48 protein-coding genes are annotated in these 57671 nt (G+C 43.1%); 21 read left to right on the top strand and 27 right to left on the bottom strand.

What is annotated here, in order from left to right; all coding sequences use genetic code 11:
* Nucleotides 1-53: 53 nt before the first annotated feature.
* The 3 genes from U5J89_RS05720 to U5J89_RS05710 are packed head-to-tail and all read left to right on the top strand — an operon-like array spanning nt 54 to nt 2582.
* The gene (locus U5J89_RS05720) at nt 54-416 is read left to right on the top strand and encodes an STAS domain-containing protein (RefSeq protein ID WP_322574649.1); all 363 of its coding nucleotides are present in this window, start codon (nt 54-56) and stop codon (nt 414-416) included.
* Nucleotides 417-421: 5 nt separating this feature from the next.
* Nucleotides 422-844: an ATP-binding protein gene (locus tag U5J89_RS05715; RefSeq protein WP_322574648.1), complete on the top strand. Its 423-nt coding sequence runs from the start codon at nt 422-424 to the stop codon at nt 842-844.
* Nucleotides 845-848: 4 nt separating this feature from the next.
* Nucleotides 849-2582 carry a SpoIIE family protein phosphatase gene (locus U5J89_RS05710; protein WP_322574647.1) on the top strand — a complete coding sequence of 578 codons (1734 nt, stop codon included), beginning with the start codon at nt 849-851 and terminating at the stop codon, nt 2580-2582.
* Here U5J89_RS05710 and U5J89_RS05705 read toward each other — a convergent pair.
* The gene (locus tag U5J89_RS05705; protein ID WP_322574646.1) at nt 2575-4104 is read right to left on the bottom strand and encodes a transglycosylase SLT domain-containing protein; all 1530 of its coding nucleotides are present in this window, start codon (nt 4102-4104) and stop codon (nt 2575-2577) included. The two genes, U5J89_RS05710 and U5J89_RS05705, sit on opposite strands and share 8 nt — an antisense overlap.
* A gap of 516 nt (nt 4105-4620) precedes the next feature.
* On the opposite strand from U5J89_RS05705, the gene U5J89_RS05700 reads away from it, so the two are divergent.
* Nucleotides 4621-6885 carry a TonB-dependent receptor gene (locus U5J89_RS05700; protein ID WP_322574645.1) on the top strand — a complete coding sequence of 755 codons (2265 nt, stop codon included), beginning with the start codon at nt 4621-4623 and terminating at the stop codon, nt 6883-6885.
* Nucleotides 6886-6891: 6 nt separating this feature from the next.
* Here the strand turns inward: U5J89_RS05700 and U5J89_RS05695 are convergent, their stop codons facing one another.
* The 6 genes from U5J89_RS05695 to U5J89_RS05670 all read right to left on the bottom strand — a co-directional run bounded on the left by U5J89_RS05695 (nt 6892) and on the right by U5J89_RS05670 (nt 15117).
* Nucleotides 6892-7788: a DMT family transporter gene (locus U5J89_RS05695; RefSeq protein ID WP_322574644.1), complete on the bottom strand. Its 897-nt coding sequence runs from the start codon at nt 7786-7788 to the stop codon at nt 6892-6894.
* Nucleotides 7789-7819: 31 nt separating this feature from the next.
* A complete protein-coding gene (locus tag U5J89_RS05690; protein WP_322574643.1) occupies nt 7820-8227 on the bottom strand; it encodes a DUF4293 family protein in 408 nt (135 codons plus the stop codon).
* A gap of 152 nt (nt 8228-8379) precedes the next feature.
* Nucleotides 8380-11724, bottom strand: a complete 3345-nt coding sequence (locus tag U5J89_RS05685) for an efflux RND transporter permease subunit (protein WP_322574642.1) — start codon at nt 11722-11724, stop codon at nt 8380-8382.
* A gap of 21 nt (nt 11725-11745) precedes the next feature.
* Nucleotides 11746-12786, bottom strand: coding sequence for an efflux RND transporter periplasmic adaptor subunit (locus tag U5J89_RS05680; RefSeq protein WP_322574641.1), 1041 nt, complete (start codon nt 12784-12786; stop codon nt 11746-11748).
* 15 nt (nt 12787-12801) lie between these two features.
* The gene (locus U5J89_RS05675) at nt 12802-14319 is read right to left on the bottom strand and encodes a TolC family protein (RefSeq protein WP_322574640.1); all 1518 of its coding nucleotides are present in this window, start codon (nt 14317-14319) and stop codon (nt 12802-12804) included.
* A gap of 111 nt (nt 14320-14430) precedes the next feature.
* Nucleotides 14431-15117: a TetR/AcrR family transcriptional regulator gene (locus U5J89_RS05670; RefSeq protein WP_322574639.1), complete on the bottom strand. Its 687-nt coding sequence runs from the start codon at nt 15115-15117 to the stop codon at nt 14431-14433.
* Nucleotides 15118-15300: 183 nt separating this feature from the next.
* Between U5J89_RS05670 and U5J89_RS05665 the strand changes: the two genes are divergently transcribed.
* Nucleotides 15301-16230 carry a DMT family transporter gene (locus tag U5J89_RS05665; RefSeq protein WP_322574638.1) on the top strand — a complete coding sequence of 310 codons (930 nt, stop codon included), beginning with the start codon at nt 15301-15303 and terminating at the stop codon, nt 16228-16230.
* Between the two features lie 4 nt (nt 16231-16234).
* Here the strand turns inward: U5J89_RS05665 and U5J89_RS05660 are convergent, their stop codons facing one another.
* Both U5J89_RS05660 and U5J89_RS05655 read right to left on the bottom strand, forming a co-directional pair.
* The gene (locus U5J89_RS05660; RefSeq protein ID WP_322574637.1) at nt 16235-17467 is read right to left on the bottom strand and encodes a YaiO family outer membrane beta-barrel protein; all 1233 of its coding nucleotides are present in this window, start codon (nt 17465-17467) and stop codon (nt 16235-16237) included.
* A gap of 41 nt (nt 17468-17508) precedes the next feature.
* Nucleotides 17509-19980, bottom strand: a complete 2472-nt coding sequence (locus U5J89_RS05655) for a sulfatase-like hydrolase/transferase (RefSeq protein ID WP_322574636.1) — start codon at nt 19978-19980, stop codon at nt 17509-17511.
* Nucleotides 19981-20168: 188 nt separating this feature from the next.
* Here U5J89_RS05655 and U5J89_RS05650 point away from each other — a divergent pair, with 188 nt between their 5' ends.
* The 3 genes from U5J89_RS05650 to U5J89_RS05640 are packed head-to-tail and all read left to right on the top strand — an operon-like array spanning nt 20169 to nt 23241.
* On the top strand, nt 20169-20633 hold the full coding sequence (locus U5J89_RS05650) for a response regulator (RefSeq protein WP_322574635.1): 465 nt from the start codon (nt 20169-20171) through the stop codon (nt 20631-20633).
* Nucleotides 20634-20648: 15 nt separating this feature from the next.
* Entirely contained in the window at nt 20649-21842 is a 1194-nt protein-coding gene (locus U5J89_RS05645) for a hypothetical protein (RefSeq protein WP_322574634.1), read from the top strand.
* The gene (locus U5J89_RS05640) at nt 21835-23241 is read left to right on the top strand and encodes a glycosyltransferase (RefSeq protein WP_322574633.1); all 1407 of its coding nucleotides are present in this window, start codon (nt 21835-21837) and stop codon (nt 23239-23241) included. The genes U5J89_RS05645 and U5J89_RS05640 overlap by 8 nt, the downstream gene beginning before the upstream one ends.
* Nucleotides 23242-23283: 42 nt before the next feature.
* On the opposite strand, the gene U5J89_RS05635 is transcribed toward U5J89_RS05640, so the two are convergent.
* From U5J89_RS05635 to U5J89_RS05625, 3 genes are all read right to left on the bottom strand, one after another.
* Nucleotides 23284-24246: an aspartate carbamoyltransferase catalytic subunit gene (locus tag U5J89_RS05635; protein WP_322574632.1), complete on the bottom strand. Its 963-nt coding sequence runs from the start codon at nt 24244-24246 to the stop codon at nt 23284-23286.
* Nucleotides 24246-24791 (bottom strand): bifunctional pyr operon transcriptional regulator/uracil phosphoribosyltransferase PyrR, encoded by a 546-nt coding sequence (pyrR, locus tag U5J89_RS05630; RefSeq protein WP_322574631.1) that lies wholly within the window; start codon nt 24789-24791, stop codon nt 24246-24248. Before pyrR ends, U5J89_RS05635 begins: the two co-directional genes overlap by 1 nt.
* Nucleotides 24792-25008: 217 nt before the next feature.
* Complete coding sequence (locus tag U5J89_RS05625) at nt 25009-25902, bottom strand: DUF4382 domain-containing protein (RefSeq protein WP_322574630.1); 894 nt, start codon at nt 25900-25902, stop codon at nt 25009-25011.
* 164 nt (nt 25903-26066) lie between these two features.
* Here U5J89_RS05625 and U5J89_RS05620 point away from each other — a divergent pair, with 164 nt between their 5' ends.
* From U5J89_RS05620 to U5J89_RS05610, 3 genes are all read left to right on the top strand, one after another.
* Nucleotides 26067-26618, top strand: coding sequence for an HAD family hydrolase (locus tag U5J89_RS05620; protein WP_322574629.1), 552 nt, complete (start codon nt 26067-26069; stop codon nt 26616-26618).
* Between the two features lie 86 nt (nt 26619-26704).
* Complete coding sequence (locus U5J89_RS05615) at nt 26705-27727, top strand: hypothetical protein (RefSeq protein ID WP_322574628.1); 1023 nt, start codon at nt 26705-26707, stop codon at nt 27725-27727.
* A 117-nt stretch (nt 27728-27844) separates the two neighbouring features.
* Complete coding sequence (locus U5J89_RS05610; protein WP_322574627.1) at nt 27845-28237, top strand: hypothetical protein; 393 nt, start codon at nt 27845-27847, stop codon at nt 28235-28237.
* Here U5J89_RS05610 and U5J89_RS05605 read toward each other — a convergent pair.
* The gene (locus U5J89_RS05605) at nt 28204-29100 is read right to left on the bottom strand and encodes an SMP-30/gluconolactonase/LRE family protein (protein ID WP_322574626.1); all 897 of its coding nucleotides are present in this window, start codon (nt 29098-29100) and stop codon (nt 28204-28206) included. The genes U5J89_RS05610 and U5J89_RS05605 overlap by 34 nt on opposite strands.
* 294 nt (nt 29101-29394) lie before the next feature.
* Between U5J89_RS05605 and sucC the strand changes: the two genes are divergently transcribed.
* Both sucC and U5J89_RS05595 read left to right on the top strand, forming a co-directional pair.
* Entirely contained in the window at nt 29395-30609 is a 1215-nt protein-coding gene (gene sucC, locus U5J89_RS05600) for an ADP-forming succinate--CoA ligase subunit beta (protein ID WP_322574625.1), read from the top strand.
* 135 nt (nt 30610-30744) lie between these two features.
* Nucleotides 30745-31542, top strand: coding sequence for a hypothetical protein (locus U5J89_RS05595; RefSeq protein ID WP_322574624.1), 798 nt, complete (start codon nt 30745-30747; stop codon nt 31540-31542).
* Nucleotides 31543-31566: 24 nt separating this feature from the next.
* Here U5J89_RS05595 and U5J89_RS05590 read toward each other — a convergent pair whose 3' ends face one another.
* Together U5J89_RS05590 and bshA are read right to left on the bottom strand one after the other, a co-directional pair.
* Nucleotides 31567-32457: a DMT family transporter gene (locus U5J89_RS05590; protein ID WP_322574623.1), complete on the bottom strand. Its 891-nt coding sequence runs from the start codon at nt 32455-32457 to the stop codon at nt 31567-31569.
* Between the two features lie 179 nt (nt 32458-32636).
* Nucleotides 32637-33788, bottom strand: a complete 1152-nt coding sequence (gene bshA / locus U5J89_RS05585) for an N-acetyl-alpha-D-glucosaminyl L-malate synthase BshA (RefSeq protein ID WP_322574622.1) — start codon at nt 33786-33788, stop codon at nt 32637-32639.
* Nucleotides 33789-34000: 212 nt separating this feature from the next.
* Between bshA and U5J89_RS05580 the strand changes: the two genes are divergently transcribed.
* The 5 genes from U5J89_RS05580 (at nt 34001) to U5J89_RS05560 (ending at nt 39547) form a co-directional block, all read left to right on the top strand.
* On the top strand, nt 34001-34774 hold the full coding sequence (locus U5J89_RS05580) for a YebC/PmpR family DNA-binding transcriptional regulator (RefSeq protein ID WP_322574621.1): 774 nt from the start codon (nt 34001-34003) through the stop codon (nt 34772-34774).
* 61 nt (nt 34775-34835) lie between these two features.
* A complete protein-coding gene (locus U5J89_RS05575; protein ID WP_322574620.1) occupies nt 34836-35531 on the top strand; it encodes a tetratricopeptide repeat protein in 696 nt (231 codons plus the stop codon).
* Nucleotides 35515-37302, top strand: a complete 1788-nt coding sequence (locus U5J89_RS05570) for a BatD family protein (protein WP_322574619.1) — start codon at nt 35515-35517, stop codon at nt 37300-37302. The genes U5J89_RS05575 and U5J89_RS05570 overlap by 17 nt, the downstream gene beginning before the upstream one ends.
* Nucleotides 37303-37304: 2 nt before the next feature.
* A complete protein-coding gene (locus U5J89_RS05565; protein ID WP_322574618.1) occupies nt 37305-38087 on the top strand; it encodes a GW dipeptide domain-containing protein in 783 nt (260 codons plus the stop codon).
* Nucleotides 38088-38176: 89 nt separating this feature from the next.
* Nucleotides 38177-39547, top strand: coding sequence for a dipeptidase (locus tag U5J89_RS05560; protein ID WP_322574617.1), 1371 nt, complete (start codon nt 38177-38179; stop codon nt 39545-39547).
* Between the two features lie 216 nt (nt 39548-39763).
* Here the strand turns inward: U5J89_RS05560 and U5J89_RS05555 are convergent, their stop codons facing one another.
* A complete protein-coding gene (locus tag U5J89_RS05555) occupies nt 39764-40996 on the bottom strand; it encodes a S9 family peptidase (RefSeq protein WP_322574616.1) in 1233 nt (410 codons plus the stop codon).
* Entirely contained in the window at nt 40947-41804 is an 858-nt protein-coding gene (locus U5J89_RS05550) for a DPP IV N-terminal domain-containing protein (RefSeq protein ID WP_322574615.1), read from the bottom strand. Before U5J89_RS05550 ends, U5J89_RS05555 begins: the two co-directional genes overlap by 50 nt.
* Before the next feature lie 386 nt (nt 41805-42190).
* Between U5J89_RS05550 and U5J89_RS05545 the strand changes: the two genes are divergently transcribed.
* The gene (locus U5J89_RS05545) at nt 42191-42727 is read left to right on the top strand and encodes a hypothetical protein (RefSeq protein WP_322574614.1); all 537 of its coding nucleotides are present in this window, start codon (nt 42191-42193) and stop codon (nt 42725-42727) included.
* Between the two features lie 21 nt (nt 42728-42748).
* On the opposite strand, the gene U5J89_RS05540 is transcribed toward U5J89_RS05545, so the two are convergent.
* The 10 genes from U5J89_RS05540 to U5J89_RS05495 form a co-directional block, all read right to left on the bottom strand.
* Nucleotides 42749-44995 (bottom strand): Na-K-Cl cotransporter, encoded by a 2247-nt coding sequence (locus tag U5J89_RS05540; protein ID WP_322574613.1) that lies wholly within the window; start codon nt 44993-44995, stop codon nt 42749-42751.
* A 107-nt stretch (nt 44996-45102) separates the two neighbouring features.
* Complete coding sequence (gene panD / locus U5J89_RS05535) at nt 45103-45525, bottom strand: aspartate 1-decarboxylase (RefSeq protein WP_416208499.1); 423 nt, start codon at nt 45523-45525, stop codon at nt 45103-45105.
* Between the two features lie 8 nt (nt 45526-45533).
* Nucleotides 45534-46382: a pantoate--beta-alanine ligase gene (gene panC, locus U5J89_RS05530; RefSeq protein WP_322574611.1), complete on the bottom strand. Its 849-nt coding sequence runs from the start codon at nt 46380-46382 to the stop codon at nt 45534-45536.
* Between the two features lie 220 nt (nt 46383-46602).
* On the bottom strand, nt 46603-48423 hold the full coding sequence (sucB, locus tag U5J89_RS05525) for a 2-oxoglutarate dehydrogenase, E2 component, dihydrolipoamide succinyltransferase (protein ID WP_322574610.1): 1821 nt from the start codon (nt 48421-48423) through the stop codon (nt 46603-46605).
* Between the two features lie 194 nt (nt 48424-48617).
* Nucleotides 48618-48950: a hypothetical protein gene (locus tag U5J89_RS05520; RefSeq protein ID WP_322574609.1), complete on the bottom strand. Its 333-nt coding sequence runs from the start codon at nt 48948-48950 to the stop codon at nt 48618-48620.
* Between the two features lie 62 nt (nt 48951-49012).
* Nucleotides 49013-50131, bottom strand: coding sequence for an aminotransferase class I/II-fold pyridoxal phosphate-dependent enzyme (locus tag U5J89_RS05515; protein ID WP_322574608.1), 1119 nt, complete (start codon nt 50129-50131; stop codon nt 49013-49015).
* A 181-nt stretch (nt 50132-50312) separates the two neighbouring features.
* Nucleotides 50313-50711 (bottom strand): ArsI/CadI family heavy metal resistance metalloenzyme, encoded by a 399-nt coding sequence (locus U5J89_RS05510; protein ID WP_322574607.1) that lies wholly within the window; start codon nt 50709-50711, stop codon nt 50313-50315.
* Nucleotides 50712-51313: 602 nt separating this feature from the next.
* The gene (locus tag U5J89_RS05505) at nt 51314-51925 is read right to left on the bottom strand and encodes a sigma-70 family RNA polymerase sigma factor (protein WP_322574606.1); all 612 of its coding nucleotides are present in this window, start codon (nt 51923-51925) and stop codon (nt 51314-51316) included.
* 425 nt (nt 51926-52350) lie between these two features.
* A complete protein-coding gene (locus tag U5J89_RS05500) occupies nt 52351-53583 on the bottom strand; it encodes a M48 family metallopeptidase (RefSeq protein ID WP_322574605.1) in 1233 nt (410 codons plus the stop codon).
* A gap of 54 nt (nt 53584-53637) precedes the next feature.
* Complete coding sequence (locus U5J89_RS05495) at nt 53638-53976, bottom strand: ribonuclease E inhibitor RraB (RefSeq protein ID WP_322574604.1); 339 nt, start codon at nt 53974-53976, stop codon at nt 53638-53640.
* A 551-nt stretch (nt 53977-54527) separates the two neighbouring features.
* On the opposite strand from U5J89_RS05495, the gene U5J89_RS05490 reads away from it, so the two are divergent.
* Nucleotides 54528-56561, top strand: a complete 2034-nt coding sequence (locus U5J89_RS05490; RefSeq protein ID WP_322574603.1) for an amino acid permease — start codon at nt 54528-54530, stop codon at nt 56559-56561.
* A gap of 345 nt (nt 56562-56906) precedes the next feature.
* Nucleotides 56907-57620, top strand: a complete 714-nt coding sequence (locus tag U5J89_RS05485; RefSeq protein ID WP_322574602.1) for an SDR family NAD(P)-dependent oxidoreductase — start codon at nt 56907-56909, stop codon at nt 57618-57620.
* Nucleotides 57621-57671: the final 51 nt, after the last annotated feature.

Raw genomic sequence — 57671 nt, 5'->3', positions numbered from 1 at the left:
TTTAGTCGTTCTTTCCACTTAGGAATAGTTTTCTAACAAACAAATCCGCAGTAATGAAAAATTTTAAAATTAATCACAGAGAAGTTCAGTCCTATGATGTTTTGGAGCTTTGCGGTGAGCTGGATGCTCATACGGCCTCTCAATTAGAGGATTCTCTTAAGAAGCTTATAGATCAGGAGAAGCATCAAATAATTGTTAATTGCAAGCAATTAGACTACATCGCAAGTGCCGGCCTGGGAGTTTTTATGGCATATATAGAGGATGTACGCTCATTGGGTGGCGATATTAAGCTCACGAACATGAATTCCAAGGTATATAACGTATTCGACCTCTTGGGCTTCCCCTCGCTTTACGACATCTTAGATGACGAAGCCGACGCTATCAAAAAGTTTGAAAAAGACGAAGCTGAATCATAATTACATTGGCAAAATCTACTACTACATATAATATTTCTGTTCAAGCTTCTACTAAGCATTTGGCTGAGGTACGGGATTTCGTTGCTAAACACGCCAAGGAGTTTGGGTTTAACAAACAAGACGTTGCCGATATACAACTTGCTGTCGACGAAGCTTATACCAATATCATCAAGCACGCCTATAAGCACGACGACAAAAAAACAGTCGACATCGAGCTTGGATACAACGGAAATATTTTTTGGGTTTCTTTACTGGATACCGGTGATGCCTTTGATCCCAGCAAATATTCAAAACCTGATGTGCGACGGAAAATAAAAGAGAAAAAACGAGGCGGTGTCGGAGTTTATCTTATTAGAAAGCTTATGGATGATGTAGAATATCACACTGAAGGTTCGGTAAACGAAATTAGGATGACAAAAACAAAATAAGACCTTGAGCAGCTCTTCCAACAAACATGATGCAGGGCATTCCAGATTTGAGCTAAAAACTCTACTTGAGACTTCGCGAATGCTTATTGAGTCTCAAGACATGGATTTTGTTCTCAATAATCTTCTGCTCATCACCATGGGTAAACTGATGGTGAGCAAAGGCATGATTCTGTTGTATCAGCCCGGATCCGACAATTATATCATTTCCAAATCAAAGGGACGCAACTGCCCCAAAGAAGGTCAAACTATTTCTTTTGATTGGGATAAGGACATAGAAGAACAATCAGTAATACAGTGTGGGGTCGATGATTTTGAAATGCCTGACCTTATTGAAGGGGACCAGCACTGTACGTTTTTTAACCTGCAGACCAGTAACGACCATATTGGATTTTTATGCCTTGGCTCTAAAGGCAATAAACAGCCGCTCAGCCAGCACGAAGTGGAATTTGTGGAAAGCCTCTCCATCATATCCTCGGTAGCCATTGCCAACTCGAGAATGTTTACAGAGTTGCGACGCATCAACCGAATGCTGGATCGAAAAGTATATGAATTAAATACGCTTTTTGATCTTAGTAAGGACTTTAACATCCTGGTCGACCGCGATGAGATTATCCGTATTTTCAAGTTTGCCATGCTGGGACAGATGCTCATCCGCAAATTCTTTTTTGTGCTTGAACATGAAGATGAGCGAAAGGTAATGGCAACCAGCGGTATTAACGGTGAGCTGTCTGATGATGAGACAGATAAGCTATTTTCGTTGGATGATGACCTTATTGAAGTGGATGAAACCTTAGAAAAAGAAATTCCATTTTTAGCAGAAAATGAAATTAAGGCTCTTATTGGGCTTCAATTTCAAAGTGAACGCGTTGCCCTTGTTGGTGTAGGAGCGCGAGCCAATGAGGAGGAATACAGCAGCTCCGATTATAATTTCCTGCAGTCACTCGGGAATCTTGCTGTTCTTTCCATCCAAAAAACCTACCTCCTCGAAGAACGCATTGAAAAAGAACGGATGGAGGAAGAACTCAATATTGCTAAAGGCATTCAAAAAGGGCTCCTTCCCGATCCCATTCCACAAAGTGATGAGCTCGACATTGCAGCAAGTAATATCTCTTCGTATCAGGTGGGAGGTGATTATTTTGATATTTTAGAAGCCCCCGAAAACAGGCTCCTCTTTGCTATCGGTGATGTCACCGGTAAAGGTATGCCAGCCGCCCTGCTGATGGCTAACCTACAGGCGATGTTGCATGTATTGCTTCCGGTTGATATTTCTTTGGCAGAAGCTACCGGGCAAATAAATGAGATTATCTATCAAAATACGCCCAGTGATAAATTTATTACATTCTTCTGGGGTATTTTTAATCCTAAGAATTACCAGTTCCAATATGTTAATGCCGGGCACAATCCACCGGCTTTGCTTAGATCGGAGAAGAATGAATTTGAAGAACTCTCAGAAGGAGGTCTTATTTTAGGGGCAATGTCTACTATGACGCCTTATGATCAACAAACAATCACACTTTCGAAAGATGATCTCTTGGTTTTTTATACGGATGGAGTAACAGAAGCCAAAAATAAAAGTGAAACCGAAGAGTATGGGGAGGAACGGTTATTTGAATGCATCAAGCAAAACCGTGATTTATCTGCCAGCAAGATTCAAAACGCAATAATTGAAGACGTCAAAAGCTACTCAAAAGATATTCAATACGACGATGTTACTATCATCGTTATCAAGGCTAATTAAACAAGCCCATAACCCCAAGCCCTGTATCTTCTTTATTGTCTTGAGACATCGTCAAGATACTTTTGTAGGTATTATACCTGTTTTTAATTTCTTTGACATAGCGCACCGTTTCGATCCCTCTCGTAAATCCGTAGCGCGCATCTTTATAATACTTTCGGTGCATTAATTTAAGCAGCGCATCTTCAACATTTTCCCATTCATTGGGATTCTTGTTCTGATCAATCGCCAATCGGCGGGCATCTGCAATATGACCGGGCCCGGCATTATACGTAGCAAGAGCAAAAGACCATTTATTGGTGCTGTCCATGTATGAATAGTGATCAAGATGCTCTTTAATTATACGTACGCCCTCTCTCACGTTCGTCTCTACATCATAGAGTTTCTCTTCATTTGAAACCTCAGAAAATCGCGGCATAACCTGCATCAGTCCAACTGCACCAGCCCAGCTCTTTGAATTGGGATTAAATTTTGTCTCCTGTGCTGCAATAGAAGCCACCAATAGCCAATCGACACCCGCAGAATCAGCAACCTCCTTAATCAAATCATCATAAGGGGAGATAATACCAGATTTCCGGCTCGACATTTCTGGATCATAGTACTCTGCAATTTGCTGCCCTGATTCGAAATATCGTTTACGCAAAACATTTAAAAACGTCGACCGCTTGGGTTCTTCTCCCGCTTTACCAAACCGGAAATGCTTGTACAGAAAACGATTTAACTCCGTTTCAAGATCACTGGCATTTTTACGGATCGCCCATGCAATTGTATCATTCTTTGCAATAGTTGGCCCTTTTACCAATCCCTGCATATACCTATTGGAGGCACTGAAAATGTTATCATCTGCCACTGTAGCCGGGTGCTTATTATTCGATATTTCAAACAAAAGTGACTCGGTATCTTTGGTGTTCGGCACCTGATGCGTAACCAAGTTAATTCCCTGATCTCTTAAATTTTGCAATCGATAGTAGTAAGAACTGTTCCGGCGTACAGTAATAGGAATTTCATGCTCTGCTACTTTCTCGATCGTTTGCGGCGGGTCCTCTACTTCATCCGAAAAAACCAACACTTGGTCAACCAAGTTATAAGGACGCGTAAACTTTACGTACTGTTCCCGTTCTTGCGTAATTGTATAATTTGCAGCTATTAAATCGCCCATCCCGCTGTTAAGTAAATCATAAGGATTTTCATTGGGCCCTACGACAACGACTTCTAATGCAAGGTCGTGTTCCTGAGCAAACTTTCGTACGAGTTCATATTCAAATCCCCATTCAATACCCTGATGCAGGAAATAGGTATTTGAGCTATATCGGGTTATCATCTTAATGGTCCCGTCCTGCTTTATATCGGGATAATCACGGTCGATGGGCTCGGTTACCGTGACATTTAATCCCTCTTGCGAATTTTCATTAACAAATTGATTAATGTCATCGGTGTTTATGCACCCTGTACTAATAAACAATACGGAAAGTGCACCCAAAATGGTATTACGTATTCTTGACGAAACTAATGCCTTATTTTGCATAACACATCAATTGGTTAACGCCAGATGAATCCTATATGCAAATATTTTTACCAACGTATATTTAATTTCTTGAAGGCAAAATACCCAAAATTCTTGAAAAATTGGTTATTTCAAAGAATTTCTAATGTTCATTAACCAATCTTTAGCAAGTTTCAATCTACATCCTGTAACCGTAATTAACTAAAAAAATTGCTAAAATTGCCCGCGCAATGCTACAATAACATTTCTGCCCGGGGCACTTATGCCCGACAAATAGGGACGATAATGTTTATCTAATATGAAGCTTTTCCTGCATATTAATACATCACACAACACGAGTACTTGCAGTTCGTTTAATGGATGCAACTTGTGAATCCTATAGTATCATGAATACAAAATGCACGCATTGTGTACTATCTGTTAAATGGACGTTGCAACAACCCACTTCAGCAAATTCCTTGTTAAAATACCTTTTTTTTAAATATTTTCTGCCGTAATTATTTCAATAATACGCGCACCTCAGCTGTCAATTAACTTATGAAGAAATTTCTATCTCTTCTCCTCTCTTGTTGCTTTATCTTTACTGCTTTTAGCTCTCTACAGGCACAAACAGCTACTATTAAAGGTCAACTCACCGATGATAAAACCGGGGAAGCTATTCAAGGAGCAAACATTTATTTATCAAACCAGGAAACAGAATTTTCAAGTGGTGCAGCTACCAACAATGAAGGAAGGTATACTATTCGTAAGTTAGCCGGCGGTAGTTATCAATTAAAAATTACAGCTGTAGGATATCAGTCAAAGACAAAACAGGTTACCCTGAAAGCTACTGAAACACAGGTTCTGGATATTAAACTCCAGCCCATCAAATACGAGCTAAGTGAAATAGTAGTGAGCCATACTGAACAAAATTTCCCCAAGACTACGACTATTCAACAAATAGAAGCTGACGAGATAAAAAATATAGATCTTGGCACCGTTGCTGATGTAGCGCGCCTGCTACCGGCTGCACATGTTGCCACCAACTCGCGGGGACAAACCATACTCTATCTCCGAAACTCTGCTGATCGGCAGACTGCACAGTTTTTTAATGGAGCTCTCATTAACGTACCCTGGGACAATCGGGTTGATATCGGTTTTCTGCCTTCTTCAATGCTCGGAGGTGTAACCGTTTCTAAAGGCGTACCCTCGGTCGTGTATGGTACTAATACTATTGGAGGAGCTGTAAATTTTCGAACTCGCTCGTTATCAGATCAGGATAATCTAACCGAACTCAACGTTTCAGGTTCATCGCCGGGATTGGGCGGAGCATCAGTAGTTCATATGGGCACAAACAATAATTTTTCGTACACCACTGAGGTCGGTTACACCAAACAATATGATTACAAGCTGCCCAATGGAGCCACCACACCATTCAGCCAGCCATCAAATGATACCAGAGTTAATACCGATCGACGGAATGCCAATCTATTTTTTGAAGGCACGCAGCAATTCGAAAGCGGTGCACGCCTGAGTGCCTCCCTTTTTCATGTGGATGCGGAACAGGGCGTTGCCCCCGAAAGCAACCTCGATCCTTCACAAACAAGCGTTCGCTATTGGCGATATCCCACTATTCGCCAATCTATGGTTATTCTGAACGGCATGGTTCCGTTAGATTCGGATACACGCGTTCGCGGATCAGCGTGGTTTAATCGATACACACAGGATATCTATCAATATCAAAGTGTTGATTATGAAAATCTGGACCAAACACAAGCTGACCTTGATCTTACCGGCGGACTGCGTTTTATCCTTGAACGAGATATTGGCGGTGGACAGCTCAATATAGCGTTAAATGCCCTGACGACTCAGCATGAACAAACTATTGTACCTTATCTAAATAACAGCGCACAAGCCGACTCTAACGATACTTATGGACAACAAATCTACAGCATTGGTGCTGAATACACCTTCCCGTTAAGTCAGGATTTAACAGGTATGCTGAGTCTCAGTTATGAAGGAAGCGCCATCACCAATACCGGTCCGTGGGAAAATCAGGGATTCGAAAACTATCTAACATCTACACTAAGCCTTTCAGCAGGATTAACATATAATATTTCTGAGCAATTACGGTTGCGATCATCATTCGGTCGAAAACCACGATTCCCAACCATGCGCGAACTGTATGGCGGTGCATTAGGTAAATTTGTGCCTAACCCAAACCTTAAACCCGTAACAGCTTATCTGGGTGAAATTGGCATAGAACGGGTTGGTACCACCGTCAGTAGCTCACTCACCACCTTCCTCACCCGCACATATGGCACCATCGACAAAAGAACTATCCAACAGGGTCCTAATGCGGGCAAAGAACAGCGAATCAATCTCGACGGCACTCGAATATGGGGAGTAGAGACAAAACTCACAACAACTCCGGTTGAGCAATTATCAATCGATGGCAGCTTTACCTATATGCATACCCGAGGCGTTTTTCAGGGGGACCCTCGCAAGCTGGATGAAAAACCTACTTGGGTGGGCAAACTGAATATTACCTATGACCTGACAAATCGCCTCAGCCTATTGTCACAAACCGAATATACAGGCGGCATTTATAACCGCAACGAGCAAAATAATTTTGTTCTCTTACCGGATGCACTCATTTTTGACGGGCGGATCTCATATGATCTCTTTCAGAAAAAAAGTAGTTCTATCGGAGGCGAACTGTTTTTCCGCGTGAATAATATCACGAATGATCTACGAGTTCTACAGCTGGGACTGCCGGGACCCGGACGTAAATTACTGGCCGGCGTAAAAGTCCAATTCTGATTTCAATTATTCTACCTTGGCTTCTCGTCTCCAACTCATTCCCACTCCAATTAGTATTATAAACATCGCTAACATTGAAGTAATAGGAGGCAACTCTGCAAACAGGAAGAAAGCCAATACTGATGCCAAAAGAGGCTCTACTAAAATTAATGTCGACAATAAGGTGGGCGATACGTATTTAACGGCATAATTCATAGAGCCGTGTCCCAGTATTTGGGGGCCAAAAGCCAAGCCCGCTCCTGCCCAAATACCAATGGTGGAAATATCGAGCAGGTTTTTACCCATTACTATTGCTACCAGAACACAGGCCGCAGCAGCGTAAAAATACACCGGAAAGACATAATCAATCCATTCGCGTTTTTTACGGATTTTTTGGCCGATAAGAAGATAAACCACAAAAATAATGGCAGCCGTCAATGCCAGAAAATTGCCAAACAGGGGATCTGTAAAATCCTGTTCTATCTGGCTGTCTGATATTCCCAGCAATACCGATCCCGAAAATGCCAACACTACCCCAATCCACGTTGTTTTTGCAAAACTGCGCTTAAACCAAAGGCGTTCAACCAAGATCATGATAATGGGGTGGATGGTCACCAATACCGATGCCGAAGCAACAGAAGTATAGTACAATGATGAGATCCAGAAGGTAAAATGCAGCCCTAAACAAACTCCCGACAGGGCAATCCACAGGCGTTCTTTTCCTTTGCCGGATCGTGCGGTTGAATCTCTCATCCAAAGCCAAAACGGGAGTAACATGAGAGCGGCAAAAACAGTGCGATACACCACTAACACCAGTGGAGAGGTATCAGAAGCGTATCGAACCAAAATAGGCGCAAATCCAAAAGCAGTTAGCCCGACCAGCAGGGCTGCCAGTACTTTTACTTTTGGATATTCCTCAGCCATAGGTCCGGGATCTTAATTACAATTTCGCCCTCTACCGGATGCGATCCATCGATTTTACGAGCTCTATATCGTCTTTGATTTTTTTTCTAGCATATAGCTGTGCGCCTAATGCCAATACTAATAATCCCACTCCAATAGTTTCATCCCATAAAAAAGTTCCAAATCCGCCCAGCGAAATATAAATGCCTGTCGCAAAACCGAGGGTAATTATTTGAATCACAAGTAACACACTTACCCACTTACGGTGATTTTGGCGATTTTTATATAAAAATATGGAACCAAGCGATCCCAGCGACGCAATCGTCAAAATGATTGCAAAACTTATCCCCAACCACTGTTGCGGATCTTGCATGGCATGGCTATAGAGAGCGTTAAAAAACACGCTTCCGTTTAATAGAAAAGCTAAAAATAGAAACACAGTTTGAATCCGTTGAATCACGAGTATCCTTAAATTTAATTGCTATATACTGCGATTGGCAAAGATACAATTTTTTACAGAGTAGGTCATCCCCAAAGTGTGTCAAATTAAATGCAATAAAAAAGCCCGGAATTACTTCCGGGCCAGTCAGGGATATTAAATACTGATATTTTTTACTTAGGTAAAAACGCTTTGACTTTTCGCTTGGTCTGAACTCCTATATAGTACATTGAGGGAACCAGAAACAGAGTCAGAAAGGTGGCGAAACCGAGGCCAAAGATAATAGTCCACGCCAGGGCGCCCCAGAAGGCTGCGCTGTCGCCTCCGAAATATATATTGGGATCCAGACTGGCAAACAGCCCGTAAAAATCGATGTTTAAACCTATCGCCAGCGGCAACAGCCCCAGTATGGTTGAGGCGGCCGTCAGGATCACTGGATTCAATCGAACCCGGCCGCCCTCGATTACTGCTTCGCGCAGATTCTTGCCCTCATTACGTAGTATATCGGTGTAGTCGACCAAAATAATACCATTCTTAACCACAATACCGGCCACCGCAATAATGCCCATACCCGTTAATACCACCGAGATATCCATCCCAAAGGTGGCGAATCCGATAAAGACGCCAATCAGGCTAAATACCACCTGCGACATAATAATCAGCGGCTTGCCGATGGAGTTAAACTGCGCAACCAGCGTCAGAAAAATAAGTCCTACAGCAGCCATCAGCGCAACACTCAGGAAGTTCATGGTTTCAGCCTGATCCTCCTGCTGCCCAGTGATAGCAACGGAATAGCCCTCGGGCACCTCAAAATCCTGCAGCGCCGCACGGATTTCGCCATTAATTGCATTGGCATTGTATCCTTCCAACACATTCGACGAGAGCGTAACTACCCGCTGCAAGTCGATCCGATTTATCGCGCCATAACTGGTCGTGTGCTTGGCATCTGCTACCGCCGAGACCGGAATCATGCCGCCGGAGGTAGGCACCTGCATGTTCATTAGCTGGGTGATGTTAGAGCGATCCTCTTTCTGCGCCCGTAGCATGATATCGTACTCATCTTCTCCTTCCCTAAAGGTGGAAACTGGGACGCCCAACAGCGCAATACGTATCTGATTGCCCAGCTGCGCATTGTTGATATTATAGCTGTTCGCTTTCACCTCATCGATATCTACCACCACCTCGGGATTGTTGACCTGCAAATCGGATTTCAGCTCTTCAATGCCCTCAATATCCTGCGAAGCAATATACTCCTGTAGTCGATTCGACAAACTCACAAGCTTGTCAAAATCTTCGCCGGCGATCTCGATATTCACGGGTTTACCCGTGGGCGGACCCGACTGCTCCTGCTCTACCACGATTTCTGTCCCGGGTATTCCCTGCAGGTTATTACGAATATCATTAAGTATCTTTTGTGTCGAAACGCCCTTGCGATATTGGTAATCCATAAAAGAGATACTCACCTTGCTTTTGTTGGGACTCTGCGTTTTATCCATGTCAGAAGGTGCGGCCGCCCCAACAGCCACGTTGGAAATGACTGATTTTACCACGGGATTATCCTTGCCGATGACCTCATAAACACGGTCTTCGATCTTCTTGGTTACCTCGTTGGTCGTTTCCAAGTCGGTACCCACTGGCATCTGGTTGTAGATATAAACGAAGTTGGGCTGACTCTCCGAAAAGAACACCACTTGGGGCGAAACAATCCCCAACAGTACCACACTCATGACCAGCCCGGCAACGGCAGCGCCCAAGGTGTACCAAGGACGGTTTCCTTCCAGAATCCAGGCAATGGCCGCTTGATAATTTTCCTGGATGCGAGGCAATACCGACTCGTTAAACTTGGCGATCAGCGGCTTAAGTAAAAATCGCTCCAGCAGATAGAGGCCAAACAAGAAGAGCAACAGATTGGCGACAAACCAGTTACCAACCACGTAAAAGATACCGGCCAGGGCCGCAAAAATACCACCGCCTATCCAAAGCCCGGTATTATCTCCGTTATGATTGTCCTTGTCGCCGTTGGCGTCTTCTTTTTCCATAAACGAAGCGGCAAACACCGGATTCATTACCAGCGCCACCACCAGCGAGGCCACCAGGGTTAAGATCATCGTAATTGGCAGGTATACCATAAATTTACCGATAATACCGCCCCAGAACAGCAGCGGCACGAAGGGGGCAATGGTCGTGAGCGTACCGGTAATTACGGGCAGAGCAATTTCTCCGGCCGCCCGCTTGGCCGCCTCTACCTTGCCATAGTTCCCCTCATTGATATACCTATAGATATTCTCAACAATCACAATGGCGTTATCCACCACGATGCCGAGCCCCAATATAAGCGCAAACAACACAACTATATTGATACTGAAGCCCATCGACGGCATTACCGCAAAGGCGATCAGCGAGGATAGCGGAATAGCCAGCCCCACGTAAATAGCATTTTCAACGCCCATGATAAACATCAGCACCAGCACTACAAACAGGAAGCCCATAATCACCGTATTAAATAGGTTGGATACGCTCTTGCGGGTATCATCGGAGCGATCACCGGTATACGTGATATTGAGTCCCTCGGGCAGTGTGTTCTGCTGCATATCTTGGATGGTCGAGCGCGTGCGATCCGTTGCTTCAATGAGGTTGGCGCCCCCCTGCTTCTTCACGTTCAGGGTGATAACCGTTTCGCCGCCGAGCCGTGCATAACTTTCGCGATCCGCAAAGCCGCCTTTAATTTCCGCAATATCCTTGAGGTACACATCGCTGCCGCGTGCATTTTGCAGGATTAGATTCTGCAGATCTTGGGCACTGTCTACTTTACCATCTACGCGTACGGCATGTTCCATGCGTCCCAGATCGAGACCACCGCCAGAAATGGTCACATTTTTCTGCGCGACGGCCTGGCGGATCTGCGGAAAAGTAATGCCCGTGGCCTGCATTTTAGCCATATCGGTATTGATCTGTATTTCGCGTTCGAGTCCGCCCACAATCTGGACTTCGTTGATCCCCGGCAGGCTCTCCACCTTATCCTGAATATCCTTGGCATACTGTTTGAGATCAACAATATCGAAATTACCCGAAAGGTTGACATTCAGTATCGGCTGGTCGGAGGGATTGATATCATCCACCGACGGCTCCTGGGTGAGCTGCTGCGGGAGCTCGGTACGCGCCTTTTCCACCGCATCATTGACCTCCTGCTGGGCCACCAACTTATCTTTGCTGGTCTCAAATTCAATGGTAATCACCGAGGTAGCCTGCTTCGATACGCTGCTGATCTCATCCACGCCGTCAATGCCTTTTAGCTCCTGCTCAATGGGACGCGTAATCAGGTTCTCCACATCTGCCGGCGACGCACCGGCATAGATTGTCACGATATTAAAGGTCGGAATCTGCACCTCGGGAAACTGCTCTTTAGGCAATGTCAGGTACGAAAAGATCCCTATTAGCGTAACCAGTACCGTCATAAGGTAGACGGTCGTCCGATTATCTATTGAAAGACTCGAAATTTTAAATTCTTTGAAGCTCATTATACAAGTCGACTTTGAAAATTAGTTTTCCTGAATGGCAATGGGCGTTTGGTCGCTCAGCGCGTTGTATCCTACCGTTACCAACCGATCACCCGGCCGCAGCCCCTCTTCAATAAGAATCTGATCGTTATAGCTCAGCCCCAACTCAATCGATTGCCTACTGGCTATCCAGCTCGGATCTCCCTGCTTAGCCAAGTACACAAACGCATCACCCTCGGGTTGCTGAACGGCATTAAGCGGCACCACAACTTCATTGGCTCGCGTCACATCGTTCACCCGGAGCTTGGCCAGCATGTTGGGTCGCACGGTCTCGTCGAGATTGGAGATATAAATTTCAATAGAAAACGTCCTGTTGGAGGGATCGATCACCTTGCTGACCACATCAATCGTCTTGGTAATCTCACGGTTCAGACTGGGAAATCGAACGCGCACGCTATCAGTCCGGTCAATGCGCGTAATATAGGCTTCCGAAATTTCGGCGGTTACCTTCAACGCCTCCGCATTGGCAATCTGGAAAGCGGGACTGCTCGGGACTGCCGTTTCGCCCTCTTTCAGCATCACCCGGTTTACCGTGCCGCCGATGGTCGCACGGATGGTGTAGTATTCAAACTGTTCTTGCAGCGTAGCCAACTGATTTTCCAGTGACCGAACCTGTGTTTCTACTTCGAGCAGCTGAATCTCAGATCCAATATTATCTTCGCGCAGATTTTTTTGTCGCTCGTACCGCGTTTCTGCTAATTTAAGCCGTGTTTTTACTTCCTCAATCTGAGTGCGGGTAACCTCTCCATCCAATCGGGCAAGTACCGTTCCCTTTTCAACCTGATCACCGGCCTGTACATTTATTTCTTCTACCGTTGCGGTAACCTTTGGAGTAATCGAAATAGTTTTATCTGATTCTACCGTCCCCTGTATATTCAAATAATGCTTGAAGGTAGAAGGTTGAATCTCTTCAATAGTTACGGCAACAGCATCATTTTCTTCCTGATTTTCTGTTGCCGGTCCATTACCACAAGCTGATACAAAAATCAGCGTGCTAAATGCAAGTACAAATAGTTTTTTCATTGTTCGGGTATTCATTTATTCGAGTTCAATCTTTTCTTTAATGGATTCAACATCCTCTTCGACAAAAGGCACTTTGCCTACCGCCTGATCGTACCGGGCTTTAGCAGCTAAATAATTAAATACCATTTGTGCATAGCCTACCTCTGCCTCCCTTAACTGTAACTCAGCATCAGTAACTTCTTGCTGCGATCCCAGCCCCGCCTGATATCTTTTTAGCGCGCGATCATATCCTTCCTGCGCTAAATCCAGGGCACGCTTTCGGGCAGCTTCCACTTTAAATGCTTCTCTTATGCTTTCTTCGGCGGATGTGATTTCACTTTCAGCCTCCCGCTTTGTCTGATACTCCTGAAGTTGTAAATCTTTCCTTTGGATTTGGGCTTGTTGGATTGCCGCATCACGCTGAAATCCTTGAAAGATGGGAAGCTGAACACCGATCATAAAGGTTTGGGACCGAGCACGCTGCTGTTCATTACCAAAAAATACCGGCTGTCCAGCCTGTGCTGCTGACCACTGCAAGTTATAATTGGCTACAACACTGGGCAGGTATTTACTCTTTTCAGCCTTTATTTGCTTCTCCTGTAATTGTTGCTGTACATCAAGCACACGTAAATCCCCACGCATTTCGAAGGCTCGCTGCATGAGCGTAGAATCCGACTCCAAAGATAGTTCCGTCATCCGATCAACCTTCTTGAGTGCTTTGTTTTCTTTCTTGGATGTATTTGGAGCCTGAATGTCGAAATTGCTAAGATCGCCCTTCACTTCTAAGCTCAAACTAACAGGTAATCCCATAGCATCCAGCAAATTACGCACTGCTTCTTTTTGAGAGAACTCGGCGCTAGTCAGTTCCGGCTTTATGTTTTCAAGCTGAACCTCGAGCTGCATAACAGCATATTCATCAACCAACCCTTGTTCATAGCTTTTTCGGGTATCTGAAAGATTTTCACGCACTCGCTCCAACCGACTCTCTTGCAATCGCACCTGTTCTTTAGCTATTAACAACTGGTAATAAGCCATGCGAGTTTGGGTAACAATTCCCTGTGCCGTAGCACGCAAACCTTCAGACTGAGCCTTTTTGTACAAACTGGAAGTACTTACTCCCACAAAAGCCTGTCCATTGAAAAGCGTTTGCGAAATAGTAAAACCACCTTGCCAGTTATTATCAGTACCAAAAGCCACAGGCACTAAATTATCAGGATCCCCATTAGGATTAAAAACAACTTCGGGAATAAAATTAACCGGTACCTCCAGATTGCGGGTATAATTGGCAGAAGAAGTAATTTCTGGCAAAACATTACTCCAAGCTTTTCGCACTTGCTGATCGGCATCACGGACCGACAGCAAAGACCGTTTTATTTCAGTATTATTTGCAAGAGCTATCTCTATGGCCTGATCAAGTGAAATAGCTCCCGGCTGTTTATCTATCTGCTTAAATGCTGATTGCGGAGTATCCTGCTGCTGACCAACCCCAGTACCAGTCAGTGATAACGACAGCAGAAAAAATAATCCGAGTTTAATAATTTTGGTTGGGCGCATAAATATTATAGTTCAAAGTGTAATGATTTACGGTTAAAATCTGTGCGCAATAAGGCGTCTAATTACGCAGTAATTTTTAAGATGTTACAGAAAAATGAACGATAGTCATTGCTAACCATTTCCTGAATCTTTTAATTCCTTTTTTGATGCCATGCCTTCGACCAACAGATTTAAAAAGTTTTCAAAAAGCTTAGTTATGCTTACTTCCATTTCATCTAAAAGCTCAAAATAATGCCCTCTTCCACTGGCATGAGTCATAGCCGTAAGCCCGCGTGTACTTGCAAAAATAATTATAGCCAACTCTTTAGGCTCATACCGATCATCAACAGAACCATCCTGCATTCCGATCTGTAGCGCTCGTATCATGAAATTCAACGCCTCTCTTCTGTTTTGGTCACATTGATTTGCATACTTGCTGTTCTCAAGCGCCTCAACATCACTTATCGACTCATAATACATGAAAGCCGTAAAATAGTTCGGATTTTCCCTTACAAAGTTCAGATAGGTTTCCCCCATTATTTTTATAAGCTCAAGACCCGTGTAATCGTGCGTGCCGGAAAACACTTTGGCGAACTTGCTATTCAGCAAGTCAGAGCCACGCTGGGTAATAGCAATGTATAATTCCGTTTTATTTTTGAAGTACAGATATAATGTCCCTTTACTGAGTCCAGCCTCTTCTGCAATCTCAACCATGGTAGACTGCTCCAGGCTTTTGGAAAAAATGACCCGCTCAGCTGCATCAATAATCTGATTTCTACGACGCTCTTTTTCTCGCGCCTTTCGTTCTTCTTTACTCATATAATTAAATAAAATGACTATCAGTCAGAAAGTGACTAAAGGTAAGGGTAATCTTTTTTAAGTACAACATTTTCAATTAAAAAATCCCCAACACTCGATAAATAATTGTAACACTGCATAATACTTTCCCAATTATCCCCTATCTTTACGGTTAAATTTTCTTACCTAACTACATTTATATCATTGAGTTTTTCTAAAAAGTCTGTTGTAGAATTTTCTCTGTTTTTAGTAGCCTTTATTTGGGCGTTAAATTTTTCAATCGTCAAATACTCCCTGGCTGAAATTGATCCGCTTAGTTTTAATGGGCTCCGGTTTTTATTTGCGGCTGCTATCATTTGGGCTGTGCTGCTATATCGAAATCAACTCTTTACCATCCCCAAAAAAGACTGGCTGCCACTCATCGGAATGGGTTTGCTTGGCAACCTCATTTATCAGGGACTTTTTATTATTGGCATCGACTATACCTATGCAGCAAATGCAGCAGTTATGCTGGGCACTATTCCTATTTGGGTCGCCCTTATCAGTCATATATTTAACCTCGAGCAGATGAATATATTTAAAACACTTGGTGTTATCGCCGCTTTTGCTGGTATTATTTTCATTATTTCCGGTGGTAATGATTCTTTTTCATTTAGCTCTGATACTTTTCTGGGAGATATCATAATCATCGGCGCTGCCATTGTTTGGGGTGGCTACACCATCCTCTCCAAATCATTTTTGACACGTTATACGCCCATTCAGTTTTCAGCGATTATGGCCAGCATCGGTGCAATTGTTCTTTCTTTGATTGGATTACCGAATATCATACAACTTGAGTGGACCCACATTTCGACAGCAGCATATGGCGGAGTTGTTTACAGCGGACTGTTATCCATAGGAGTAGCATATCTCATCTGGAATTATGGTCTCCAGACTGTTGGAGCTGTCCACACGGCAACCTATCAAAACCTTGTGCCCGTGATGGGGCTTTTCTTTGGGATCGTTCTACTAAATGAACAGCTAACCTTTCTCCAATATACCGGCTCAGCATTGGTGATAGCGGGAATTATATTGGCTCGGTGGAAAAGAAGAGCAGATTCAAAGGTTGCTGCCGTTGAAATTAAAGGTGAATAAGCTTTTAAAATCGATACGAGATATTCACCTTTGCACTAAAGCGCTCTCTGGTAAAATTAGGATATTCAGAGGAGTCAAACCCTACGTTACCGCCTATAAACCAAATGTCAGATAAGGCATACTGACCGTCAATACTTATCGACCATGAATCCAGTGCTGCAATATCATCAGAAAATTCAATTTCTGTTGGAGCTGTACCATACCCTCCATTTAAACTTATATATGTTTCAGCTGTCCCAAAATACCGGCGTATCACAATATTCAAGGATTTAGATGTGCCTCCTGATGAGGGCACCAAATACGTGCGCGCCGTAAAAAGATAACTGCCCCGATATTTTGTGAGCGAAATGGTATAGATATCGGTTTGGGACGTTCCAAAATCCAGATACCGCATCCCCGCTTCCAGCTCAAAAGCCAAAGGCAACGACTTGTAAAGCGAAAACCCAAACCTGTAATCCGGATAAATGGAAGACTGCGAATACCCACCGCTTACATAGGCATAGAATCCTTTTGCTATTGACGGGTACGCATCTATGTTAAACTGCACCCCATCTGACCCAAACCTTCGCGCATATTCAACCCGACCGGTTATAGAACCGATGGGGGTCTGTCGCGTTAATCCAAATTGCGTAAAATGCCAGGGAATAAATCTTTCACGAAATCGATCATAACGATAAGATATCTTTGCACGATACTTCATTTGCTTTAACTGACTATCTTCCAATCCTTCACGCGCCTTGCGATTGCCGGAATCTTCTGCAAGAATAGCTTTATAAGTCTGTTCTGCACCCTCATAGTTTTCCATTCCGTATAAAACAGACGCTTTCGCCAGCATAAATTCAGTATCACCGGGGTAGTACTCCAACCCCTGATTCGCTGTTTTTAAAGCTGCATCCATGTCTCCAGACCATTTTTGAGTATCCAACAAAGCCATCAATGCCCTGCGGTTTTGGGGATCTTTTTCCAGTACATAGTCCAGTTCCTCTTCCGCCTTTTCATAGTTACCTTCCCAGCTGTACAAACGCGCTACAAAAATTCGGATGCCGTGATAATTTGGGCTTCGATCCAACGCCTCATAAGCATACCTCCGCGCCGTTTCATAATCACCATCATCAAAAGCAACAGCACGCGCCTTTTCGTATAGCTTATCAACAGAAAGATCTTCCATTCCTTGCGCCAGGGCCGAAATACTCCCCATTAATAAAAGTCCAATGCAAATGGTTACTACCTTCTTCATAATATTGATTTAATTGTTAGCCGTCATTGCAAAGTAAAAGATTATTCGCCGATATATTCTTTTAAATCCCGTAACTGCTCATAATCAGGATCCAGATCCCGAAGCTTTTGATATGTTTTCTGTGCTTGACTTCGTCTATCTAATTGAGAAAGAATTTTAATCTTTCGCTCTAAAAATGATTTTCGTTGTGGATGATGTTTGAGTCCCCGTTCAATTACCTGCAAAGCCGTTTCGTAATCACCCTGCCAAATCTCATTATCTGCATAAGCATTATACGTGTCGAAATAGGTTGAATCCATTTCCAGAACATCTTTAAAATATTTTTCAGCTCTATCATAGTTACCCTGCCAGGCATTCGTCCGACCGATTAAAATTCGCACATCATGATATTCGGGAGCTCGCAACAAAATCCGCTTTGCAATAGCCCGAGCCACTTCATAATCCCCGTCGAAAGCCCGTTGTCGCGCCCGCAGAAACTGCTCATCAATCGTTAATGACAAAGAATCCAGCTTTGCAAACAGCGTATCATATTCAGATAAAAAAGCGTACTCCTCGGATGGGCTTGCGTTCTTGTTATTTGAAGGATACAACCGGTTGTTTTCTACCACAAAACTATTTAACGACTTAAATTTATTCAGCTTTTTACGCAATTCTTCCTTCTTCTGTGAATTGTTACTGCGACTAAGCAAAAGATTTTCGTTCACCGTATAAAGCTCATCACCAAACAGATAATATCTCCCATCCAGATAATCCGAAATACGATTTTTATTACGCATTAATGGTACCGACTGCGTACTCTGAAAAGCCTTCGTCGTATCCATCAGCCCACTGATCCAGTGCACTTGTTCGGGCATATCCAAATCGGTTTTTTGATCCAGCATTGCCACAAGCGATGGCGTTATTTCGGCATGGGTATTAACGGACTTAAAGCGAACCGGCTTTTTCAATTTCGGAGAATAAATAATGATAGGCACATGATATCGCGAAATAGCCGTTGTTTGCGGCACAGGAATAAGCCAATGGTCACCGGTAATCACAAAAATCGTGTTCTCAAATTGCGGCTGCTTCTGATATGACTTCATAAAATCTCTGACAGCCTGATCTGCAAATAACAGTGTAGTAAACTCATTTTGATACTGCCGATATGATTCCTTTTTCTTTTCGGAAAGCCCCAATCTGTTAAGACGATTCGTGAACTGTTTTTTATATTTTTCAGCATTGGGAACCGTAAATGGAGAATGACTTTGCAGGGTATGATAGATCTCCAGCCGTGGAAATGTATTAGCAGTATCCAATAATTCCGCAGAGAACTCCAGCATGGTTTTGTCATCAATACCCCAGTAGTTCGAGTGGTTTTTTGCCTCGGGAAGTAATTTTTCCAAGCGCTGCTTATTTAACACATCGTCGGTCCCTTGATAATCGAGAAAGAAATCGAGCCCGTCGAAATAGGTATCATAACCACTGTAAAAGGCCGTATGGTAGCCTCGGTTATCAAGTATACTAATAAGCGATTGGTGATTTGGATAGTTGGGGCCAAGCTCCATAAATCCGTGGCGGCCAAAAGGAAGCGATCCCATTAGTGACGGCATCAACCCGAAAGTACGTCCCGAAAGACTCAGACCATTTCCCCAGTATAAACTCTGCTGAGAAAGGGAATCAAGATAAGGGGCAAAGCCTGTCCATTGTCCTGATGGACCAATAAACTCACCGCCCAAACTTTCTACTAACAGAAAAACAATATTGGGCGGACGTTCAAACTCTTCGAAAAAAGGTCCTAGTACATCTTTCTCATAGTTAGCTGGCCTTAGTAATGGATATTCTTTGGGATCAAAATCTAATGATTCATTCGCTTCCCAATCGACTGACCCCACACTCTGGGCAATAAAATATGATAGCTTATTTGCATACTTTTCCTGCTGGGCCGGTGTAGCATTAACACCCGTTGCAAAAAATGAGAACCCAAAAGAAACTGCAATTCCAGCCAGGATGCCATAAACAATTTTCGTTTGCCCCTTCTTAAAGATATGCACCGATTGTATTTTCCTAATTAAAACATACATCAACACATAGGCAATTATTATAAAACCAACCCCTACTACCGTCACCTGCTCGGCTGCAATTACCGTATTTGTCATTTCGTTCAATGAGTAGGCCCAGAATTCTGCTCCCAACGGCATCTTTGTTGCCCCAAAATATGATATCAAAAAAATGTTCACTATCCCTATAAAAGCAATAAGATGAGCCAGCACTTTATTAGCAACATCGGACTTTTGGATCCTTTTTAATCCTAATATAAAAAGCAGTAACACAGGAAGTAGAATGACACTAAACTGTAAATCCCTGAATAAGGAAGCCCAAAGATAGGAATGATCTACGAATGCGTCTCCAAAATTCCAGATGCCAAGCACAATCTCGTAACTGCGTCCCAATAAAAACACCCCAAAAAGAACGGCGAAAAGTTCCAAAACACGGGATAAAGAAATGGAAATTTTTTGATGGGTCGCGTTATCCATTATCGTGTTGCCTTGTAAAGGTTTTGTACATAAAATATAGATTCATATTTGCTTTATCGCCCCAAATATACGAATACTGAAAATAATATTAAGATTTTTTAATAAAAATACTTACACTCTATTAAGTGACATAAACATGAAACTGCCACAAACAAAAAATGTATCAACGGCAAAACAGTGAGGCAGTTATGAATAAAATAAGTTCATATCGCAAATTAGCAGGAATTGCTAACAGTTCTGCAGACAAAAGTACGGGAACTTTACAGTCATCAACACCCAAACAGAAAATTCTTATCGTGGATGATGATGACCTCAGCAGAAAGCTAATTAGTAGACTCGTTTCTAAAGAGTTCGATTACGAGATTGTAAGTAAATCTAATGGAATTGAAGCACTAGAATATGCCCAAGAACATGTTCCGCTGCTTATTATTTTAGATTTGATGCTACCCGGCATGAATGGATTCGAAATCCTAAAAAAAGTTCGGGGAGATCAAAAATTTGAGCAAACTAAAGTAGTCTTGGTTTCAGCCAAATCACGATCCGAAGATATTGAACACGGCTTTGACCTTACTGCTGATGAATACATAACCAAACCCTTTCAACCCAAGGAGTTTGCGGCCCGTATTCGAAAATTATTGATAAAAGCCGCTTAGAACGTATATTGTGGCATGTTTGATTTCAACATTGCCTTACAATCACTGATTGGACTTACTGTTTTTCTGACCCTCCTATTCTTTTTTCTACTGGGTTATACTTTTTGGACCCGAAAGAAACAACAGTACTGGGAAAGGTATGAGCAAAAATTCAGGAATTATTTTTTTTCTCTAATTTTGGACTATGCCGAACAATCCGACCCAAAGCTCAATGCTGACGAAATCATCAAAAAAATAAGCAAACGGACAAAGGATTATTCATTTTTTATAAAGCTACTTAATGAGCTTGACGATATCCTGGATGGAACCGAACGCGAGCGACTCAATGACTTAATTAAACATCCCACCTTTGCTTCCTTTTACCAGAAAAAGCTGTTCCAATTTTCTACCGATTCAAAAATATACGCCTGTATCTACTTCCAAAAAAGAGCCCACCTTGAGAGTCGCATCCTAGCCAAGCTTATTACGGTAAGCAAGTCAAAAAACTTAAAATTGGCATTTGCTGCTACCAAAGCACTGCAATCGGCCGATGACTGGACAATACGCAAAAGTGCCCTTTTGCGTTTTTTAAAAAGAAAGGATACCTCTGAACTTATGGTCGCAGAACTGCTTCATGTATTCGATTCTGGTTTAGCTGAGGAACGGGAACGAGTCGGAGAAGCACTTAAAGATTTACTGCTAAAAAAAATAGATCCATATATCAAAAATGTCATTGTTCGATATATGGGGTACCAGAAATTTTATGAATGCAGTAAGTTTTTGTATCAGTATCTAAAACGAATACATTACAGCCCCGAGAAAGCTTCTTTTATTCGAGGACTTATTATTGCTCTTGGTGAATTACATTATACTGAGGCATCTGAACTGATAAAAACCTATTGTGGCAAAGGAAGTAACATCCCCATTAGGTTAGCTGCGGTAAAGACACTGAGCACATTTGGAGGAAAAGAAAATATGACTTTGCTACTAGATCATCTATCTAAAGTTGAATTTCCTATCCGTAAAGCTATTATCTACGAATTTATGACTGGAGATAACAATCGTATTACACTACTAATATCATTTGTAAGAAAAACTCTGCAGTCAATTAAAAATATTGATAAAAGTAACTACGATGATCAACTTAATTCATATTTGGATAAAATTTTAGACATTACATCCGGTATCAAAATTGCCTTAAATCACCGACTTAGTAAAACTTATGCTTGATAGCTTTTCGTTATTCAACTTTATTGAGCAGTTTATCATAGGCTATTTTTTTACTATCAATACAGTTTACCTGGCGTTAATAGTTGGAGCACTCATCTATGTTCGTAAACAACTGTTACATAGCAGGTCTGTTGAGGCAGATGCACTTTTTAAAACTGAACTCTTCAAATCTATCAGCATCCTTGTACCCGCCTACAACGAAGCAGATAATATTATAGAGTCGGTAGAATCGCTGCTAAAATTGGAGTATCCCGAATACCAAATCATTATCGTCAACGACGGAAGCACCGATGGCACGCTGCAAAAACTTATCGATCATTTTAACCTGACGAAAACCGATATTTATTTTGAAGAACAAATTAAGCACGAGCATATCCGTAATACCTATCGGTCGCCGGACAATCCCTTTATTACTGTTGTAGACAAGGAAAATGGAGGTAAAGCGGATGCCCTTAATGCCGGCATCAATATTGCGGAAACAGAGCTAATCTGTTCTATTGATGCAGATTCTATTCTGGAGCAAAATGTACTTAAAAAACTTATCCAAACATTTATCGAACATAAAAATACCGTTGCTGCGGGAGGTGTCGTGCGGGTTATCAACGGTTGTAAAATCAAAAATAGAGAGATAAAAGAAATCCATGTGCCCAAAAATTTCTGGGCCCGACTGCAATCAGTGGAATATATTCGGGCATTTTTATTTGGCCGTGTGGGATGGGATTATTTCAAAAGCCTGCTGATTGTATCCGGAGCATTCGGAATTTTTGACCGTCAAGCTGTTATCAAAGTAGGGGGATATCTTACCAATACGGTAGGCGAAGACATCGAGCTGATTGTACGCCTGCACAGTTATCATCTGCGAAACAATGAGGACTATCAGATCCGATTTCTGCCGGAACCTATCTGCTGGACGGAAGTCCCCACTGACTATACAAGCTTACGCAATCAGCGCAATCGCTGGCACCGCGGCTTGGCGGATTCGCTGTGGCGACACAAGTATATGTTATTCAATCCATCCTACAAACATATCGGGATGTTCGTAATGCCTTTTTTCCTCTTTTTTGAGTTGCTTGGTCCCATTGTAAATCTGCTAGGTTATGCCTATTTGATTATTGTACTTTCACTGCCAAACCTTTTTAATCTAACCTTTATCCTTTTATTTTTAGCGGTTTCTTTTATTTATGGAATGATCGTCTCGCTAATTGCCGTACTAGCTGAAGAGATTGCTTTTAAAACCTACAGTAGTTTTAAAGATGTGGCTATTTTAAGTTTATATTCTTTCCTCGAAAATTTAGGCTATCGCCAAATCCACTCGTGGTGGCAAACCAAAGGACTGATTGACTTCTTTAAAGGGAAGAAAAGCTGGGGCAAAATGATCAGGAAAGGATTTAATGAGTAAACATCCACCACTCGTAACCCAATTCGTATATACGAATTGGTGTTATACTCTTGAACCGCCGCTTAATAAATAGAGAATAGCCATCCGTACGGCCACACCATTCGTAACCTGGCTCAAAATAATTGAGCGATCACTATCAGCTACTTCGCTCTCCATCTCCACACCGCGATTTACCGGTCCGGGATGCATGATCGTAAAGTCGGGATATTTTTCAAGATGCTTCATGGTAATGCCAAAGAGCTTGTGGTACTCCCGGATACTGGGAAAAAGCTGAGTCCCATCCTCCTGTCTCTCTAATTGAATACGCAACGCCATTGCAATATCACACCAGCCCAGCACGTCATCAATATTGTGGGATACCTCGACCCCCAGCTCATGAACATAGGCCGGCATCATAGTCTTGGGGCCGCAAACTATAACGTTAGCTCCAAGCTTCAACAATCCGATAACGTTGGATCGCACGACACGGCTGTGAGCAATATCTCCGATAATAGCAATATTTTTATTCGTTAAATCGGGATATACCTGCCGCATAGTAAACATATCGAGCAATGCCTGAGTGGGATGTTCATGGGCACCGTCACCTGCATTTATGATGGCCGCATCTACGCAGCGCGTCAAAAAATGGGGCACACCGGGACTTTCGTGGCGGGAAACCACCATATCAATTTTCATGGAGCTGATATTTCGAATGGTATCTTTTAGCGATTCCCCTTTCTTCACACTTGACGAACTTTTCGAAAAGTTTAACACGTCAGCACCCATACGTTTTTGTGCCAACTCAAAAGACAGCTTAGTCCGTGTACTTTCTTCGTAAAAAAGATTCACAATCGTCTTGTCACGCAGCGTGGGTACTTTTGGGACGGGACGATCCAAGATCTCACGAAAATATTTGGCCTGCTCCAAGACAAACAGAATATCCTCTTTGGAATAGTCTGCCAGCCCCAGTAAATGCTTGTGCGTGAATTCGTGATCGCTATTTTGCAGTGTCGGTTCGTCAGTCATTATTCCTCCTCGGGATTTTCTACTACATAAACAGCATCTTCGTCATCAAACGCTTTTACTTTTACGCGCACCTCTTCCTGCACGTGGGTGGGTAACTTTGTCCCCACATAATCCGCACAAATGGGTAGCTCGCGGTGGCCCCGATCCACCATACAACAAAACTTGATTGTGCGCGGACGCCCGTAATCCATCAAAGCATCCATCGCCGATCGTACCGTTCGGCCGGTGTAAAGCACATCGTCCACAAGCACAACATCGCGATCGTACAGATCGAATGGAATTTCTGTTACTCTAACTTGGGGCATCTTCAGCTTGGTACGAAAATCGTCCCGATAGAAAGTGACATCGAGTACTCCAAAATCGATATCATATTCAAATTTTTCTTTGATGTGCTGCAAAATCCGTTTCCCCATATGCACGCCGCGGGTTTGCATACCGATAATGGCCAACTGGCTGGGATCGTCGTGCGGCTCCAAAAACTGATGGGCAAATCGCAGGTAGGTGCGATTTAAGTCTTCGGCCGACATTATTTTTATTCTATTCAAACGCGGATCCTTGTTTTTTTTGCAAGTAAAAAGAATGTAGTCAATGCTTAATACGAACTCAATACCACGCAAGAAGATAGTTCGTTATTAACAGCCGGACAAATTTCATCCAACTTGATTCATCTGCGAATCAAAATAGCCGTAAAGGAATACACTCAAAAAAGCCCGACCGCTAACAGGCAGCCGGGCTTATAAAAAATATAAATTGTCTTTTATTCTATTCGGTTTCTTCCAGGGTAATAGTTCCCAAATCGGTTTGCTCATCCTCTTCAACCATTACATCAGTGATTGTCGTATCTGCATATTGCTCGTTGGTGGGTTCAAAGCTTACATCATATTGACCATCTTCCAACCCTTGCAGTAGAAAGCTCCCATTCTCATCAGTCTGGGTAGTAGCTGCGGTGTCGTCTTCCATAATTGCAAACACATTGAGGGCTGCTTCTGAAGGTTCCACACTTCCTGCAATTGAACCTACTTCAACATCCTCACCGTCTTCCATAAAAGCTTTTAAAACAGGCTTTAGTATATACATTCCACTATTGCCTGCTTTGTGTACCGAACGCCCCGCATCAAAATCGACGGTAACTTCAATTTCTTCACCGGCTTCGAGATCAGTCTGAAATTTTATTTTATAACCTGATTGTTGTCCACTGGGCACTTTAAGATCGTGAATAGTACTGTCAACCATAACGGTATTATCAGAACCAAGAATCAACCGAAGCTCTTTGTAGTGACCCGGTTCCAAATCGGCCTCAGCCAATAACGTATCTACACCATTTGTCAGCTCTAATAAATTAATATTCATCGGCTCTACCGGTAAATCTATCCATTCTCCATCGTCATTATTTTCAGTAGTATCACTTTCCGCCGAATCGCTTTCTGCAGGCGTATAATGAATTCGCAATCCTTGTACATCAATATTAACCTGCTGATAATCACCAGGTGCATCAGTGAGTTTTACCTTCATATGGGCTTTTCCATCGGCGGTATTGCTCGTTTCAACATTCGAGCCCAGATCACTACACGATATAGTTAAAATACCCGCCATTACAATGGATAGCCCAATGGTAACAAAACGAGATACTTTGAACTTATTTTTCAATAATTCCATAATAAACTCCATGCCTAACTTTTAAATGATATTTTACTTCTTTGCTTGAATTCATATCCAAAACCAGCTTATTTGTTCCGCTCTTTCCTCATTCAAATTATCTCGAATAACGGCAGCGAATTCTTATTTTACTTTATCGTAATAACTGCAACAGATACATCGATATGAATAAAGCTTTTTTTCTTGACCGTGATGGCACTTTAAATGTGGATTACAATTATGTGCATAAGCCCGAAGAGTGGACTTGGTGTGACGGAGCCATGAAGGCTTTACAGTGGATGCAAAAACATCAGTATAAAATAATTGTGGTTACCAACCAGTCCGGTATTGCCCGCGGTCGTTATTCCGAACAAGACGTTCAAGCTCTGCATCGCTGGGTTGATAAAAAACTGGCAAAACAGGATCTATATATTGATGACTGGTATTATGCCCCGCACCATCCAGAACATGATCCAGACAAAGAGTATGCCTCCGAAGATCGCAAACCCGGTACGGGAATGTTCAAAAAAGCTGCAGCCAAGCATGACATCGACTTCAACAAATCTTATATGGCAGGAGATAAAATCACCGATCTAAAACCGGCTATTGAACTGAATATCACCCCATTCTTTATCCGATCACGCCACGAGCCCAATCAAGATAAACAATGGTTAAGTGATCACAACATTTCAGCTTTTGATAATATTGGACAAGTTATTACTACTTTGAATAGATAATTTTATTGTGCACATAACTTTTAATGCTTTAAACAACATTTTTTAGTAATGTTATTATAACCGTTATCCAAAATGAGGGGGGAGCAATGAAACGCTTTCTCATATTTACAAGTTTACTGTTGTTTATCAATGGATATAGTGTAGCTCAGCTAACCACACCAGACTCTGCAGGAAACATCCATCCCTACTGGTCGCCCACCGGCGAAGAAATTGCTTTCGCTTCGCCCATCAATGGTAATTTTGATGTTTATGTGATTGATTTAACTACTGGTGAAATTCAAAATATGAGCCATCATCCCGCTAATGATTACTACCCTTCCTGGGCTCCAAGTGGAAAAAGGTTAGCTTATTTTTCCGAGCGCGAGCGTCAGCATTATTACGATCTAAAGTATAAAGATGAAAACCACCAAGAGAAGAATTTTCCCATAAATTCAGCTCGTGATGTTGATATGCCTTCATGGTCGCCGGACAGCCGGAATGTGGTCTATCACTCGAGTGAGGATGGAGACATGGAGATTTATCTTCGCGATTACAGGGGTAACCACATTCGCAAACTCACCGACAATGAAGACACCGATGTATATCCGTTCTTTTCCTCGGATGGGCGACATATTCTTTTTCTAACGGATCGAGATGGTAATCTTGAAATCTATAAAATGCGTCCCGATGGCCGAAATCAAACCCGACTCACTTACTCTCCTCATTCCTATGAGGTTGATCCTATTTGGTCGCCCGATGATAGCAAGATCGCATTTGCATCGAACCGTAGCGAAAATTTCGACATATATGTAATGGATGCCGACGGATCAAATACGAAACAGCTTACCACCAATCACCATTTTGACTTAGGTCCCCAATGGTCGCCCGATGGCAAGCATCTGGTATTTTCTTCGAACCGTTCTGGCAGCTTTGATATTTTTACTATTAGAACAGATGGAACTGATTTAAAACAATTAACAGTACATCCCGGAAAAGATCACTATGCCTCATGGTCACCCGATGGGGATGAGATTGTGTTTAGTTCTGATCGCAGTGGGAAATCGGAGATTTATATAATGCATAAGGATGGAAGTAACATGCGTAAATTAGAAATAAACCGATATCAATAATATACATTGATATAATGAACGTTTTAAACTGGCTTTAATTTAGTTCTTAGATACTAAAGCCTATATCCTGTTAACGCCCAAAAAATGGATATGAGTTTCAAACTAAAGACCAGCGTTATGATACGAATAACATTACTGTCCAGTTTCTTACTATTTTTCTCTACTTTTTTAATTGGTAGCGAAAATTCAAGTCCTGTTAGCTTTGCAATCACCGATGAATTAGTTCCAAGTAAGCTGGATGTGCATTTTGCTCGAAATGTAACAATCCTTAAATCTAATGCTTTCCTCGCTGATTTATCACGTCAAGCTATTACTATTAATCTATCGAACATGGAAAGCAGAGTGAAATCAAATTGGACTGTTGTGGGAGTTCCGGAAGAGCAGGAGCAATTCTGGGGTAAAAAAAACTTACAAATTATCCCCATGTTACTTCTGCAAGACAAAGAACCAAAACAATACCAATCGAGTAATATTTTTCACATTCCAGTTTTACTGGTTTCAAGCTTGTAAACAGCATTAGGTGCGGTTAAAAACAACGTGGTTCCCTCAGAACCACCCCATGCCAAATTTGTAATTCGAGCAGGAGTTTTAACTTGTTGCAACAATTTTCCTTCGGGAGAAAAAATCCAAAGCCCGCCGGGACCTGTGGAATAAATATTCCCCTCCGTATCTACTTTCATTCCATCTGCTGCACCTTCAGCATCCGATTCCATTTCGGCAAATATTCTTCCACTCCCTAATGACCCATCTTCATTTACATCAAACACGCGGATATGATTATGACGAGTATCATTTACATACAGTCGGGACTCATCCGGGGAAAAGACAATACCATTCGGCAGATCAAAATCATCAATCAATAGCTGCAGGCCATTCTCCTCTGAATAGCGATAGACGCCACTAAAATCCAACTCCTTTTCTTCGTCTGAAACCCCAAAAGGAGGATCCGTAAAATAGATAGAACCGTCTGATTTTATCGTAAGATCATTTGGACTGTTCAGCCGTTTGCCATTGTAATGGTCGGCAACTACGGTAAGTTTTTTATCTTCCGATAATCTTGAAACCAAACCATCATGCTGGGCCAGTAATAGATTTCCTTCCTGATCAAAAGCAAGCCCATTAGAATGTCCACTGGGCTTTAAATATATAACAGCCCCTTCGCCGGGCGCCCATTTATAAACAGTATTAGCCGGGATATCGCTAAACAACAAATATCCCGAATCATGCCAGAGCGGACCTTCCGTAAATTCATATCCATCAGTAATTTTCTCGGGCTCTGCATCTTCATCAACAATCTGCTGCCCAAATGTTATCATAACCGGTAAGACAATCATCAATAATGATGCTAAAAGTGCTTTAGATATTTTTCCCATAATAATTTTGTTTAGATGCCCTTAAATTTGACTCGCTTTTATTTTCTTTTCTCAAGTTAAAAGAGAAATTTATCATTTCAATATCATAAAAATTAATAAAGAATACACCACCCTATAAATCTCTAATCCTACAGATCAGTTAGCAATAAAAATATTTAAATCCAAAGCCCTAAAATTCTTGCCATTCATTTGTTATATTAATCGCTCAATTTTGATACAGTATTTAAGGATGTCTATCACATCCTACTTTTGACGAGCTAAACTGAGGTAATTACTAACTATACGATTGTTGTTATGAAAATTCATGAGTATCAGGCGAAAGAAATTTTAGAAGATTACAATGTTGCCGTTCCGGCTGGCGTAGCAACCACTTCGGTTGACGAAGCAGTTAAAGCAGCTAAAGAGATGAAAGAAAATGGGTCATCTCTTTTTGTTGTTAAGGCCCAAATTCATGCCGGTGGGCGCGGTAAAGGGAAAACCAAAAACAGCGATGTAAGCGGTGTTATTCTCTGTAAAACAATTGATGAGGTGCGCAATGCGGCCGAATCACTGCTTGGCGACGTTTTGGTCACCAAACAAACCGGTGAAGAGGGACAAAAAGTCCAGCGTATCTACGTTACCGACGGTGTGGACATTGAACAGGAATTTTATCTCGGTATTTTGCTCGATCGCGCAAAAAGTAAAAACGTCATTATGGTTTCTACCGAAGGTGGCGTTGAGATCGAAAAAGTAGCAGAAGAAACGCCCGAAAAGATTGTGAAGGAATGGGTTGAACCGGGCATGGATCTACAGCACAATCAAGCGCGACACTTAGCTTTTGCACTCGGCCTGGAAGGCGATGCCTTTAAAAAAGCTGTGAAGTTTATCATGGCGCTGTACAACTGCTATCTGGAAACGGATGCCAATATGGTTGAAATCAACCCGCTTGTTCTTACTCCAAGTGGCGATGTTATGGCACTCGATGCCAAGATGACGTTTGACGACAATGCACTCTTCCGTCATCCTGATATTGAAGAACTGCGCGATAAATCAGAAGAAAATCCTGTTGAGCTGGAAGCATCCGAGTATGGACTCAGTTACATTAAACTCGATGGTAATGTCGGCTGTATGGTAAACGGCGCCGGACTTGCCATGGCTACTATGGATATCATTAAACTTTCCGGCGGTGAACCGGCCAACTTTTTGGATGTAGGCGGTAGTGCCAATGTCGAAACAGTAAAAAACGGCTTCCGGATTATCCTTGAAGACAAGAATGTCAAAGCTATTCTCATCAACATCTTCGGTGGAATTGTCCGCTGTGATCGCGTAGCCAACGGTGTTATTGAAGCCGTCAAAGATCCTGAAATTGCCGAAAAGGTGGAAGATGTACCCATCATTGTGCGACTGCAGGGTACTAACGCCAAAGAAGCCAAAGAGATCATCGATAACTCTGACTTAAATGTGATCTCTGCCGTGCTTCTAAAAGAAGCAGCTGAAGAAGTATCAAAAGTACTGGCACCTGCTTCGTAAAACAAGGTCAATCAGTTTAGACGCTAACCCTGTCAGAGTTTTGGATCTCTGACAGGGTTTTTTATTTGCGAAACTACTTCAGTGGCAACCCGGTTTTTAAAGCCTAAAATTTTTACCAACTGTACAACTACTGTAATGAAGAAAACACTACAAGTTGTCAATATTATTGGCTTTCTCATTGTGCTCGTGATCAATTATACAGCCAATGCCGGACTCATTAACGGCCAAACCGTTGGGGATATCTCCTCTCAATACCAAACGCTCTTTACACCGGCCGGCTATGCTTTTTCTATCTGGGGATTTATCTACCTGATGCTTACAGGATTTGTTTTCTATCAGGCTCAGGGACTTTTCAAAAAAGTAAATAATGATGCTTTTATCCTCCAAATAGGGTGGTGGTTTGTAATTAGCTGCATTGCAAACAGCCTGTGGATTATCGCCTGGGTTCATGACTACATTGGGTTATCCGTTCTGCTGATAACCATTCTATTGTTTTCACTGATGAAGATCGTCGTCAATACCAACATGGAACGCTGGGATGCGCCCTTTCCTAAAATTGTTCTGCTTTGGTGGCCATTTTGTTTTTACTCCGGATGGATTACCGTAGCCGTGATCGCAAATATCTCAGCCTATCTAACCAAGATTGGCTGGGAAGGCTGGGGAATAAGCGACCCTGCTTGGACCATCACTATGATTATTGCAGCGGGACTGATTAACTTATTTATGATTGTAAGTAGAAATATGCGTGAATATGCGCTGGTAGGCATCTGGGGATTGACCGCCGTAGCAGTTGCAAACTGGGGCGTCCATCAATCGATTGTTATTACGGCTCTCGTTGTATCAGCAATACTATTCATAGCGGTTTCCATTCATGGCTATCAAAACCGGACAACGGCTCCACACATCAAGTTTAAGCAAATGAAGAAAAGCTAACTCCAAAGTATGCCGCATATATAACTATTTCTTCGTTTTTGTTGCTCCTAAATAAATAGCCGCCAATACAATAGCTGCACCAACATATTCGAGTATTGTTGTGGAACGGTCGAAGAAAAGAATATCCCATCCAAATGCCAGTGCCGGCTGAAGCAGTAATGCCAATCCTGCCACCGAAGCATTAACCTGCGGTAATCCTTTAGATATAAAAACCCATCCGAGAACCTGTCCTACAATTCCAAGTCCAATTAAAGCTGCCCAGGTCTGTAGATCCGGGATGGAGAAATGAGCTCCAGGTTCAATTACAACCGTAATTCCCAGAATAGCTGCCGACATCAGGCTAATCCACATCATATTCGGAATTAATGAAAAGCGAAGCTTATAGCCCGCCGATTGTGATTTCCGAAGCGTAAGAATATAAAGTGCATATGAAAATGCCGTGAGTAGTCCGTAAAGTACTCCCATCTCAACGGCCCCTCCGCGTTCTCCCCATCCTGTTTGCACGATCATAAACAATCCCACGACGGCAAAAGGGATAGCAACCATTAGCTTCCAGCCTAACTTTTCTTTAAGGAAAATCACGGCCAGCAGTGCTACAAAGAATACCTGCATATTCCCCAGGATAGTCGCCAGACCCGGCCCCACAAAATCAATGCTGCGGTGCCAGAAAAACAGATCCATGCTGAACAAAAAGGCACAAACAAACGGAATGGCTAAACTCTTAATCCCAAACCACAACCGATAACTTTTAATGATCGTGATTCCCAACAGGATAATCCCACCAAAAAGCATTCGGTAAAAAGCAGAAACCGTTGGTCCAACATTGGCCAACTCCACCAACACTGATGTAAAGCTAACCATTGCCGCACCGAAAATAATATACCCAATGGCGCGTAAGGAAGGAGAATCAGACATGGTCATATCAATGATTTAGACAAATTTTCAAATGCTTATTTCTCCTAAATCATTTTGTCGCGACGCAGAGCCCGCCTTCGCCGAAGCACCTATTAGTATGTTATTATTAACTAATTGGCTACGCGCAGGCAGGCATCGGTACGAGATAACCGTATATTTTTTTATATAGATCACTTCCCTTATACCCTACTATTCGATTTCTTCATCTCTTTCTTACACTGCTGATAATATTCTTCGTATTGGCTGATAATTTTACTCATTTCAAATGTTTCAGCCTGCTTTCTGGCATTTTGAGCTAGCTCTGCATGCAAATTCTCATCGGACAAAATCTCAACTGCGTAATCGCCCATACAATCGATATCATCCAAATCACAAAGGTAGCCAGTTTCTCCATGGATATTTACTTCGGGCAGTCCCCCGATATTTGAACTGATCACCGGCACACTGCAGCTCATAGCTTCAAGGGCGGCCAGACCAAAGGTTTCCGAGCCGGACGGAATCAGAAACAGATCGGCAATGGACAAAATTTCTTCTACCTGATCTTGTTTACCCAAAAAGCGAACCTGATCACATATTCCTAGCTCGCGGCATCGTTGCTCCGCGCGCTGTCGATCGGGTCCATCCCCAACCAATAGTAGCTTTGCCTTAATATCATTTTCCAAAATGCGAGCAAATACACTCACAACTTCCGGCACGCGTTTCACTTCGCGAAAGTTCGAAACATGTACCACTACCTTTTCATCATTGGGGCAAATGGCCTTTTTAAAATGGGTTTGATCAGATTTTTGAAAACGGTCCAGATCAATAAAATTAGGGATAACCTTAATATCCTTTTTGATATCGAAACGTCCGTAGGTTTCTTCACGAAGATACTCCGATACCGCCGTAACGCCATCACTCTGATTGATCGAAAAATCGACTACATTCTTATAGCTCGGATCACTTCCCACAATCGTGATGTCGGTCCCGTGCAGCGTGGTAATCAATGGTACATGTTCCGCCTTTTCTCCAAGTATCTGCTTAGCCAAATACGCGCTGGTAGCATGCGGAATAGCGTAATGAACGTGCAGGATATCAATCTTTTCGTATTCAATGAGGCTCGCCATCTGGTTTGCCAATGCCAGATCGTACGGTGGATATTCAAACAGCGGATAGGTATTCATGTTCACTTCGTGATACGATATGTTTGTCCGAAACGTATCCAAACGAGCGGGACGCGCATAGCTTAAAATATGAACATTGTGATCGCGCTTGGCCAATCCCTTAGCCAATTCTGTGGCAACAACTCCGCTTCCCCCGAAGGTGGGATAACAAACAATTCCTATATTCATCTACTTGTTACTTAAAAGTTAATCCGGTAATACTGTAATTATAACACTTCATTGTGTTTAACATTTTCTCACAACAAAATAACAGTACATCTCATTTCCTACAATCCGATATTAGGTGCAAAGTCAGTTATCTATTATATTTAAGGTTTAGTATTTTTTAGATATCCATTACACCCAGACACACATTTTGTTCAATAAATAGATATCAACCTATGGCTGGTCATTCCAAATGGTCTAATATAAAGCATAAAAAAAAGAAAGAAGACAAAAAGCGGAATAAGATTTTCAACAAACATCTGCGTGAAATTTCTGTTGCTGCACGCGAAGGGGGCGGCGATCCGGAAACGAATCCAAGGCTTGATACAGCCATCAATAATGCCAAGAGCGATAATGTTCCCAAGGATAATATCGAGCGAGCCATAAAAAAAGGCACTGGTGAACTCGATGAAGGCGACGGCAAGTATGAAGATGCTACCTATGAGGGATATGGTCCCGGTGGTATCGCCTATTTTATTGAAGTAACGACTAATAATTACAATCGCACAGTGGGAGAAATTCGTCACATCTTTTCATCCCACGGCGGCAACCTGGGTACGGACGGATCGGTCGGTTATCTGTTTGAACAGAAAGGGATGATCCGTATAAAAAAGGAAGATCAGGATCAGGAAATCGATGAAGATGAGTTTATGCTGCAAGCTATCGATGCCGGTGCCGAAGATATTGATACCGATGGAGAGGTATTGAATGTAACAACCGGTCGAGAATCGATGTACCAGGTTAATGATGAGCTCGAAGAAATGGACTACGATATTGAGTCGGCCGAGCTTATTCGCATCCCCATGACCGAAGTGAAAGTGGAATCTGATGTGGCTGAGTCAAACTTTAAGCTGATAGAAAAGTTTGAAGATAATGACGATGTATCTAATGTGTTTACAAATATGAAAATGGATGACGAAACGCTGGCCATTGCAGAGCAGATGGACTAACTTTGCAATTTTCAGTTCTCTTTTTTCGTTAATGTGATGAATAATAAATAAGGAGAATACAATGCGATACGTTTGGGCTTTGCTGATAAGTTTTTTATTGCTGGGAGCCTCCATCGAAGATGCCCGCAAGGCCAATGAGGCCTATGATGAAGGTAACTACGAGGAGGCTATCTCGCTATACAAAAAGGCGATTGACGCCGATCCAGAAAATGCAAAACTCTATTTCAACTTAGCGTCGGCGCTGGCAAAATCGGAACAAAGCGAAGAAGCTATTCGTACCTTTGAGCAGTTTAAATCGATGACCAACAGCACCGAGGAAAAAGCTAAAGCCAATTACAACATTGGAAAGGTATTATCCGATAATCAGAAGTGGGGTAAGGCTGTAGATTATTTTAAAAAGTCGCTTCGTTACATGGCAGGGGATGCCGATGCAAAACATAATTTTGAGCTTGCCAAGAAAAAGCTTCAGGAGCAACAGAATCAGCAAAATAAAAATAAACAGAACCAACAAAACCAGCGGCAAGAGAATAATGAGCAAAACCAAGATCAACAGCAGCAAGATCAACAAAATCAGCAGAACCAAAAGAATCAGCAAAATCAGGACCAGCAGAATAAACAACAACAGCCCCAAAAGATGAGTAAGGCCCAAGCACAAAAAATATTAAAAGCCCTGGAACAGAAAGAGAAAGAACTGCTTAAACAATTTAAAAAACAGAAAACGGAGTCCAGTAAAAGTTCCAATGAGAAAGATTGGTAAATCATTTTATACCGTCGGTTTTTTTCTGGTTTTCGTACTCCTCGGGAGTCCATTCAGCTGGGCTCAATCGAATGTTTCTGTTGAAGCCAGCTTATCTCAGACTACTATTTACACCGGTGAACGTGTTAGCCTTTCGATTGAAATAAGTGGCAACTTCAACAATGTATCCCGACCCGATCTTCCCCAGTTTGAAAACTTTCGCCTACTGAGCAATAATCCCTCCACTTCTCGTAGTTACAGCTATATAAACGGTCAAAGCAGGGTCTCATACACCTACAGCTACTATCTTATTGCCCAAAAACAAGGGGAGTTCCAATTACCCAGCGTCAGCGTTTCTATTGATGGAGAAACGTATGCCACTGATCCCATTCGGGTTAATGTTATTGACAGTAAAGAGTCGGCTACGTCAGAAGATTCGTCAGAGCAACCTGATATTTTTCTAAAGCTCGAAGTATCTGACAAACAACCGGTAACGGGACAGCAAATTATTACTGATGTCATTTTATATTTCAGGGATGGATTAGAAGTCAACTCATACCAACCCGTACCCGGATGGAAGGCCGAAGGATTTTGGAAAGAAGAGCTGGAAAACTCCGGACGCCCACGGGCCGAATCTACTGTTTTAAATGGCGTCCGGTATCGAAAAGCGCGCCTGCTGCAATTTTCGTTATTCCCCACTAAATCGGGCGAACTGGAAATTAGTCCCTATAAAATTGTTGTTGCCGTCCGTTCGGCCCGATCCGGCAACGATCCCTTCAGCAGTTTCTTCAGCGGATTTGGCAGCAACCAGCGTGAGGTTGAGCTATCCAGTGATCCCATAACGGTAGATGTCCAAGCCCTTTCTGCGACCGATGACGCCACCTATCTTGGTGCGGTTGGTGATTTTGATATTTCCAGAAGTATCAGTACCAGCAATGCCCTTGTTGGTGAATCTATAGAAATTGAGACGCGCGTAAGAGGATCGGGCAACATCCCGCTTATTTCGAAACCCAATTACGATCTACCCGATGGACTTGAAATTTACGAACCCCAAGAAAACACGCGGCTGGATCGCAGAAACAGTACTATTAGCGGCAGCAAATCATTTACTGATGTTATTATTGCTCGTTCACCGGGCAACTATACCATCCCCTCAAAAACAGTTTCGTATTATAATCCATCACGCGGCCAATATATTACCACCACTCTCGAAGCACTTACCTTTTCAATTGATGAGAATCCGAACGTTATAGCCGCTTCTGAAAACTCCGGACAATTTCCTGTTTCTCCTGTTACAGGTCTTGCCAGCTGGATTGTCATATCACCCGAGCCGGCAGATCTATTGGGAATATGGTGGTTCTGGGCAGGACTAATTATACCACTTATCATTGCAGGAGTAGCATACTGGCGAAAATCGTATGCCGAGAAAATGCAAACGGATACGGCCTTTGCCCGATCGGTCAAAGCATCCGACAAAGCACAGCAACGCCTCAAAAAAGCTATCGAAGTGTCCGAACAGGGAGATATCAAACAGGCCTATAACCTGCTGCAAAAAGCAATAACAGGCTTCATCAGTGATCGACTGAATATGCCCGAAGCAGGATTGTCCAACCAAGATTATATAGAAGCGCTAAAAGAACAAGACATCGAAGAGAATCTGGTTAAAAACGTACGCATGCTGCTGGAAAAATGTGCTACCATCAGTTACGCCCCCAATACTACTCATGCTTACCTTAAATCGCATGTTGGCCTAGCAGAAAGTACGCTCGAAAAACTACAAAAAGTATTGTAATTGTGTTTACTAATCGAACTCCAAAAATATTTCTTTTCCTTTTTCTTTTCGGAGGATTTGTTGCCCTCAGCTTTGCTCAGCAAAATGCTCAGGCCCTCTTTGATAATGCCAATGAAATGCTCCAGGAAGGTAACTATCAACAGGCCATCTCGTCATATCAAAAGCTGGAAGATCGAAACACCGTCTCCGGTGCTCTATTTTTAAACATGGGAATTAGCTATCAGCGTATCGACTCGCTGGGAATGGCAAAGTATTACTTCTTGAAAGCTTCCCAATTTGAAGAAACGGAGCAGCAGGCTCAAAAAGCACTGCAGTTTGTGGAATCACGATTCAGCCGCCAATCAGCCGTACTACCTAAACTTCCCTGGGATATAGCTACTGGCTGGCTCCAGGAACATATCGGAGCTGAAAATATTTTACTGATAGGAATCATTACGCTAAATATCGGGGTATTTATATTTATTGCACACTGGTTTCTGCAGGCCTATCCCAAGGTATTACGCATCGGGGGACTTTCCCTCATTGTAGTTGCACTGCTCATTATCGCCTCCAGCTTTTACACCCAATATATTAGTGAACGATACAGCAAGGCGGTAATGGTAACGGAAAAGGTGTCCGTTTTGGCAGAACCTGCTGAGGAAGCCTCTATTGTCAGCCGCGCTTACGAAGGCTATACGTTTACTGTTGATCATCGAAAAAGCGATTCACGACAAGAATGGACATACGTTCGCATGAGCAATGGCTTATATGGATGGATTCCCAACAGCGAGATACTTATACTCTGATTGGAAGTATTTGCGTATTCCGTAATGCGTAGTAACCTGACTTTACGCAATACGAAATACGCAACACCATAACTCAAGATTATTTTCTTATGTCAACAGTTTCCGAATATATCGACATTAATAAAGAACAGTTTAAACATGAGCTATTCGACTTTCTGCGCATTCCCAGCATCAGCACCGATTCGGAATACAAAAATGAGGTCATTGATGCCGCAAATTTTTTGCTCGACAAACTCAACAGCCTTGATCTTGACCGTGCTGAAGTTTTTGAAACGGAAGGCAATCCTATTGTGTACGGTGAGCTGATTACTGATGAATCAAAGCCTACAGTGCTGGTTTACGGTCATTACGATGTGCAGCCGCCCGATCCCGTAGATCTATGGGATACTCCTCCCTTTGATCCCACTGTGCGCGATGGCGATATTTATGCCCGCGGTGCCGCTGACGATAAAGGACAATCATATACTCATGTGAAAGCGCTGGAAGCCTATCAAGAAACGGACACTGATTTCCCCGTAAACATTAAGTTTATCTTTGAAGGGGAAGAGGAAATCGGATCTCCTCATCTGGTCCCATTTATTAAAGAACATAAGGACTTGCTCGAATGTGACATGGTGCTCATTTCTGATACCGCTATGTTTGCTGAAGATACACCATCTATTACCTATGGGTTGCGCGGACTTGCTTATATGGAAATTAACGTTAAGGGTCCCAATAGAGATCTGCACTCCGGGGTTTATGGCGGTGCAGTCGATAACCCGGCCAATGTGCTCTGCGAAATTATTGCCCAGCTAAAAGATGATGACGGTGTTGTCCAAATTGACGGTTTTTATGATGATGTCATTGAGCTAACCGAAGACGATCGCGAAACCTATGCTAAATTGCCTTTTGACAAAGAAGAATACAAGGAGAAGCTTGGTCTCAAAGCCCTTAAAGGCGAAAAAGGCTACAATACGCTGGAACGCACTTCTGCTCGTCCTACGCTGGACGTGAATGGTCTTTGGAGCGGCTACCAGGGTGAAGGTGCCAAAACCGTACTACCAGCCAAGGCGGGTGCCAAAGTGAGCATGCGGCTGGTTCCTGACCAAGACCCCAAGAAAATTGCAAAGCTCTTTAAAGAGCATGTTAAATCGCTGGCTCCGGATACGGTTACCGTTGAAGTAAACGAGCATCACGGCGGACATCCGGCCATTACCGATCTATCATTCTATGGGTTGCAAGCCGCAGCAGATGCGTTTGAAGCCGTGTATGATAAAGAACCACTGTTTACCCGTGAAGGGGGATCGATTCCTATTGTTGCAGACTTCCAAAAAGTATTGGGCGTCCAGTCTATTTTAATGGGATTTGGCCTCAACAGTGATGCCATCCATTCGCCCAACGAAAAGTTTGCGCTTAAAGATTTTTACCGCGGCATTCATACATCGGCTAAGTTCTTCGAGCTGCTGCCGAACTACAGCTAATATTCTTTAAACCCTCAGGGTTTACAAGCTTTTTAGCCTAAACAAGCTATGATATTGTACAGAACCCTGAGGGTTTATCTACTTCTCACAGACCTCCAGTTTGTGGCCAATTTATTTAGTACAATTCCAAACCCGCAGGGTTTACAATAAATAAAATTTATAATCCGAAATTTGCTCTTATTAAAACCCTGCGGGTTTATTTACTATTACTTCAATTTATTTATCCGTGCGATACCGCTCAAACCAAGCAATAATATTATTGACCTTATCAATCAGCTGACTGGGGCGGTTAGCAATAAAATGGGACGCGCCCGGCATCTCTACATAGGCGGTCTCAATATCACGAACCTTCAAAGCACTATATAACTGCTTTGCCTCTGAGGGTGGCGTTCGCAAATCATCAGTTCCGACCATCACCATCGTGGGCGTTTCGATGTTGCCAACCAAGGAAACTGGTGAATTTTCCCAGTACTCCTCAAAGTTTTCCCACGGTTGACCCGGATAGCGGTAGTTGGCATAGCCATAATAATTGTCCGCCGTAAGCGTCTTGCTAATCCAGTTCATCACCGGCTTGATAACGGCCGCAGCATCGAATTGATCGGTCTTGCCAACCATCCACGAGGTCATCGTACCGCCGGCACTTCCGCCGGTTACGAACAAGTTATCCTCATCTATATAGCCTTTCTCAAGCATTGTTTCTACACCATCCATTACATCATGATAATCATTACCCGGGTAATCGTGATAGAGTAAATTCCCAAACTCTTCACCGTAACCAGTACTACCGCGCGGGTTGGGATAAAAGACTACATATCCGGCCGAAGCATACAGCTGAATCTCAGGAGAAAATCGGTCGCCGTAGTTAGAAATAGGTCCGCCGTGATTTTCGACGATCAGCGGATATTTTTTATCGGGATCAAAATTTGGCGGCTTTACAATCCAACCCTGAATTTGACGTCCATCCACCGAAGCTTCGTACCAAATCTCTTCCACCTGCCCGAGTTCTCGATAATCCAGCAACGCATCATTCAGCCCAGTAAGCTTCGTCCGCTCATTCTGATTTCTGGATGTCGTTGCCAGCTCCGCCGGATAGTAGGGCGTCGTTTCGTTATAAGCTATAGTTCCATTCTCAGACACTGAAAACGAGCCACCGCCATATGGACGTGCTACCGTTGTTCCGCCAACATTATTGGCTACAACCGACGTTTCTCCGTCGAGTGTTGTATGACCAATTTTCGTATTGCCCTTATCATCATACATAAAATAAAGGCCTTGTCCGTCTTTATCCCAGTGGATAGATGAGATACTTCGATTCAAATTCAGCTCAATCGCCTGCTTGTTGCTGCCATCTGTGTCCATCGTATAAAGCTGACTTATCTGATACGTCTGTACCTTGTCATCATATCCCAAGTACGCAATTGTTATCTCCGTCGGGTGATAGCGTTGCACTGTAATCTGGTCCGTTTCGGTTAGTAAGCTGTTCAATATCACCACTTTCCACATCCGCCGAATACAGCTCCGACTCCCGACGTTCATGCTCCCAATTTTCGTTTAAATTTGCGGAGAAGAATAGCTGCTCTCCATCGGCACTCCACACGGGATCACCTGAGTAATGGTAATCACCTTCAGTAATCTGACGAGGAGCCCCACCCTCGGCCGGTACGGTAAAAATATGCGTAAAACCCGGATCAATATAGCCGGAGCCGTCGGACTCGTAATTAAGTCGAGTCGTTACGCGAGGATTATCTGCCCACTCGGCTCCTTCCGGCGGTTGTTTCGAATCTGTTAGTTTAGGATTCGACTCCGGGACCTTCATGTTAAACGCCAGTTGCTTTCCATCGGGCGACCAGGTTATGCCACTCGGTGATTTCTCCAGCTGGGTAATTCGAGATAAAGTGCCACTTTCCATCCAATAGATATAAATTTCACTGCCATCATCTTCTGATGAAGAGGTAAAGGCAATCCGGCTGCCATCCGGTGACCATCGCGGACTGCTTTCGTTGACATCACGACTCGTAAGTTTTTGGTGATCAGAACCATCGCTATCCATTAGCCAGAGACGGGAAATTCGCTTGTCTTTCATCTTATCCATACTCCGGCGAACATAAACAATCTGTTCACCATCCGGTGATATTTGTGGGTCTTCAACCCATTGCAGTTCGAACACATCCATGCCGGTAAAAGGTTGTACTGATTGCGCAACCGTCGTAAGAGGGAACAGAATAATGACAAAGAGAGGAAGTAATAACCGTTTCATAGACAGAGTGGATTTATTTAAGATATTCAGTAAAACTTCAAAGACATTCAATAAATATAACTCATGTTATAGAGGCAATTGCAAAAACCGAAAAATTGAACTTGTCATTGCGAGCCTGCGAAGCAATGCCTGCGCGGAGCCTTCTATAAAATATGGCTTATGATGTTACAAAAGCTTCAGCATACAGGCAGGCCGCATTACATTCCCCGCATGGGCGGGACAAGGCGCGATGACAGTATGGTTTTGCAAAGGCCTCGTTTTATTCAAAACTATTATAGCTATTTGGATGGCGTGCTTCAATCAAAAAATGGCTTCTCTATTACATTCATCCTCTGTAGATTTTTGTTTAAACTGTTAAAAGGAGGTAAATCAAATATTAGCTGACAATGTCAGTTTTCAAGAACTATTCAAAGCTGTTTCTTTTAGGATGTTTTTCCATCCTTATCGTCAGCTGTGACTTATCAAAAAACGAAGAGTTCGAAGAAACCTACACCTATTCCTTCCAAAAAGATAAACAATTAGTCGCTGATACGACTATAAGACAGATTACCAAAGATAGTACTCAAACGCTCCTTAATGTTTCATCTCGGCCGGGAAATAACCTGGTTTTTCATTATGAAAAACGAGTAACTCCTCCCCCTAATGTTATGGATGGAGGGAGTATCACCACGGTCTACTTTCAGATACCACCCGAAAGTTCAACATTTTCACTTGAAGGGGCAGAGTTGACAAATGCCAATGTTTATTTTCAAAGAAGCTGTTTTTGCCCCATAATTGGAGCTCTAAAAGTAGGAAATGGTGTTTTAGAAGGGCAAAAATTAAGTGATAATATCTGGTCAATTACCGCCTCTTTACAGCCAAAAGGACCCAATACAACCTATACCGTTGAATGGAATAAGATTTTTATTCTAAACTCGAATTGATTGCACTATGCTTTAACGAAGTTAGTCCTCTTGAAAAGTATCCTGCTGCATCAACACTTCACCAAACGAAATTTCCTCTCCGGCCAGCACCATAATAGTAGTAGGAAGGTTCTCCAGTCTATTTTGGAGTTTTTCATAATAAGTGACATAATCTTCCGATATTTTTCCGGGCTCGGCCATCCCCATAAAAACCAAATCGGCTCCTTTCGATGATTCATGAAAAATTTCGTTAAATGTCCTCCCCTCTGATACCAATACCTCAGCTTTTGCGTCAATACGAATTTTATCCATAATCTGAGATAAATTACGTTCCGCATCTGCTGCTCCTTTCTGATCATCCACAACCATCTTTATATTAACCTCTGCATCCCACCACTTGCGGCTGCTTTGCAGTAGGTAGGCCAGTATCATCATTAGTCCGCCGTTGCCTCGTAACCCACCCCACCATAAATCAATACGTTGACGATCACCAAATTCCATATCCTCGTTATAGTGTACCGCAACAACATTTCTGTTTTGAGCATGAAAGCTGGCGATCATATCACAGTATTTATCACGAATTTCTTCATTACCGCTGTCTCCCAATACTATGGTATTCGGTACCAGAGATCCAAGGCCATAAGCTTCCACCAAATCTTTGGCCCCCTGGAAAGCATCGCTTCCACTGGAAACTCTAACCAATCCCTGAATACTTCTTTTCTGTAAAAAGTTGCGGATATTTTCTTCAAGTAGTTGTTTCCGTTCTATCGTTATATTTTCGCTGGTAATAACAGATGCAATAGTCAAAATCCCCCTGTTATGTGTTATTGATGAGGCCAAATCGATAAGGTGCCACCGCTTCGTCGGGGCTCCCGATAACACAAGAGGATGTGGACGCCAGGTCTTCGCTTCGGAAGATGAACCAAGATGCATGAGTCCGGCTCGGGTTATGGCCATCCATATACCCCGGCGCACATCACCCCAAGCCGATTGCATTTCTCGTCGCTCCAGCCAAACAAAAATAATCACCACAAATACCGCTGCAATTATTGTAGCCATTGTATTGATCAAAAACATAACGGCAACACATCCCACGGCTCCCAATAGCGACAAACTCCAGTGGACTTTAAATTTTGGACGGAAGGAGGGACTGCCCAGCATATTTTCAATTCCAGCGGTAATATTTAACACTCCATAAGTTGTCAGAAAAAACATCGTCAATATCGGGGCGATAATATTCAAATCGCCCAACCATACGGCCGTGAGCGCTATACCTAATGTTACCACCGTTCCCAACCTTGGCGTATCGTCATTGCCATCACCGCGACCCAACCATCGGAGCCACCGTGGTAGTACCCCATCCCTTGCTAAGGCCTGAAGCACCCTTGGTGCTCCCAAAATACTTCCCATCGCACTCGAGAGCGTGGCCCCCCAAACTCCAATCAAAATGGCATCTCCCCAGTACGACATCTTGCGCATGATTAGAGGATCTTCAATGAGTGTAAGAGCATCTGCCCGATTAGCCAGTAAAATAGGCAAGCCCATATAGATCAGATATCCCAAGCCAATTGCCCAAAATGTCCCTTTTGGGATAGCGGTTGAAGGGTCTTTGAGGTCGCCCGACATATTCACTCCTGCCATAATACCCGTAACAGCAGGAAAGAACACCGCAAAAACAATCCAAAATCCTTCTGAATGACGATCTGCAGCGCCCCACATTTCTACGTTCGATTGTTCTATAGGACTCCCAAAGAGCAGCGAAAGAAGGGATAATCCAATGCCAAACATGATAAAATACTGCGCTCGAATAGCAGCCTTTGCTGAAACCAATGCCAGGCCTGCCACCAAAATAGTCGTTATCATACCCACCATCTTAAAGTCGAGCATCGGAAAAACGCTAACGACACTTTCGGCAAAACCCACCGTGTAGAGCGCCACTGAAAGCGCCAGAGCTATATAGAGTGGAATACCAATAGCACCTCCAGATTCAATCCCCAGCGACCTGCTGATCATATAGTATGCTCCTCCGATGCGAACACGCTGATCGGTTGCAATAGCCGAGATCGATAGAGCTGTCAGGAAAGTTATAAATGTAGAAATCGTTACGATCAGCAGGGTGCCAATGAGGCCAACATTCCCAACTACCCAGCCGAAACGGAGATACATTATAACTCCCAAGATAGTAAGAATGGAAGGCGTAAACACTCCTCCAAAAGCACCTAAACCTTCGGGTGAAGGAGTAATTACATGTTCTTTTTTTGGGCCTTTATTCTTAAAATTAAAATCCATAAACCCCGATGATACTATCCATACTTAACAATTAGACTATTTCTATTTCTACAACTAAGAGTTTCTTATAAAGAGATGTGAACGAATTGAATAAAAGCACTCAAATGCTAATCTATAACCGTATTATCTACAATACCTTTTTCGAGATCGTACTTGGTGGCATACTCTGTCTTATCTATGACATTTTTGGGATCATTATTTTTATCTACAATAACTATCTTGGGTTTGAAGTCTTGAGCTTCTTCGGGCGTCATCTCGGCATAAGAAATGATAATAACCCGATCGCCCACTTGTGTTTTTCGGGCCGCGGCACCGTTTAGACAGCAAACACGCGAACCGGCCTCACCGGGAATAGTATAGGTTTCAAGGCGTTCTCCATTAGTTATATTAACGACCTGCACTTTTTCGTAGGGAAGGATACCGGCTTCATCAAGCAGCTCTTTGTCAATGGTAATACTTCCCTCGTAATGAAGGTTCGCCTCGGTTACCTTCATCTGATGGAGTTTAGATTTGAACATCGTCAACGTCATGATCGTAGCTATTTTTCAATAATGATATTATCAATTAAACGTGTTTCTCCAAGGTAAACGGCTCCGGCCAAAATATATTTGCTGCCGGCCTCCGGATCTTCTATGGGAATCATATCCTCAAAAGAAAACAGGTTAAAATAATCAATTTTAAAACCTTTTGCCTCCAATTCGTTTTTCTGATGATCTAACAACAATTGCACGTTTTTCGCTCCATCAGAAATCTGCTTCCCCACATATTGGAGTGACCGATACAGGCCGGGAGCCAACTTCCGCTGCTCGTCATCCAGATACTTATTACGACTACTCAGTGCCAAACCATCATTAGCCCGTTTAATGGGACCCATAATCAATTCCACATCGTGATTAAACTCCTTCACCATCTGCTGCAGAATACGAAACTGCTGAATATCCTTTTGGCCGAACACCGCAAAATCGGGCTTAATAATATTGAATAGCTTATTCACTACAAGCAGGATACCTTCGAAAAATCCGGGACGCGAGCCGCCGTCCATATATTCATTGAGCTCGTCAATTTCGATGCTCAAATACTGTTTCCCAGAATACATAATGTCATCCGTAGGAGCAAATACAGCGGCAATGCCCTCTTCTTCACATTTTGCCAAATCGTTTTCGAGCTCTCGCGGATATTCCTCAAAGTCCTCGTCGGGTGCAAATTGCTCCGGATTTACATAGATAGAGGCGACGACTTCATCGGCATGTTCCTGAGCCAAGCGAAACAGCGAGAGGTGTCCCTCATGCAAGGCGCCCATCGTAGGTACAAATGCAACGGTACTCCCTTCTTTTTTGAGGGATCGTACCTTTTCACGAATGTCATCAATACTGCGAATTGCTTTCATAGATGATTAATTGAAAAAGCGGTACAAGACTCATACCACTTTAAAATTCCGTGTCATCCTGAACTTGTTTCAGGATCCTTATTATAAATTATCAGATGCTGAAATAAATTCAGCATGACATGCAGTTATGTTATCAACCAGTAAGCGGATCATCACAAAAAGCATTTAAATATACTGATCAATGACTATCTAACGAATCCGCTTAATCCGCGTTCTATTATTAAACCGCACGATCGGGATCAAAATCCTCCAAAAGTTCCTTAACACGATTGAGGAACGCACCGCCGTGAGCACCGTCAACAATGCGGTGATCATAACTCATTGAGAGATACATCATATGACGAATGGCGATAACATCGCCTTCGGATGTTTCGCGAACAACCGGACGCTTCTCAATAACACCCGTTCCCATAATGGCAACCTGCGGCTGGTTGATAATAGGTGTTCCCATTTGGTTTCCTACGCTTCCATAGTTGGTAAGCGTAAAAGTACCACCCACAAGGTCATCAGGACTCAGATTTTTATTGCGCGCTTTCATAGCCAGATCATTGACCGATTTCGCCAAGCCCACAAGATTCTTCTCATGTGCATTCTTAATGACCGGTACAATCAGTCCGCCCTTACCACCTTCGCCCAGCGCAACGGCTAGTCCAAAGTTTATGTCGCGCTTTAGTATAATCTCATCATTCTCGGTATCCACTGAACTGTTAATAAGTGGAAATTCGCGCATTGCCTGTATAATCTTCTCAATAAAGAGTGGAGTATAGGTCAATTTAACGCCCGCTCGCTCTTTGAATTCCTGCTTATTGGCTTCGCGCCAGCGCACTAATTTCGTTACATCAACTTCTGAGAAGGTGGTCACATGGGCAGAAGTCTGCTTAGATTTAACCATGTGTTCAGCAATCATCTTGCGCATGCGATCCATCTTGATACGCTCTACATTTTGTGTTGGGCGCTCAATATCAAGTTCTCCGGCAGAAATAGAACGCTGTTCACCTTGTGCAGGGGCCGCTTTTTCTGTGCTCGGCTTGCTGAGTCCAGCTTTTTCTTCTGCAGCAGCAGGTTCAGCCTTGCCAGCTTTACGTTCTTCGAGATAATTCATCACATCTTCCTTGGCTACACGTCCGCCCTGACCTGAACCTTCAATGCTTTCCAGCTCTTCCTGAGAAATTCCTTCCTCCTTTGCAATGGATCTCACCAGTGGAGAGTAAAATCGTCCGTCACTTCCTATACGTTGCGGCTCAGACCCACCGCCGGATGGCGCTCTATTCGTGCTGGCCGATTTTGCGGCAGGCTGTGGTTCTGTTTTCTGTGTAGATGCTGATTCTTGCTTCGTTTTCTGGGTATCATCAGTAGAAGGACTTTTCGTATCGGCCGAAGCTGACGCTGCTTTTCCGGTTGCGATAATGGCAATGGTCTGACCAACTTCAACGGTGTCGCCTTCTTCGACCAGAATTTCTACCAGCGTACCGGCCTGTGGTGAAGGCACTTCCGTATCTACCTTGTCAGTAGATATTTCAAGAAGCGTTTCATCCTCTTCCACTTCATCACCGACTGCTTTCGCCCATTCGATGACCGTTCCTTCCATCACCGATTCGCCCATCTGAGGCATTTGAACCTCAATACGTTCGCCCTCTTCCTCGACATCTTCACCACCTGTTTCTTCTTCGGATGATTCCTCTGCCACTACTTCCTCTTCTTTTTGTGACTCCTTATCTTCCTGACTTTCTTCGGCTTGCTCTTGAGCTTCAGTTTCTTCAGCAGTTCCACCTCCACTATCAGAAGTATCCGCTGCATCAGGATCAGTTTCAATAACCGCAATAGCCTGACCCACTTCAATAGTGTCACCTTCTTCGGCTAAAATTTCGATGAGGATTCCGGCTTGGGGTGAGGGCACTTCCGTATCCACCTTATCGGTAGCAATTTCCAGAAGGGTTTCATCTTCTTCCACTTTGTCACCGACTGCTTTCGCCCATTCAATGACAGTCCCTTCCATTACCGATTCGCCCATCTGGGGCATTTCTACTTCAACTCTGGCCATCGTTACTCAGATTATATTATTAAAAATTTGAATATAAATACCTTCAATAAAAATGCTGGTTTCAATATTCAGAAATCAGCTCTCAAAGATCACAATAAATGGGGTTAGATCAAAATATTAAGAACTGCAAAACGCATATTTAAGTAACCAATTAGTTAACTTGATAAGTATTCTAAAGTTACTTTATAGAATAGCTAAGTCAATAATCGCCAAGCTAACAGAAGGCAAGTGGCAACAAACAGAATCCCAAAAACAGCAAACAGGCGATCGGATAGCCATCGCGGCAAAAACAGATCTGCCACCGACCCTACGTCAGCGCCATGTTGTTCAGCCAAATCAGTAAGCGGGCAGCGCCAGTTATTCAGCAATAAAGCTAACAGCTCTACAATTGCCACTCCAAAGGCCCACCAGGTAAGCGTATTCACCTGGTCCAGCGCCGCCGTGATAAAAACATAAATCGTACTTACTGCAATCAGGAAAAACAGCAGAGAGTGGATCAGTTTTATGTAGAAAACAGTTCTGGACATAAGCTAGTCGATGTGTAGTTCGTATTGCGTAATATTAATCAATACGCATTACGCAATACTTATCATGCCAATGCCCTTTCCAAATCCTCCAGCAGATCATCTGCATGTTCCAAGCCTACGCTAATGCGAATGAGATTTTCTGGAGTTATAGAGCCTTCACCCTCACTGCTGCGGCGATGCTCCCACGTACTTTCTACCCCACCCAGACTGGTTGCCCGACTTATTAGCTCAGACCGGCCCACAATCTTAATAGCCTCTTTGGCATTACCATCAATTAGAAAGGAAATCATTCCACCGAATCCGCTCATCTGTTTTTTGGCGATATCGTGTCCCACATGAGTGGCGAGACCGGGATAAAATACTTTTTCTACCCTGTGATGATTTTGTAGAAATCGTGCCAACGTTTCGGCATTCTGGTTATGACCTTTCATACGATACGGCATCGTTCGCGTGCTCCTAGCCAGCATCCAGCAGTCATCTGGCGAAGGAACCGCCCCACCCACGCGCTGAACCAATCGAATTTTCTCAAATTGTTCATTTTCTTCTTTCGCTATCACTGCTCCGCCCAAAATATCACTGTGTCCTCCAAAATATTTGGTCGTAGAATGTACCACCAGATCGGCTCCTAGCTTAAGCGGCATCTGATTTATGGGCGTCGGCCAGGTATTATCTACACAAGTAATGGCCTTATTATCATGCGCTAACTCACTAATCTTTTCAATATCCATCATACTAAACAATGGATTCGAAGGCGTTTCTATCCAAATGAGCTTTGTACTTTCGTTGATATGATCCTCAATATTTTGCAGATCCGTCATATCAATAAAATCGGCCTGTAAGCCCCAGGGCTTCATCAACTTGTTAACCAGTTTACGGTTGCCCGCATACACATCTTCGGGGATAATAATATGGTCTCCCGGATGCAACGTTCGAAGTACTGCTGATGCAGCCGCCACTCCACTCGAAAAAGCAGCAGCCGCTTCGCCCTCTTCCATTACTTTTAACACTTGCTCCCACTGCACGCGATTGGGATTTTCGAGCCGCGTATAGTGCCAGTCCCCCTCGCTTCGACCTTTCTTATCTAACTGATACACCGTAGAGCGATGCACCGGTGGCACAATATCGGGATTATTATTTGCCACTTCCATAGCGGCGTGTATAGCTTTAGTTTCTTTATGCATAAGTTTGATGTTTTTTACCACTAAGACACTCAGAACACCGAGAAAAAATTATGTCTTAATTTGTGATTATAATTTTCTTCGTTATTCGGCAGAAGAAAAAACTGTATAAGGGAAAGGTCGTAAAGTTACTGCAATTTAAAAAAGCCCGATCCCATTCGACATGGAACCGGGCCAAAGTTTACTAACAACAAGCGACCTCTTCGTCGGCGTAGTACTCTTCGCTTTCGCCAAAGGTACGGAAGGCCTCCCATTCCACGTCCTGGGGATCGGCAATCCACGTTTTGTCGGAGTTGGCATAGCAGCAGGTCGTTTCTCCTTCATTACGTTTCAGTCCGTGGGTACGATCGATATTGGATCGCAGTTCCTGAAGTTCCTCTTCAGTTTCGGCCTCAATACCGAGGTGCTCAATACCTTTGACTCCCTCACGCTCGGCAATCGAAAAGTTAACACGGGGATCGTCGAGCATCCATTTGGCGTAATCTTCTTTTTGCTTGGTCGGAGCAACGCCGAAGAGGGTGCTATAAAATTCAATAGATTCGTTAAGGTCATTTACTTTTAACATTACGTGCATGCGTTTCATAATGATCTCCTTTTTTGGTTTAGGATGATTATTCATATGTCTTCACCCTATGTAGTCGTAGACCAACCGAAAAAGACGCAAAATTAACTCAGATTTTTTTTATTAATCTGATTACACAGATTTATGAAGGTGTAAGTTTCCGTTCATTTTTTGTCACCAAAAAACGAACGGTATATCCTAAACTAATTTTCCAGTGTCCCTTTTGTCTTGATACAAAAGGAACTAAAAAATCAAGACTGAAGAATTGTGAACCAGCTTCTGCCGGCAAGATGCGTAGATTTTAATGGTCCTTCTTCATTTGAAAAATATGTATTCACTCTGAACCGGTATAAAATCTACACTCGCATCTTTTGGCCTAAGCACACAATTCTTAGACCTAATTACAACCATAGTTAAAATTCAAGGTTCTTTTAAAAGGGGGTCCGGGGTGAATCGCGGGAAAGATAAGTTTAGAATAACTACTTATGCTTAAGAACAATCCCAGAGATGATAATTTTAAAAAACAAAATCTACGATTCCCCCGGCACTTTTTTCGTCTATTTTTTGGTGACAAAAAATGGACATATCAGCTAAAATATCACCAGTCAAAGGGAAATTTAATTTCAACAATCCTCGCAAGGCTCTTCTCCACTCTCATCTTTAAATTTGTGATAGGCCACCGCACGTCCTTCTTCCCCGAATTGTACCTCACAGCAGGCTGCCAGCACTTCGCCCAATTTTTGTCGTGCCCGCTGTACTCGGGACTTTACTCCCGAAAGCGACAATCCCAGATGATCGGCCACTTCTTGCTGCTTTTTTCCTTCCACATCTGCCATTTTAAGCGGCTTTCCATATTTTTCCGACAACTCATCAATCATCGGAATGAGCCAGGATAGTACTTCTTCGTGGACATCGTGCTCACCCTCGAACTCGTTTAGATCAAAAATAAAATCTTTATCACCGCCTGTTTTAATATCAGGCCCGGCCGGCTCTTCTTTATCCCTGCCCTCTTGACGATAATAATCAGCCAACGCCCGATGGGCAATACCAAAAACCCACGATTGTACGCGATCCTCATGTTTAAGATTTCCAATACCTTCGTGTATGCGAATAAAGATATCCTGCAGGATATCTTCGGCTACCTCATCGCTTGATACTTTGGAGCGGATAAAACCCCGCACCTGATCGCTGAACTTTTGCCAGAGTAGTTCAGTATTTAGTTGATTGTCTGTCATTTAGACAAAGATCTATTTCTATTATTTGTTATTTCTTCTTTACCACTAAGACACTTAGAAAACAAAATTTATAATTTTCAATCCTTTTTTCCACCTATGCTAAGATTTTTTCATTAAACTATCAGCTTAAAAGTCCCTCTTGCGTGCCCCGAGGAATTCGGTGGGAGAAGAGAGATTTAGCTTGCACTACAGAGTTTTCTTGATTTCCGAAGCTTTAGCGTAGGAAATAACGCAGTAGTGGGAGATTGATCTTGCAAACAGCATCTTGTCATTTCGAATGTAGTTATGCGAATTGAGAAATCCATGTTTTAGCCTACCGTTATTTATCGAAAACAAAGATCTCTCCCTACGATCGAGATGACAGAATAGTAACCCCACCTCTCGTTTTGTAACTCTACTACGGGACGAAACTCACAATATCAGGGTTAATCTGTGGCCCTAATTGCTTTTATACGCTCGAGCACCGGAGGGTGCGAATAGTTTAAAAACACGTAAAATGGATGGGGCGTCAGATTTGATAGGTTATCCTTGGATAACTTTTTCAGCGCTTCGATCATCGGCTCTTTTTTATAGGTTGTAGAAGCAAATTCATCTGCTTCAAACTCATACTTCCGTGACAGAATTTGCATAAAGAGAGAGACGATCATATCAATGGGCGCATAGAGCATACCAAAGAAAATAAGTCCGGCATACACCGACATCTGCTCCATATAAAAGGCATCAAAAAGTCCCTCCGAATTAAGGAAGATCGATAGCAGGAAAAACATGATTCCCGTCTGGGCAATGCTGAGTACCATATTTTTGATGATGTGCTTTTTCTTATAGTGACCAATTTCATGCGCCAACACTGCGACCAGCTCATCTTCTTCGTGATTATTAATCAGCGTATCATAGAGGGCAATACGCTTATTTTTTCCAAAGCCAGTAAAAAACGCATTCGACTTGCTGCTGCGCTTGGAGCCGTCCATCACATAGACGCCCTCCATCGCAAAGTTCACCTTGTCGGCATAATCACGTATTTTTTGTCGGAGATCGCTATCCTCGAGTGGCTCAAAATCGTTGAAGATGGGCATAATCCACTTTGGAGCGATAAACTGTATAAAGAGCGTAAAGACCGTAACAGCGCCCCAGGCATACAGCCATGCATACTGATCAATAAACGTAAAGAACACCAGAATACCGCCCAATAACGGACCGCCGAGCACGATGCTTAATCCCAATCCTTTCAGTAAATCCAAAACAAAAGTTTTAGGAGTGGTTTTGTTAAACCCGTACTTCTCTTCAATTACAAATGTGGAATAAATGCTGAAGGGCAGCGATAGTATTTGCTTGGCAAAGATAAGAATCCCAATATACACGAGGCCGGTCCAGATGACGCCGAGCTCCCAGCTGCGAACGATTTCGTCAAGCCATTGAAATCCACCGGCAAACCAGAATACCAGTAATAATGCCAGATTAAATACTGATGTCAGGATTCCAAACCTGGTTCGTTCTTTCGTGTATCGCTGGGATTTATCGTAGGTCTCCTCATCGTACACATCCTGAAATTCTTCGGGCAGTCCCTCATCCAGCGACTGTAAATTCAGATAGTCGCTCACCAAGTTCAGTATAAAATCGATAGCCAGCGTGGCTAAAATAATTACTGCAAAAATGTTCATCTATTTATCGAGGTTCTAAACTTTTAAGAACTAATTCTTCTGATGTGATATTCGCTATACAATGTCGGATTTATCTTCTATAACTGTAGTGCCCCAGCCATCATAGCTGCCGTTTTTAGCTTTAGCCAAACGCTCAAAAAAGTTCTTAAGCTCCAACAGGCGATCCGATGTAGGCTTAATCTCTTTCTTTGCCAGACACAACCAATTATCCGACGATTCCGAGTAATGCACCGAGGTATCAAACTGCAAATTCATCAGGCAGGATTCGGTTACATGGGCGTCCCATTCGGTTGGGAAATACAAAAAGAACTCCATGGACCGCTCGACGTCCAGATCACCATCCGGCGTCTTAATATTGTTAACTGCCATCTGCTCTACTGTTTTTCGTGCCATCGTGTTTGAAATTAATTTTTAGCTCTTAATATTTTTAATTCCATCATCAAAGGTACGGAAAGTGAAGCTTTTCATTAAATTCAAATTAATAAGCTTAATATTGTGATATTGAGAGAAATTCATAACTTTCCCGCTCATTCGTTCAGATTAATATTTTATATGTATGGCTGATTTACGACGCGAGCTTGGCTTTTGGTATGCTTTAACCATTGGGGCCGGCACCATGATTGGAGCCGGTATTTTTTTGCTGGCCTACTAACCATAACCTTCCGAGCGAAGTAAAACGTAGTCGAGGAATCTATCATCATTAAACTCACTTTCCTGCTTCCAAAAATTCCTCCATGCGATTGCTTACCAATCTTATTCGAAATGACAGGAGCAGAAATGGCACTTGTGATTGCGAGCCTACTTTTACATCGAACTATCTTTCATCATTGACGATGAGAACTCAAATAGATATACTGCCATTTATTTATCTCTCCTATATTTCTATATAGAAAACGAAACACTTTTTAAAATACCGGTGATTTAATATCACGAAATAAGATCCTATGGCAGAACAATCAGGATTTAAGCGAAATATTGGACTGTTCATGGCGGTGATGATCGGGATTGGAGCCATGATGGGTCCCGGTGTATTTGCACTGCCCAGCGAGGTTGCCGAATCGGCCGGTCCACTCGGCATTATCGCTTATCTTGCCATGGGCTTACTAACCTTATTCACAGCCTTCAGTTATAGTGAGTTGGGGGCAGCAATTCCCATTGCCGGCGGCGGATATTCATTCACCAGCAGAACGCTGCCACGCCCCGTTGCTTTTCTTACCGGATGGTTTTTTTGGATTGGCAACACATTAGCCTGCTCCCTGTATGCCGTTATTTTTGCACTTACTATCAAAAACTATTTTCTGCCGGAGGTAAGTGTTATTCTTATCGTTGCTCTAACAACCGTTGTCTTTACGCTCATCAACTTACGGGGACAGGCCGAAGCACTTACCTTTATCGCAGTAATGAATATCATTGAGCTGATTGTGCTTGTGGGCGTGGGCGTACTTGGCGCTTTCCATGTGGAACCGGCAAATCTTGATCCCATTGCCCCTATGGGATACGGACCCTTAATTCCTACTATGGGATTAATTTACATCTCCTATGTCGGCTTTGATCTGATTACCGTGGCAGCCGAAGAAATCATCGAACCGGCAAAAAATATTCCGCGGGCTATTTTTATCACACTCGGCGTGGGCATTGCCATTTACGTACTTTTGCTTTGGGTCATGATGGGTGTAGTACACTATACCGATTTAGCTCAAACAAGTACGCCATTTATCTATATTGCTGACGTGCTATTCGGGGCATGGGGACGCTGGGCCGGTATTATTGCAACCATTATGGCAAGTCTTTCGGCTTTTAGTGTTACTTTGGGGGCCAGCTCGCGCGTGCTTTTTGCGCTGGGACGCGACGGTCACTTTCCCAACATTTTTGCCCGGCTTCACTCTACATATAAAACTCCTCATATTGCCCTTTTTGTCTGTGCCGGGCTCGTAGCCGTACTTGGATCATCCGGTATTGTAAGACTACTTGCATCAGCAAGTAGCTTTGGTTACCTGATTGCCATCGGTATTGTAAATTATGCCGTCATTGCCCTTCACCAGCACATGCCCAACCTGCGGCGACCTTTTAAAATTATATTGTACCCTGTCGTTCCTATATTAGGTATTATTACCTGCTGGTTTTTCGTGCCAACGTTAGATCCCCAAAGCCTTTTCTTAGGCACTATTTTGACGGCTATTGGTGGCGTGCTTTATCTTTTGCAACCGAGCAACCGCGAAGATCTGAGTGGGATCCCGGAATTTATACAACGCATTAAAATTAAAATTCAAGCTTATTGGAGGCCTCACATGAATGTACTCATCATTGGAGGCGGTCATTTGGGCAGTAATATTGCCGATCGCCTGCTGAAACAAGACGAATTTCGCATGGTCTTTCGTTCATCAGAATACCAAATAACCTTTATTGAACAGGATGAAAAAACGTGCGAGGAACTGGAACAACGCTATAATGTCCCCATCTTCCATGGTGATGGCACCAAACAGGAAATCCTTGAACAAGTGGAACCTCATAAAATGGATGTGGCTATTGCTGCTACCAATGACGATGAGCGAAACTCTATCATGGCACTCCAGGCCAAACGATTGGGTATTGATCATGTGATTGCTATAGCCCGGGATCCATCGTATGTATCTCTGCTTGAGGATAATGGCATTGTTTGTATAAGCGCTCCCTATGCCACCTCAGCCATGGTGGAAAATCACCTTGACCGTCCCAGTGTTGCCGATCTTTTCGAAATTGAAAGTGGGATTGCAAGTTTGATTGATATGGAAGTTCCAAAGAACGCCAAAGTGGTGGGCCAGATCATACAGGACATCGATATTCCTGAACAATGCGTCATAGCTGCCCTAATCCGGGACGACGATTTTGTAGTACCTCGTGGCCAAACCGAAATTCGGGAGGGTGATCATGTTGTGTTTGTTGGTCCCAACAAGGCCATACAAACGGCCCATGATATTTTTTCAGCTACTGCTGACTGATCTCTTATTCCACTATGGGAGACCTTTGCAAAACCCAGTACATCGAGCCTGTCATTGCGAGCCTGAGAAGCCTGCCTACCCGGAGCCTTCTATGAAAGATAACTTAATATGCTATGAAAGCTTCGGCATAGGCAGGCAATCTCCTAATCAAAGCTAATAAAAGGAGATCGCCTCATTGCATTCCCCGCATGGGCAGGACAAGGCGCAATGACAGTAAGGTTTTGCAAAGGCCTCTATCATAAACTTCTGTTTTCCGGTTTTTAGTCTCCCTTTTAGTATTATTTTTTGAATGAATTACCATGACAGCTTGTTATTTTAGTTCAATATCAAACTAAATAAATTACTATGGATTTTTCCGATGGACACATCATTATTACAGGCGGTGCCGGATCGCTGGGCACGGCCGTTGTGCAATTGTTAATTGATGAAGGAGCCAAATGCAGCGTGCCCTGTTTTAATCAAGATGAATTGGACTCATTTGAGTTTTCTGATCACGACGATGTATTCACCAAAGTAGGTGTAGATCTTACCGATGAAGATCAGGCACAATCTTTTTTTGAGGATGCCATTGCTTCCAACGGTCCACTCTGGGGATCCATTCACATTGCCGGTGGATTTGGAATGGGCGCTATCGAAGACACCGACAAAGCTGGATTTATGAAGCAGATTAATATGAATCTCGTAACCTGCTATAATAGTTGTCGTGCTGCTGTTCAGCATTTTAAAGATCAGGGCAACGGTGGACGTATTGTCAACATTGCCGCACGTCCCGCACTGGAACCACGACAAGGTGCTGGCATGACGGCCTATACCACATCCAAAGCAGGCGTGGCCGCACTCACAGAATCGTTAGCCGCTGAAGTAGTGGAAGATGACATCCTGGTCAACGCCATAGCCCCATCGGTAATCGACACGCCCCAAAACCGTGAAGGAATGCCGAACGCCGATTTTGACAAGTGGCCCAAACCCGAACAGCTGGCCCGGCAAATTGCCTACCTGGTTTCTCCTGAAAATGAAGTGACGCGGGGAAGTATTGTTACCGTTTATGGTAAAAGCTGATTCGTTTAAGATTTGCTAAGTTTCCAAAACTTAGCAAATCTATTAAACCAT

Source organism: Fodinibius sp. (assembly GCF_034521915.1).
GTDB lineage: Bacteria > Bacteroidota > Rhodothermia > Balneolales > Balneolaceae > Fodinibius.
This window is presented reverse-complemented; position numbering and strand designations above follow the sequence as displayed.

Coding starts and splice junctions, on each gene's coding strand:
- U5J89_RS05720 (WP_322574649.1), top strand. CDS start 54: ATGAAAAATTTTAAAATTAATCACAGAGAAGTTCAGTCCTATGATGTT.
- U5J89_RS05705 (WP_322574646.1), bottom strand. CDS start 4,104: ATGCAAAATAAGGCATTAGTTTCGTCAAGAATACGTAATACCATTTTG.
- U5J89_RS05700 (WP_322574645.1), top strand. CDS start 4,621: ATGAAGAAATTTCTATCTCTTCTCCTCTCTTGTTGCTTTATCTTTACT.
- U5J89_RS05695 (WP_322574644.1), bottom strand. CDS start 7,788: ATGGCTGAGGAATATCCAAAAGTAAAAGTACTGGCAGCCCTGCTGGTC.
- U5J89_RS05685 (WP_322574642.1), bottom strand. CDS start 11,724: ATGAGCTTCAAAGAATTTAAAATTTCGAGTCTTTCAATAGATAATCGG.
- U5J89_RS05680 (WP_322574641.1), bottom strand. CDS start 12,786: ATGAAAAAACTATTTGTACTTGCATTTAGCACGCTGATTTTTGTATCA.
- U5J89_RS05675 (WP_322574640.1), bottom strand. CDS start 14,319: ATGCGCCCAACCAAAATTATTAAACTCGGATTATTTTTTCTGCTGTCG.
- U5J89_RS05670 (WP_322574639.1), bottom strand. CDS start 15,117: ATGAGTAAAGAAGAACGAAAGGCGCGAGAAAAAGAGCGTCGTAGAAAT.
- U5J89_RS05660 (WP_322574637.1), bottom strand. CDS start 17,467: ATGAAGAAGGTAGTAACCATTTGCATTGGACTTTTATTAATGGGGAGT.
- U5J89_RS05655 (WP_322574636.1), bottom strand. CDS start 19,980: ATGGATAACGCGACCCATCAAAAAATTTCCATTTCTTTATCCCGTGTT.
- U5J89_RS05650 (WP_322574635.1), top strand. CDS start 20,169: ATGAATAAAATAAGTTCATATCGCAAATTAGCAGGAATTGCTAACAGT.
- U5J89_RS05645 (WP_322574634.1), top strand. CDS start 20,649: ATGTTTGATTTCAACATTGCCTTACAATCACTGATTGGACTTACTGTT.
- U5J89_RS05640 (WP_322574633.1), top strand. CDS start 21,835: ATGCTTGATAGCTTTTCGTTATTCAACTTTATTGAGCAGTTTATCATA.
- U5J89_RS05635 (WP_322574632.1), bottom strand. CDS start 24,246: ATGACTGACGAACCGACACTGCAAAATAGCGATCACGAATTCACGCAC.
- U5J89_RS05625 (WP_322574630.1), bottom strand. CDS start 25,902: ATGGAATTATTGAAAAATAAGTTCAAAGTATCTCGTTTTGTTACCATT.
- U5J89_RS05620 (WP_322574629.1), top strand. CDS start 26,067: ATGAATAAAGCTTTTTTTCTTGACCGTGATGGCACTTTAAATGTGGAT.
- U5J89_RS05615 (WP_322574628.1), top strand. CDS start 26,705: ATGAAACGCTTTCTCATATTTACAAGTTTACTGTTGTTTATCAATGGA.
- U5J89_RS05610 (WP_322574627.1), top strand. CDS start 27,845: ATGATACGAATAACATTACTGTCCAGTTTCTTACTATTTTTCTCTACT.
- U5J89_RS05605 (WP_322574626.1), bottom strand. CDS start 29,100: ATGGGAAAAATATCTAAAGCACTTTTAGCATCATTATTGATGATTGTC.
- sucC (WP_322574625.1), top strand. CDS start 29,395: ATGAAAATTCATGAGTATCAGGCGAAAGAAATTTTAGAAGATTACAAT.
- U5J89_RS05595 (WP_322574624.1), top strand. CDS start 30,745: ATGAAGAAAACACTACAAGTTGTCAATATTATTGGCTTTCTCATTGTG.
- U5J89_RS05590 (WP_322574623.1), bottom strand. CDS start 32,457: ATGTCTGATTCTCCTTCCTTACGCGCCATTGGGTATATTATTTTCGGT.
- bshA (WP_322574622.1), bottom strand. CDS start 33,788: ATGAATATAGGAATTGTTTGTTATCCCACCTTCGGGGGAAGCGGAGTT.
- U5J89_RS05580 (WP_322574621.1), top strand. CDS start 34,001: ATGGCTGGTCATTCCAAATGGTCTAATATAAAGCATAAAAAAAAGAAA.
- U5J89_RS05575 (WP_322574620.1), top strand. CDS start 34,836: ATGCGATACGTTTGGGCTTTGCTGATAAGTTTTTTATTGCTGGGAGCC.
- U5J89_RS05570 (WP_322574619.1), top strand. CDS start 35,515: ATGAGAAAGATTGGTAAATCATTTTATACCGTCGGTTTTTTTCTGGTT.
- U5J89_RS05560 (WP_322574617.1), top strand. CDS start 38,177: ATGTCAACAGTTTCCGAATATATCGACATTAATAAAGAACAGTTTAAA.
- U5J89_RS05550 (WP_322574615.1), bottom strand. CDS start 41,804: ATGAAACGGTTATTACTTCCTCTCTTTGTCATTATTCTGTTCCCTCTT.
- U5J89_RS05545 (WP_322574614.1), top strand. CDS start 42,191: ATGTCAGTTTTCAAGAACTATTCAAAGCTGTTTCTTTTAGGATGTTTT.
- U5J89_RS05540 (WP_322574613.1), bottom strand. CDS start 44,995: ATGGATTTTAATTTTAAGAATAAAGGCCCAAAAAAAGAACATGTAATT.
- panD (WP_416208499.1), bottom strand. CDS start 45,525: ATGACGTTGACGATGTTCAAATCTAAACTCCATCAGATGAAGGTAACC.
- panC (WP_322574611.1), bottom strand. CDS start 46,382: ATGAAAGCAATTCGCAGTATTGATGACATTCGTGAAAAGGTACGATCC.
- sucB (WP_322574610.1), bottom strand. CDS start 48,423: ATGGCCAGAGTTGAAGTAGAAATGCCCCAGATGGGCGAATCGGTAATG.
- U5J89_RS05520 (WP_322574609.1), bottom strand. CDS start 48,950: ATGTCCAGAACTGTTTTCTACATAAAACTGATCCACTCTCTGCTGTTT.
- U5J89_RS05515 (WP_322574608.1), bottom strand. CDS start 50,131: ATGCATAAAGAAACTAAAGCTATACACGCCGCTATGGAAGTGGCAAAT.
- U5J89_RS05510 (WP_322574607.1), bottom strand. CDS start 50,711: ATGAAACGCATGCACGTAATGTTAAAAGTAAATGACCTTAACGAATCT.
- U5J89_RS05505 (WP_322574606.1), bottom strand. CDS start 51,925: ATGACAGACAATCAACTAAATACTGAACTACTCTGGCAAAAGTTCAGC.
- U5J89_RS05500 (WP_322574605.1), bottom strand. CDS start 53,583: ATGAACATTTTTGCAGTAATTATTTTAGCCACGCTGGCTATCGATTTT.
- U5J89_RS05495 (WP_322574604.1), bottom strand. CDS start 53,976: ATGGCACGAAAAACAGTAGAGCAGATGGCAGTTAACAATATTAAGACG.
- U5J89_RS05490 (WP_322574603.1), top strand. CDS start 54,528: ATGGCAGAACAATCAGGATTTAAGCGAAATATTGGACTGTTCATGGCG.
- U5J89_RS05485 (WP_322574602.1), top strand. CDS start 56,907: ATGGATTTTTCCGATGGACACATCATTATTACAGGCGGTGCCGGATCG.